52 protein-coding genes and 2 pseudogenes (2 of these 54 running past the window's edge) are annotated in these 57354 nt (G+C 70.5%); 24 read left to right on the top strand and 30 right to left on the bottom strand.

Translation table 11 applies throughout. The features are described from left to right. Positions 1-210, top strand: partial view of a bifunctional salicylyl-CoA 5-hydroxylase/oxidoreductase gene (locus tag ABT300_RS01415; protein ID WP_351670398.1) — the final stretch only. 2184 nt of this gene lie to the left of the window's left edge; only the last 210 of its 2394 coding nucleotides appear in the window; its start codon lies off the left edge, out of view; it ends in the stop codon at positions 208-210. Positions 211-335: 125 nt separating this feature from the next. On the opposite strand, the gene ABT300_RS01420 is transcribed toward ABT300_RS01415, so the two are convergent. From ABT300_RS01420 to ABT300_RS01430, 3 genes are all read right to left on the bottom strand, one after another. Then, a protein-coding gene (locus ABT300_RS01420) for an IS5 family transposase (protein WP_502977855.1) occupies positions 336-1279 on the bottom strand; the annotation gives its coding sequence in 2 pieces (ribosomal slippage) (positions 336-860 and positions 863-1279; 942 coding nt in all). A gap of 74 nt (positions 1280-1353) precedes the next feature. Continuing rightward, on the bottom strand, positions 1354-2166 hold the full coding sequence (locus tag ABT300_RS01425) for a PaaX family transcriptional regulator (protein WP_351670401.1): 813 nt from the start codon (positions 2164-2166) through the stop codon (positions 1354-1356). Between the two features lie 15 nt (positions 2167-2181). After that, complete coding sequence (locus tag ABT300_RS01430; RefSeq protein WP_351670404.1) at positions 2182-3786, bottom strand: AMP-binding protein; 1605 nt, start codon at positions 3784-3786, stop codon at positions 2182-2184. A gap of 286 nt (positions 3787-4072) precedes the next feature. Between ABT300_RS01430 and ABT300_RS01435 the strand changes: the two are divergent. Both ABT300_RS01435 and ABT300_RS01440 read left to right on the top strand, forming a co-directional pair. Further along, positions 4073-5197: pseudogene (locus ABT300_RS01435) on the top strand (acyl-CoA dehydrogenase family protein); the annotation flags it as partial. Positions 5198-5514: 317 nt separating this feature from the next. Next, positions 5515-5916: a RidA family protein gene (locus ABT300_RS01440; protein WP_351670407.1), complete on the top strand. Its 402-nt coding sequence runs from the start codon at positions 5515-5517 to the stop codon at positions 5914-5916. 175 nt (positions 5917-6091) lie between these two features. Here ABT300_RS01440 and ABT300_RS01445 read toward each other — a convergent pair whose 3' ends face one another. Then, entirely contained in the window at positions 6092-6286 is a 195-nt protein-coding gene (locus ABT300_RS01445) for a DUF5999 family protein (RefSeq protein WP_351670410.1), read from the bottom strand. Positions 6287-6515: 229 nt separating this feature from the next. Here ABT300_RS01445 and ABT300_RS01450 point away from each other — a divergent pair, with 229 nt between their 5' ends. Further along, positions 6516-6941 carry a DUF6299 family protein gene (locus ABT300_RS01450; RefSeq protein ID WP_351670413.1) on the top strand — a complete coding sequence of 142 codons (426 nt, stop codon included), beginning with the start codon at positions 6516-6518 and terminating at the stop codon, positions 6939-6941. A gap of 91 nt (positions 6942-7032) precedes the next feature. On the opposite strand, the gene ABT300_RS01455 is transcribed toward ABT300_RS01450, so the two are convergent. Further along, a complete protein-coding gene (locus ABT300_RS01455; protein ID WP_351670416.1) occupies positions 7033-7617 on the bottom strand; it encodes an ATP-binding protein in 585 nt (194 codons plus the stop codon). 265 nt (positions 7618-7882) lie between these two features. Here ABT300_RS01455 and ABT300_RS01460 point away from each other — a divergent pair, with 265 nt between their 5' ends. After that, positions 7883-9229, top strand: a complete 1347-nt coding sequence (locus tag ABT300_RS01460) for an aspartate aminotransferase family protein (RefSeq protein ID WP_351670419.1) — start codon at positions 7883-7885, stop codon at positions 9227-9229. Between the two features lie 119 nt (positions 9230-9348). Here ABT300_RS01460 and ABT300_RS01465 read toward each other — a convergent pair whose 3' ends face one another. Further along, positions 9349-10272, bottom strand: coding sequence for a LysR family transcriptional regulator (locus tag ABT300_RS01465; protein WP_351670422.1), 924 nt, complete (start codon positions 10270-10272; stop codon positions 9349-9351). Positions 10273-10489: 217 nt separating this feature from the next. Here ABT300_RS01465 and ABT300_RS01470 point away from each other — a divergent pair, with 217 nt between their 5' ends. Then, on the top strand, positions 10490-11953 hold the full coding sequence (locus ABT300_RS01470) for an APC family permease (RefSeq protein WP_351670425.1): 1464 nt from the start codon (positions 10490-10492) through the stop codon (positions 11951-11953). Between the two features lie 173 nt (positions 11954-12126). On the opposite strand, the gene ABT300_RS01475 is transcribed toward ABT300_RS01470, so the two are convergent. Next, positions 12127-12498, bottom strand: a complete 372-nt coding sequence (locus ABT300_RS01475) for an eCIS core domain-containing protein (RefSeq protein WP_351670627.1) — start codon at positions 12496-12498, stop codon at positions 12127-12129. A gap of 1020 nt (positions 12499-13518) precedes the next feature. On the opposite strand from ABT300_RS01475, the gene ABT300_RS01480 reads away from it, so the two are divergent. Together ABT300_RS01480 and ABT300_RS01485 are read left to right on the top strand one after the other, a co-directional pair. Next, positions 13519-13794 (top strand): hypothetical protein, encoded by a 276-nt coding sequence (locus ABT300_RS01480; RefSeq protein WP_351670428.1) that lies wholly within the window; start codon positions 13519-13521, stop codon positions 13792-13794. Between the two features lie 169 nt (positions 13795-13963). After that, the gene (locus tag ABT300_RS01485; RefSeq protein WP_351670431.1) at positions 13964-15349 is read left to right on the top strand and encodes a LysM peptidoglycan-binding domain-containing protein; all 1386 of its coding nucleotides are present in this window, start codon (positions 13964-13966) and stop codon (positions 15347-15349) included. A gap of 39 nt (positions 15350-15388) precedes the next feature. Here the strand turns inward: ABT300_RS01485 and ABT300_RS01490 are convergent, their stop codons facing one another. Next, on the bottom strand, positions 15389-15601 hold the full coding sequence (locus ABT300_RS01490) for a hypothetical protein (protein WP_351670434.1): 213 nt from the start codon (positions 15599-15601) through the stop codon (positions 15389-15391). A gap of 49 nt (positions 15602-15650) precedes the next feature. On the opposite strand from ABT300_RS01490, the gene ABT300_RS01495 reads away from it, so the two are divergent. The 7 genes from ABT300_RS01495 (at position 15651) to ABT300_RS01525 (ending at position 23695) form a co-directional block, all read left to right on the top strand. Next, entirely contained in the window at positions 15651-16382 is a 732-nt protein-coding gene (locus ABT300_RS01495; RefSeq protein WP_351670436.1) for an AfsR/SARP family transcriptional regulator, read from the top strand. Between the two features lie 434 nt (positions 16383-16816). Then, on the top strand, positions 16817-18481 hold the full coding sequence (locus tag ABT300_RS01500) for a phage tail sheath family protein (RefSeq protein WP_351670439.1): 1665 nt from the start codon (positions 16817-16819) through the stop codon (positions 18479-18481). 22 nt (positions 18482-18503) lie between these two features. Continuing rightward, positions 18504-19022: a phage tail protein gene (locus tag ABT300_RS01505; RefSeq protein WP_351670442.1), complete on the top strand. Its 519-nt coding sequence runs from the start codon at positions 18504-18506 to the stop codon at positions 19020-19022. Next, positions 19022-19735 carry a hypothetical protein gene (locus ABT300_RS01510; protein WP_351670445.1) on the top strand — a complete coding sequence of 238 codons (714 nt, stop codon included), beginning with the start codon at positions 19022-19024 and terminating at the stop codon, positions 19733-19735. The genes ABT300_RS01505 and ABT300_RS01510 overlap by 1 nt, the downstream gene beginning before the upstream one ends. A 1234-nt stretch (positions 19736-20969) precedes the next feature. Then, complete coding sequence (locus tag ABT300_RS01515) at positions 20970-21635, top strand: Pvc16 family protein (protein ID WP_351670447.1); 666 nt, start codon at positions 20970-20972, stop codon at positions 21633-21635. Between the two features lie 6 nt (positions 21636-21641). Then, on the top strand, positions 21642-23543 hold the full coding sequence (locus ABT300_RS01520) for an AAA family ATPase (RefSeq protein WP_351670450.1): 1902 nt from the start codon (positions 21642-21644) through the stop codon (positions 23541-23543). After that, a complete protein-coding gene (locus tag ABT300_RS01525; RefSeq protein WP_351670453.1) occupies positions 23528-23695 on the top strand; it encodes a hypothetical protein in 168 nt (55 codons plus the stop codon). Before ABT300_RS01520 ends, ABT300_RS01525 begins: the two co-directional genes overlap by 16 nt. A gap of 21 nt (positions 23696-23716) precedes the next feature. Here ABT300_RS01525 and ABT300_RS01530 read toward each other — a convergent pair whose 3' ends face one another. From ABT300_RS01530 to ABT300_RS01600, 15 genes are all read right to left on the bottom strand, one after another. Next, positions 23717-25438, bottom strand: coding sequence for an eCIS core domain-containing protein (locus tag ABT300_RS01530; protein ID WP_502977856.1), 1722 nt, complete (start codon positions 25436-25438; stop codon positions 23717-23719). A 202-nt stretch (positions 25439-25640) separates the two neighbouring features. After that, the gene (locus ABT300_RS01535; protein WP_351670456.1) at positions 25641-26180 is read right to left on the bottom strand and encodes a hypothetical protein; all 540 of its coding nucleotides are present in this window, start codon (positions 26178-26180) and stop codon (positions 25641-25643) included. 8 nt (positions 26181-26188) lie between these two features. Next, positions 26189-28105, bottom strand: coding sequence for a DUF6519 domain-containing protein (locus ABT300_RS01540; RefSeq protein ID WP_351670459.1), 1917 nt, complete (start codon positions 28103-28105; stop codon positions 26189-26191). A gap of 30 nt (positions 28106-28135) precedes the next feature. Then, positions 28136-30202 carry a phage tail protein gene (locus tag ABT300_RS01545; RefSeq protein WP_351670462.1) on the bottom strand — a complete coding sequence of 689 codons (2067 nt, stop codon included), beginning with the start codon at positions 30200-30202 and terminating at the stop codon, positions 28136-28138. After that, entirely contained in the window at positions 30199-32691 is a 2493-nt protein-coding gene (locus ABT300_RS01550) for a putative baseplate assembly protein (protein WP_351670465.1), read from the bottom strand. Before ABT300_RS01550 ends, ABT300_RS01545 begins: the two co-directional genes overlap by 4 nt. After that, positions 32688-34667 (bottom strand): baseplate J/gp47 family protein, encoded by a 1980-nt coding sequence (locus ABT300_RS01555; RefSeq protein WP_351670468.1) that lies wholly within the window; start codon positions 34665-34667, stop codon positions 32688-32690. The genes ABT300_RS01550 and ABT300_RS01555 overlap by 4 nt, the downstream gene beginning before the upstream one ends. After that, complete coding sequence (locus ABT300_RS01560) at positions 34664-35026, bottom strand: GPW/gp25 family protein (protein WP_351670471.1); 363 nt, start codon at positions 35024-35026, stop codon at positions 34664-34666. The genes ABT300_RS01555 and ABT300_RS01560 overlap by 4 nt, the downstream gene beginning before the upstream one ends. A gap of 1 nt (position 35027) precedes the next feature. After that, the gene (locus ABT300_RS01565; protein ID WP_351670474.1) at positions 35028-35342 is read right to left on the bottom strand and encodes a hypothetical protein; all 315 of its coding nucleotides are present in this window, start codon (positions 35340-35342) and stop codon (positions 35028-35030) included. Further along, the gene (locus tag ABT300_RS01570) at positions 35342-35833 is read right to left on the bottom strand and encodes a phage baseplate assembly protein V (protein WP_351670477.1); all 492 of its coding nucleotides are present in this window, start codon (positions 35831-35833) and stop codon (positions 35342-35344) included. Before ABT300_RS01570 ends, ABT300_RS01565 begins: the two co-directional genes overlap by 1 nt. A gap of 58 nt (positions 35834-35891) precedes the next feature. Continuing rightward, complete coding sequence (locus ABT300_RS01575; RefSeq protein WP_351670480.1) at positions 35892-37031, bottom strand: hypothetical protein; 1140 nt, start codon at positions 37029-37031, stop codon at positions 35892-35894. Positions 37032-37074: 43 nt separating this feature from the next. Beyond that, positions 37075-37386, bottom strand: a complete 312-nt coding sequence (locus ABT300_RS01580) for a LysM peptidoglycan-binding domain-containing protein (protein ID WP_351670483.1) — start codon at positions 37384-37386, stop codon at positions 37075-37077. Next, complete coding sequence (locus ABT300_RS01585) at positions 37383-38054, bottom strand: hypothetical protein (RefSeq protein ID WP_351670486.1); 672 nt, start codon at positions 38052-38054, stop codon at positions 37383-37385. Before ABT300_RS01585 ends, ABT300_RS01580 begins: the two co-directional genes overlap by 4 nt. Before the next feature lie 100 nt (positions 38055-38154). Then, positions 38155-38790 (bottom strand): DUF4188 domain-containing protein, encoded by a 636-nt coding sequence (locus tag ABT300_RS01590; RefSeq protein ID WP_351670489.1) that lies wholly within the window; start codon positions 38788-38790, stop codon positions 38155-38157. 65 nt (positions 38791-38855) lie between these two features. Then, positions 38856-39068 (bottom strand): 2TM domain-containing protein, encoded by a 213-nt coding sequence (locus ABT300_RS01595; protein ID WP_351670492.1) that lies wholly within the window; start codon positions 39066-39068, stop codon positions 38856-38858. Next, positions 39065-39799 carry an alpha/beta fold hydrolase gene (locus ABT300_RS01600; protein ID WP_351670495.1) on the bottom strand — a complete coding sequence of 245 codons (735 nt, stop codon included), beginning with the start codon at positions 39797-39799 and terminating at the stop codon, positions 39065-39067. Before ABT300_RS01600 ends, ABT300_RS01595 begins: the two co-directional genes overlap by 4 nt. Before the next feature lie 213 nt (positions 39800-40012). Here ABT300_RS01600 and ABT300_RS01605 point away from each other — a divergent pair. From ABT300_RS01605 to ABT300_RS01625, 5 genes and pseudogenes are all read left to right on the top strand, one after another. Beyond that, positions 40013-40201 (top strand): annotated as a pseudogene (locus ABT300_RS01605) (NAD(P)-binding protein); the annotation flags it as partial. A gap of 229 nt (positions 40202-40430) precedes the next feature. Continuing rightward, positions 40431-41444, top strand: coding sequence for a 2Fe-2S iron-sulfur cluster-binding protein (locus ABT300_RS01610; protein ID WP_351670498.1), 1014 nt, complete (start codon positions 40431-40433; stop codon positions 41442-41444). Between the two features lie 179 nt (positions 41445-41623). After that, positions 41624-44791: an ATP-binding protein gene (locus ABT300_RS01615; protein WP_351670501.1), complete on the top strand. Its 3168-nt coding sequence runs from the start codon at positions 41624-41626 to the stop codon at positions 44789-44791. Then, entirely contained in the window at positions 44788-45984 is a 1197-nt protein-coding gene (locus tag ABT300_RS01620) for an aminotransferase-like domain-containing protein (RefSeq protein WP_351670504.1), read from the top strand. The genes ABT300_RS01615 and ABT300_RS01620 overlap by 4 nt, the downstream gene beginning before the upstream one ends. 53 nt (positions 45985-46037) lie before the next feature. After that, entirely contained in the window at positions 46038-47393 is a 1356-nt protein-coding gene (locus ABT300_RS01625) for an MFS transporter (RefSeq protein WP_351670507.1), read from the top strand. A 21-nt stretch (positions 47394-47414) separates the two neighbouring features. Here the strand turns inward: ABT300_RS01625 and ABT300_RS01630 are convergent, their stop codons facing one another. Then, positions 47415-47984 carry a carboxymuconolactone decarboxylase family protein gene (locus tag ABT300_RS01630; RefSeq protein WP_351670510.1) on the bottom strand — a complete coding sequence of 190 codons (570 nt, stop codon included), beginning with the start codon at positions 47982-47984 and terminating at the stop codon, positions 47415-47417. A 27-nt stretch (positions 47985-48011) separates the two neighbouring features. After that, positions 48012-48575, bottom strand: coding sequence for a cupin domain-containing protein (locus tag ABT300_RS01635; RefSeq protein ID WP_351670513.1), 564 nt, complete (start codon positions 48573-48575; stop codon positions 48012-48014). A 204-nt stretch (positions 48576-48779) separates the two neighbouring features. Between ABT300_RS01635 and ABT300_RS01640 the strand changes: the two genes are divergently transcribed. Then, a complete protein-coding gene (locus ABT300_RS01640; RefSeq protein ID WP_351670516.1) occupies positions 48780-49577 on the top strand; it encodes an alpha/beta fold hydrolase in 798 nt (265 codons plus the stop codon). Positions 49578-49661: 84 nt separating this feature from the next. Next, complete coding sequence (locus tag ABT300_RS01645; protein ID WP_351670519.1) at positions 49662-50957, top strand: MFS transporter; 1296 nt, start codon at positions 49662-49664, stop codon at positions 50955-50957. 60 nt (positions 50958-51017) lie between these two features. Here the strand turns inward: ABT300_RS01645 and ABT300_RS01650 are convergent, their stop codons facing one another. Both ABT300_RS01650 and ABT300_RS01655 read right to left on the bottom strand, forming a co-directional pair. Continuing rightward, a complete protein-coding gene (locus ABT300_RS01650; RefSeq protein WP_351670522.1) occupies positions 51018-52547 on the bottom strand; it encodes a helix-turn-helix domain-containing protein in 1530 nt (509 codons plus the stop codon). Positions 52548-52611: 64 nt separating this feature from the next. Continuing rightward, complete coding sequence (locus ABT300_RS01655; RefSeq protein WP_351670525.1) at positions 52612-52812, bottom strand: DUF4236 domain-containing protein; 201 nt, start codon at positions 52810-52812, stop codon at positions 52612-52614. A 757-nt stretch (positions 52813-53569) separates the two neighbouring features. Here ABT300_RS01655 and ABT300_RS01660 point away from each other — a divergent pair. Then, on the top strand, positions 53570-54574 hold the full coding sequence (locus ABT300_RS01660; RefSeq protein WP_351670528.1) for a hypothetical protein: 1005 nt from the start codon (positions 53570-53572) through the stop codon (positions 54572-54574). 92 nt (positions 54575-54666) lie between these two features. Beyond that, entirely contained in the window at positions 54667-55056 is a 390-nt protein-coding gene (locus ABT300_RS01665; protein ID WP_351670531.1) for a hypothetical protein, read from the top strand. 78 nt (positions 55057-55134) lie between these two features. Here the strand turns inward: ABT300_RS01665 and ABT300_RS01670 are convergent, their stop codons facing one another. The 3 genes in view from ABT300_RS01670 to ABT300_RS01680 are tightly spaced (each overlapping or abutting the next) and all read right to left on the bottom strand, a layout consistent with a single transcriptional unit that may run on beyond the window. Beyond that, on the bottom strand, positions 55135-55797 hold the full coding sequence (locus ABT300_RS01670; RefSeq protein ID WP_351670533.1) for a hypothetical protein: 663 nt from the start codon (positions 55795-55797) through the stop codon (positions 55135-55137). Further along, a complete protein-coding gene (locus ABT300_RS01675; RefSeq protein ID WP_351670536.1) occupies positions 55794-56843 on the bottom strand; it encodes an ATP-binding protein in 1050 nt (349 codons plus the stop codon). Before ABT300_RS01675 ends, ABT300_RS01670 begins: the two co-directional genes overlap by 4 nt. Further along, positions 56840-57354, bottom strand: partial view of a Mu transposase C-terminal domain-containing protein gene (locus tag ABT300_RS01680; protein ID WP_502977857.1) — the end only. The gene runs 1357 nt beyond the window's last position; only the last 515 of its 1872 coding nucleotides appear in the window; the start codon falls outside the window, past its right edge — the gene reads right to left on this strand; it ends in the stop codon at positions 56840-56842. Before ABT300_RS01680 ends, ABT300_RS01675 begins: the two co-directional genes overlap by 4 nt.

Below are 57354 nucleotides of genomic sequence, written 5' to 3' on the forward strand. Positions count from 1 at the left end.
GTCAACTCGCTCATCCTCGCGGGCCGCACCGACCTGTGCGCCCTCGCCCGACCTCACCTCTACGACCCGAACTGGACCCTGCACGCGGCCGCGGAACAGGGCTACACCGGCCCGGGCGCCGACTGGCCCGCGCCGTACCGCGCGGGCAGCAGACCCCCGCGCACCGGCCGCGCCGACGCGCCCAAACCCCGCCTGACTCTCGGAAGATGAAGCCGGCCCGCTCCCAGAGACACGGGACTGTGCGGATGGAACCGCGCCGCACCGGACCGGGCCGCACCGGACCGCACCGGGCTGCACCGGGCTGCACCGGCCGAGCCCGGGGCCGGTCCCGGGGCCTAGGCCGTTTCTGATGGCTCTTGGACGGTGTCTCGGAGCCAGATGACGATCGCGGTGACGGTGAGGGTGCCGTTGAAGATGTAGTCGCGTTTGTCGTACCGGGTAGCCACGGCACGGTACTGCTTCCACTTGTTGATGCACCGCTCGACTGCGTTGCGTCGGCGGTACTGGGTCTTGTCGAAGGCCGGGGGCCGGCCGCCGAAGCGTCCGCGGCGGGTGCGGTGGGCCCGTTGGTCGTCGGGCTGCGCGATGGTGGCTTTGATGCCGCGCCGTCGCAGGTAGGAGCGGTTGTCGCGGCTGGAGTAGGCCTTGTCGCCGCGTACCCGGTCCGGTCTGCTGCGCGGGCGGCCCGCGCCGCGGCGCCGGATGCGTAAGCCGTCCAGCACCTGAGTGAACATGGGGCTGTCACCCCGCTGGCCGGGCGAGGTCAGCCAGTGCAGCGGGCGGGCCCGATCGTCGGAGAGCAGATGGACCTTGCTGGTCAGCCCGCCCCGCGAGCGTCCCAACGCCTCGCGCCCATCTGCTTCCTCACGCGTCCCGCCCCTTTTTGCGGGTGATCGGCCGGGGGCTTGCGGGGTGCCCCGGCCGCGTGCTGATGCGCCCGGCAGGAGGTGGAGTCGATGTTCACGGCCCACTCCTGCCCGGCCACCTGGCGGGCGAGCGCTGCGTCCGGGTCGCCGGCGTCCGCCTCGATCTGCAGTTCCTGAAGGACGGCCTTCCAGGTGCCGTCGGCTGACCAGCGGCGATGGCGTTCGTAGACGGTCTGCCAAGGCCCGTACCGTTCCGGCAGGTCAGGCCAGGGCACCCCGGTCCGGGCCCGGAACAGCACCCCGTTGATCACCCTGCGGTGATCCGCCCACTGCCCGCCCGGCCTGCCGTTGCCCGGCAGCAGGGATTCGATCTTCTGCCACTGCGCGTCCGTGAGCTCATGTCGCCGCACCATACGAGCGTCCTGCCCGGCAGCCCCTGAGATCCACCCAGCTCACCAAGAGCCGTCAGAAACGGCCTAGCCCGGGCTCACACCCCGACGAACTCGGCGCCCGCGTCGCGCAGCCGCTCGTGCAGCCCCTGGAAGACCGCCGCCGAATGCGTGCCCGGCCAGTCCTGGGGCAGCAGCCGGGCGGGCAGACCGGGGTCGACGTAGGGCAGATGACGCCAGGAGTCCAGCGCGAGGAGGTAGTCGCGGTAGGCCTCCTCGGGCGGAGTGTCCGGCCGTCGCCTCCAGTCCCGCAGCACGCGCTCGTGGCGGTCGAGGAACGTCTCGTGCTCCTTGGCGATGGCCGCCAGGTCCCACCAGCGGGCGACGGCCTCGACGGTCGGCGCGAAGCCGAGATGCTCGCCGCGGAACAGGTCGACGTACGAGTCCAGGTGCAGCCGTTGCAACGTGTGCCGGGTCTCCTCGTGCAGTCGTGCCGGGGCGATCCAGACCCCCGGCGCCGCCGTGCCGAACCCCAGCCCGGCCAGCCGCGAGCGCAGCACATGCCGTTTCTGCCGTTCCGACTCGGGCACCGAGAACACCGCCAGCACCCAGCCCTCGTCCGCGCCGGGCGTCGGGCCGTAGACGCGCCGGTCGCCGTCCTCCAGCAACAGTCTTGCCTCGACGGACAGTTGGTATCCCGCCGCACCCTGCGCGGTGCGCGCCGGCAACAGCAGTCCGCGGCGTTTCAGCCGCGAGACCGAGGAGCGCACGGACGGCGCGTCGACACCGACCGCGGCGAGCAGCCGGATCAGCTCGGCGACGGGCACGGGCCCTGGGACGAAGCGGCCGTACGCGCCGTAGAGCGTGACGATGAGAGACCGAGGAGCGGGCTGGTCGGACACGTTGATCATCTTAGGTCTTCGGCATCACGGCTGGTCACCTTCGGTGAAACCGCTTGCGCGCAGCCGGAAACGCTGGAGCTTGCCGGTCGCCGTGCGCGGCAGCGCGTCCAGGAAGACCACCTCGCGCGGGCACTTGTACGGCGCGAGCTCCTCCTTCAGGAAGGCGCGCAGGGTCTCGGCGTCGCGCCGCGCGCCCTCCCGCAGGACGGTGAACGCGACCACCGACTGCCCACGCCGCTCGTCGGGCCGCCCCACGACCGCAGCTTCGAGCACGTCGGGGTGACGCAGCAGCGCCTCCTCGACCTCGGGCCCGGAGATGTTGTACCCGGCCGAGATGATCATGTCGTCCGCGCGGGCCACATACCGGAAATAGCCGTCGGACTCGCGGACGTAGGTGTCACCGGTGACGTTCCAGCCGTCGCGGACGTACTGCTGCTGCCGTGGGTCGGCCAGGTACCGGCAGCCCACCGGGCCGCGCACGGCGAGCAGTCCGGGCTCGCCGTCCGGCACGGGCGCACCGGACGCGTCCTGCACGCGCGCGTGCCAGCCGGGCACCGGAACGCCGGTGGTGCCGGGCCGCACCCGCTCGTCCGCGGCGGAGATGAAGATGTGCAGCAGCTCCGTGGCCCCGATGCCGTTGATCAGCCGCAGACCGGTCCGCTCGTGCCAGGCGCGCCAGGTGGCAGCGGGCAGGTTCTCGCCGGCGGAGACGCAGCGCCGCAGGGACGACACGTCGTGGTCGTCGAGGTCGTCGAGCATCGCGCGATACGCGGTGGGCGCGGTGAACAGCACGGACACGCGATGCGCGGCGATCGCCGGCAACAGCTGCCGGGGGCCCGCCTGCTCCAGCAGCAGCGCACTCGCGCCGGCCCGCATCGGGAAGACGACGAGGCCGCCGAGTCCGAAGGTGAAGCCGAGCGGCGGGCTGCCCGCGAAGACATCGTCCGCAAGCGGTTTCAGGACGTGTTCCGAGAACGTGTCGGCTATCGCCAGCACATCCCGGTGAAAATGCAGGCAACCCTTGGGACGACCGGTGGTGCCGGAGGTGAACGCGATGAGCGCAATGTCGTCGGAAGCGGTTTCGACAGCCCGAAAGGGTTCTGCCGACGACGGCCGGTTCAGCAGATCGTCGGCGCCGTCGCCGCCGTATGTCGTGATCCGCAGACCGGGAGTCTCCGCCTTGACGAGGTCGTCGACGGCACGGACGTCGCACAGCGCGTGCCCGACCCGGGCGATCTCGCACATGGTGCGCAGCTCGTGCGGTCGCTGCTGCGCGAGGACGGTAACCGCGATCGCACCCGCTTTCAGCACGGCCAGCCAGCAGGCCGCCAGCCACGGCGTGGTGGGCCCCCGCAGCAGCACCCGGTTGCCGGGGACGACCCCCAGGTCGCCGGTGAGCACATGCGCGATCCGGTCGACCCGGGCGCGCAGATCGCCGTACGTCCACGACGGCCCGGACGCGGTGTGGAACACCGGTCGCTCCGGCGCGGCTCCGTCGAGCAGCTCGACGGCGCAGTTCACCCGGTCGGGGTAGTTCAGCCCGGGCAGCTCGAAGCGCAGCTCGGGCCAGTGGCCGGGCGGCGGGAGGTGGTCGCGCGCGAAGGTGTCGACGTGGGCCGAGACGTTCATGGGTGTTTCGCCCCCTTGCCTGGATGGACTGTCCGGCTGGGCTGCCCGAGAGGGCGTCGTCATCGTCGTGGGACCGCGCAACGAGCGTATCGCGTTGGTGACGACAGTCAACGGTACGCGATACCGTGGGAAGAGAGTGCGGACGCGTGACCGTGCGGACCCTCCAGCATGGGAAGAAAGGGAGGACTGGTCTGCAAGGGCCTGCAGCGGACGGCCGCGTCGGCCGTACGCGACCGCGCGGACCGGTCACGGCACAGCGGATCAGTCACGGCACAGGGGAGAGGCGATGACCGCAGCGACACCCGCGTTCTCGATCGATCCGGCACGGGCCGCTTGGTGCGCCGAACTGCGCGCGCTGGCCGCCGACCGGCTGCGCCCGCTCGCCGAGAAGGGCGAACCGGGCCGGGTCAACCGTCCGCTCGTCGCCGAACTCGGCCGACTGGGGCTGCTGTCCCGGCTCTTCACCTCCGGAGCGGTCGACCTCTGCCTGATGCGCGAATCCCTCGCGTACGCCTGCACCGAGGCCGAGACGGCACTCGCGCTGCAGGGACTGGGCGCCCATCCCGTCCACGCCCATGGCACCCCCGCCCAGCGCCGCCGCTGGCTGCCCGAGGTCGCCGAGGGCGCCGTCGTGGCCGCGTTCGCGCTGAGCGAGCCCGGCGCCGGATCCGACGCGGCCGCGCTGTCACTGGCCGCCGAGCGCGACGGAGCGGACGGCTGGCGCCTGACCGGCGAGAAATGCTGGATCTCGAACGCGCCCGAAGCCGATTTCTACACCGTTTTCGCCCGCACCACCCCCGGGGCCGGCGCGCGGGGCGTCACCGCCTTCCTGCTCCCCGCCGACCGCCCCGGCCTCACCGGATCCGCCCTCGACATGCTCTCCCCGCACCCCATCGGCGCCCTCCGCCTCGACGCCGTCCCGGTCACCGCGGACGACGTGCTCGGCGAGCCCGACCGCGGCTTCCGCGTCGCCATGGGCACCCTCGACCTGTTCCGCCCGAGCGTCGGCGCGTTCGCCGTCGGCATGGCCCAGGCCGCGCTCGACGCCACCCTCGCCCACACCGCCCGACGCGACGCCTTCGGCGGCAAGCTGCGTGATCTGCAATCGGTTTCGCACCAGGTCGCCGAGATGGCGCTGCGTACGGAGGCGGCCCGGTTGATGGTCCATGCGGCGGCGACCGCGTACGACGCCGCCGCCCCGGACGTCTCCCGTCGCGCGGCGATGGCCAAGCTGCTCGCCACCGAGACGGCGCAGTACGTCGTCGACGCAGCCGTCCAGCTCCACGGCGCGCGCGCCCTGTGCCGCGGGCACCTGCTCGAACACCTCTACCGGGAGGTACGCGCACCACGGATCTACGAAGGCGCAAGCGAGGTGCAACGCGGCATCATCGCACGGGAGTTGTACACGGAATTCGTACAGCGGGCGGACCACGGGGAACGGCCCGCGCCCGCCCAGCCGGTGAGTCGGGACGCCCCCACCGGTCCGGACCGAATCGCCGGGACCGATCGGACCGCCGGGACCGACCGGGCCGACCGGACTGGCCGGATTGGCCAGGCTGCGCAGTCGGACCGGATCGCCGAGGCCGACAGAAGCGCGCAGTCGGACCGGAGTGCGCGGGCCGGTCGGATCCCGTCGGCTGAAGAGGCCGCGGGAGGCGGCCTGGCCGGGGTGCGGGCCGAACGGTCGCCACACGTCGCACAGCCCGAGCGAGCCGACCGGGAGGCGCAGTGACCGCCGAGCGCATCAACCCGCCCGGGCTCTCGCCGCCCACCGGCTTCTCCCACGCAGTCGTCGCCACCGGCAGCCGCATCGTCTTCCTGGCCGGCCAGACCGCGCTGGACGCCGACGGAAAGGTCGTGGGGGATTCGTTGCCGGAACAGTTCGCGCGGGCGCTCACGAACCTGCTGACCGCGCTGACGGCGGCCGGCGGCACGGCGTCCGACCTGGCGCGCGTCACCGTCTACGTCACGGATGTCGCCGCCTACCGTGAGCACGCCGCCGAACTGGGCGCGATCTGGCGGCGGTCGGCCGGCCGTGACTATCCGGCCATGGCGGTCATCGGAGTCGTCCGCCTCTGGGACGAGCAGGCACTCGTCGAACTGGACGGATTCGCGGTGCTGGACCACTGACCGACCGGGCGGCCGGACCGACCGGGCGGCCGGACCGACCGGGCGGCCGGACCGAGTGGGCGGCCGGACCGAGTGGGTCGGACCGAGTAGGTCGGACCCAGTGGGTCGGACCCAGTGGGCTGGGCCGAGCGGGTCGGCTCGAGTGAGTCGGATCGGGCGGGTCAGGCCGGGCGGGTCAGGCCGCGACGGCGAGCTGGTGCACCGTCACGCGGTGCGGGGCCACGACGCTCCCGTCGGGCAGCAGCTCGCCCGAGTCGTCGAAGACGATCGTGCCGTCGCACAGCAGGTTCCAGCCCTGCTCGGGGTGGGCGGCGACGACGTGCACGGGACGGGCGTCGGCAGCAGCGCCGGGAAGCTGGTGAGAACACATCGCGCACCTCCACGTCGGCGGGGTCGGCCGTCCGGTCGGCCCGCATGGGTAGACCATGCGCCCGGCTGTGCGGCGCCGCCAGGGCACGCCCGAAAGCGTGACAGCACCAGGACAACTCCCGGACGGTACGTCGACGACCGGTGCGGACTCGCCACCGAAGGAGTGACGATCACCGCCCCGGACGCGCGCGCCCGGTACCAGTGGAGCCCCCACAACAGGAGGTTCTGCCATGTTCTTGCGCCCCGCCCTGTCCGCGGCCGCCGGTGCCGCCCTGCTTCTGCTGGCCGCGCCCGCGGTCGTCGCGGTCGCCGACCCGACGGAGTCGGTCACGGTCGACCCGGTCGGCCGCATCGCCGCGGACGGCACCGTCACCCTCTCCGGCACCTATCGCTGCGTCGACAACACGGGGCCGGTCTTCCTCAGCACCTCGGTCGGCCAGGCCTCCGACGTCACGCACGGCATCGGCGGCACCCGTGCCGTGTGCGACGGCGCCGAGCACACCTGGAAGAACTCCGGCAAGGCGACCCCGAACGACCTCGCCCCCGGCACGGCACGGGTCGAGGCCACCCTGATGGAGCTCCGTCCCGACAGCGGCCTGCCCCTGCCCCGCTTCCACGCGTCACAGAAGCGGGACGTCACCCTGACCGAGAGCTGATTCCGGCGGTTGCGGCGCGGCGGTCCACGGTGCGGTCCACGGTTCGGGCCCATGCTGCAGGTGAGGACCGGGACCGCCGAACCGCCGGTGATCAGGGTCTGGTCAGCTCGCACCGGACCGACGTGCCGCGCCCGCTGGGGGAGTCGCCCCAGGACGTGGCCAGAGCCTCGACGATGAGGCGTCCCCGGCCGGTGTTCCAGTCCGGTCCGCTGTCCGCCTCGTCCGAGGCGAGCACGGGCGCTGGCAGCGGCGGTCGCGGGTCCGAGTCGCGCTCGTCGACGCGCAGTCGGTCGGCGTGCTCCCCGAACCGGACCCCGACCTCGCTGCCGGCGGGCCATGATCCCCTGGAAGCAAAGGCCTGCTCACATCCTCGTGACGACATCGCCGTGGACACCGCGACCGAGCGGGGCGTGTGGGTCACCGACGTGCCGGACTGCTGCGTCGAGTAGGTCTGCGACCACGCGGTGGGCATGGCGCCGGCCTGGACCCGGAGCCCGGCCGTGTCCGTCCGTGACGTCCGCGACGATCGGTCCGGGCCGGCCCGGACGGCCCTGGCACCCGCGAGCGACCGACTGCGCAGCATGTCCACGCTGACCTGCGGCGTCGTCTCCACGGGCGCATCGGGCGCGCCACCGCACGCAGGCTCGGCGTGTTCGGCCGCCACATACTCGCGCACGACCCGCACCCGCACCCGACGCACGCGTCAAGTGAGCGCACGTACGCCGCTGCCGACCGGTGGCGGCCCGGCGCCCGCCGCTCGCCCCGGCCCGCCACGGTGCAGGGATCACGATGACCGGCCTGATCTGGCCTGGCGATCGTCTGATCTCTGTTCGGTCATTGTCGCCGTCCGTCGGCGAACCGACGATGGGTGGATGACTCGGTGATGTGCCGGGAACCGAAGCGGCGCATGCACATCCGACAGCTCTCGAGATCGGATCCCCATGACCAAGCTGACCATCGACGCGAGCATGGAGAGCTTCACTGCGAGGTTCGCCACTTCTGCCGCCATGACGCACAGCGGCAGCAAGCTCATTCCCGGGGGCTACAGCCGGAACTCGTTCAACTTCGGTCCTCACGCTGTCTTCGTCGACACCGGCCAGGGTGCGTACATCGAGACCGTCGACGGTCACCGTCTGCTCGACTTGAACAACAACTTCACGGTGAACGTCCTCGGCCACAACCACCCGGCGATCACCTCAGCGCTTCAGGAGGCGATCCCGTCGGGCATCTCGTTCGGCAACCCGAGCACCGCCGAGGCGGAGCTGGCGCGGATACTCATCGACCGCGTTCCTTCCGTCGACAAGGTGCAGTTCTCCTGCTCGGCGACCGAGTCCTGCATGAGTGCCGTCCGGGTGGCCCGCGCCTACACCGGGAAGACGAAGATCGCCAAGTTCGAAGGCGGTTACCACGGATTCAGCGACCCCTTGCACATGTCGGCGCACACCTACCCCGACCACGACCACGGCACGGCGAGCGATCCGAAGGCGGTCCCTGACAGCGGAGGCATCCCCGGCGAGGACGTCGGCAACGTCATCCTGCTGACCCAGAACGACCGTGTCGGCTGCGAGCGGATCCTGCGGGCCCATGCCGACGACGTCGCCTGTCTGATCGTCGAACTGCAGAGCGGGGCGGGTGGACTGGTGGTGCTCGATCAGGACTTCGTCGAGGAGCTCCGCGCCCTGACGACCGAGCTCGGCATCGTCCTGATCTTCGACGAGACCATCAGTCTTCGGGCCGGTCTCGGCGGGTTGCAGGGCGTCTACGGCGTCACCCCCGACCTGACCGTGATGGGCAAGATCATCGGGGGCGGACTCCCGCTCGGCGCCCTCGGTGGTTCGGCGGAGGTCATGAGCGTGCTGGAGAACGGCCGGGTGACCATCTCCGGAACCCATCACGGACACAAGCTGTCGCTGATCGCGGGCGCGGCCTGCATGCGCGCGATGGACGCGGCCGCGTTCGAGAGGCTCAACCGGCACGCCGGTCGCGTCATGTCCGAACTGAACGCCTGGAGTCGTTCGAGGAAGAGCCCGTTCGTCGTCTACGGACAGGGCTTCTCGCACATGGCGTACGGCTACATGAAGGAGCCGGGTCTGCAGATCCGCACCCACCGCGACTACAGCAGCCACCTTGACGGCGAGAAGACCCAGATCTGCTCCCTCGAGCTGGCCAACCGAGGATTCTTCCCCGTGCACCGTGGAGAGTTCTCCTTGTCGGCGCCGATGACGGACGACGACATCACCTCGTTCATCGAGACGCTGAAGGACATCGTCGTCGAGCTTGAGAGCTGAGGCGGCGAGCCGGCCGACCGTCGGCGACCGCGAGCTGAGGCCGGCCGTGGGTCCTCACCTGCCTGGTCGGCTCCGAGGACCTGACGCTGCCGAAGGGCGGGCAAGGGCGGGCAGAGGGCTCAGGCCGCCCGTGCCCGAACGGCCCCGGGCACTCCGGCGAGATGTCCCTCGACTGCTCGCTCGACCGCGACAGCGAAGGCGTGCACATGGGGCCGCCGATCGCTGAGCCGCGCCGCGGCTGCGACGGTGCTCGGCGCCGCGTCGCGCAGGGGCACATAGGCGACGCCGGAGTGGTGGAAGAGCCGGGCGGCGGTCTGCGGGAAGGTGTCCACCGCTCCGAGGCAGGAGATCGCCATCAGGGACTCGCCCACCGACCGGACCCGGGTCGCGACCCGGCTCTGTCCGCCCCTGCGGTCGTCACACGTCCAGTACGAGGCCCAGCCGGCCGGTGCGCCGGTGGCGGCGGTCGCGAACGGCTCGTCCAGCAGATCGTCCACGGAGATGCTCGCCGCGTCCGCCAGCGGGTGCGAGCGAGGCAGGGCGGCGACGCGGGGCTCGGAGAAGATCGGCCGCAGCCTGATCCGGTCGTCCTCGAAAGGCGTTCGCACGACGGCCACGTCCACCTCGTCCGACACCAGCTTGTCCAGCTGGTCGACCATGGTCAGCTCGGTGAACTCCAGCCGGACGTCCGGCCGCAGCTCACGGTAGACGGACAGGATCACCGGCGTCAGCTCTCCCGCGGCCTCGGCGAACGTGCCGATGCGCAACACCTGCCGGTGCGAGGGCGAGTACGTCAGCGCCTCGGCCGCCGCGTCGGCCAGCTGCGCCAGAATCCGCTCGGCCCGTTCCACGAACGCCACGCCCGCGGCGGTCAGTGCGACCCGGTGCGGGCTGCGGTCGAAGAGCTGGACGCCGAGTTCGCGTTCCAGCCGGGCCACATGTCCGCTGAACGCGGACTGCGCGATGTGCTCCAGCTGTGCGGCGCGGCCGAAATGCAGCGTCTCCGCCAGACGCACGACGTAGCGGAGCTGGCGTATTTCCACGGGGGACCCTTTCACCGCCGGCGGCTGCGCACACAGGCGCGGCTCCCGGCCGCGTGATCGCCTCCGGGCTCCGCGGACCGCTTCCGGCCTGCACGATCGTATGACGAGATTGTGTGTTCGCGAAGTGGTCGTTGTCCAGGTTTCTCCGACTTCCGCATACTCGGCAGCACATCTCGGCGCCGCCCTGGCGTCAGCTGATCTTCAGAGAGGCGGTGCGATGAGTACCGAGACTTCAGGACAGCTCAAGAAGTCGGCCGTGGGCACGTCCGGCATCGTGTTCTTCGTCGTCGCGGCCGCGGCTCCGCTGGGGGCCACGCTCGGCGCGGGCCCTGTCGCCTTCGCCTCCAACGGCGTCGGCGCACCGGGCATGTACCTGGTGGCCGGAATCGTCCTGCTGCTCTTCGCCGTCGGCTACGCCACCATGAGCCGCCACATCACCAGCGCCGGCGGTTTCACCGCGTACATCTCCGCGGGGCTCGGAGACCGCGTCGGCCACGCGTCTGCGGGGATCGCCCTGCTGGCCTACAACTGCATGCTGTTGGGGCTCTTCGGCCAGTTCGGCATCTTCGCCCGAGACCTGCTCGGGCGCTGGGGCTGGCACGTCTCCTGGCAGACACTCGCCCTCGCTGCGCTGGTCCTGGTGGGGATGCTGGGGTACCTCGAGGTCAACCTGTCCGCCAAGGTGCTCGGCGTTCTCATGATCGCCGAGGTGCTGATCCTGGTCGTCTTCGACGCCGTGGTCATCGGCCGGGGCGGTGCCGACGGCCTGAACGTGGACGCCTTCACACCCGGCAACGTGTTCGCCGGGACGCCGGGCATCGCGCTGCTGTTCGCCTTCACCTGCTTCGTCGGGTTCGAAGCGACCACCATCTACGGCGAGGAAGCGCGCGATCCGCACCGCACGGTACCGCGCGCCACCTACGTCGCCGTCATCCTGATCGGCGTCTTCTACACCCTCACCACCTGGGCCATCGGCCTCGCACACGGAGCCGACGCCGGGACGGCGGCGACGAGGGACCCGGTCGGCTTCGTCACCTCGGTGAACACCGAGTTCGTGGGGAAGTTCGCCACCGACCTGATGCAGGTCCTCGTCGTGACGAGTGTCTTCGCGGTCCTGCTCGCGTTCCACAACACGCTGAACCGTTACATGTTCTCCCTCGGCCGCGGCGGCCTGCTGCCGGCCCGGCTCGGCCGCACCCACCACCGCTTCCAGAGCCCGCACCAGGCCAGCGTGGTGCAGAGCGTGCTGACCCTCATCGTCCTGGTCGCCTTCATGGCCGCCGACGCGGACCCCTTCACGCAGCTGTACTCCTGGCTGGTGGGACTGGGCACCCTGGCCGTCCTGGTCCTGCAGGCCGCGGTGGCCGTCGCGGTCGTCGTCTACTTCCGCCGCCGCGGGGACGGCGCTCCCCTCTGGCAGACCCTGGTCGCGCCGCTGCTCGGCGCGCTCGGACTGGGGGCCGGCATCGTCCTCGCGGTCGACAACTTTGACATCCTCACCGGGATCACCGGCGGACCGGCCTCCCTCCTGCCCTGGCTGATCCCCGTCGCCGGCCTGCTGTCCCTCGCCGCGGCGGCTTTCGCCTCCGTGCGTGGGCGGGTCGTCCAGCTGACGGCACCCGCTGCTCCTTCTCCCACGGCGACGGATCCGGAAGTCGCCGCATCTCCCACATCGGCCTAGGAAGTCCCGGCGACTCGCCGGCCGGACCGCCTCGGCCATGCGGGGAGCGCGGTCCGGGGCCCGCCGCGGGCCCAAAGTCCCGCGGAAGTCCCGGAGAAGTCCCAAAGATGCCGCCGCACCTTTCCCTGACCCGCTTCACCGCAGGTCGGACGAGGTACGGCGGCATTCGCTCATCAAATGTCCCGGAAGAGACCGGTGGGCGCGGTGACCTGCGGCGACATGAAGTAGTAGGTCGCTGACCTGCACGTATGGCCAGGGGACTCCCACTGCCGACGGCCACTCTTTCGGCTCTGTACAGAGTGAGGGGCATGCTGACGGTGCATCCTCCACGGCTGGCTCCGCCGACCTCGCCACCGGCCTGCTGGACGAGGCAGGCGGCTTCGAGGGCCGGCCAGCCGGAACCCGGACGGGGAGTGCGGCCGATGGGCGCCTCGCCGGAAGGACACGTGTGATCCCTCGGCGAACGCCTCGAGGCCCGGACCGCGGGCAAGGCGGTCGGCGGCAGACCCGGTGCGGACGCGCATGGCGGACAGGCCGGCCCGCAGGCCGTGCTCCGAGGCCGTTCACGGACGACACCTGTACTCGATGAGGAGCGGCTGCTGCTTGACCGCGTGCTGAAGAGCACGAGGGCGAAAGGGGCGCCAGGAAGAACAACGGGAAGGACTGCCGGAAGAACCGCGCGGGAACCTTCCGGCGCCGGAGCCGGTCCCATCACCCCTGCCGGCCGGACCGGAGGCGGCGGCCCGCCCGAGGGACAGGGATTCGGGCCCCCTCGTTGTGCGAAGGGGGAACCTCACCGCGCCAGGAACGAGGACCCCGCCCATGGTCCCGCCCCGAGGCCCTGTCCCAGGCTTTCGTCGCGCTCGACCGCGTCGGCGTTCACGAGGAACTCACGTGGTGAGCCCGCTGCCGGAGCAGCCGCGGCGAGCTGTCGGCTCTCGTCCCGACAGCAGCCTCCAGCGGGCCGGACAGCCTCGTTCCCTGCGGTCGTTTCGGTCGTTGCGGTCGCACAACCGAGAAGTACGCGTGGGGCCCGAGTTCCCGTGGCGACGGCCGGATCACGCCGTCGCCACTACTGCCGCTTCCCGTCAACTGCGCTCTTCACACGCCTGCTTGCCGATTACGGTGGCGCTCGCTGATCTGGGAGAGACCCCGTTCGGCCGGCAGCTGGACTTGGGGAGACCGTGTTGCAAGGGACAGTCGTCACATGTCCGACCTCAGCGGCGGGAGACCGGTGAGCGTCGGGGGACCGTTGGTCGTACCGGTCCACCTCGACGCGCTGTGTCCGGCCGACGACCTCGACGTGCGGGGACCGCACAACTACTTCGCCCGGCCCCCCTACGGCGATACGGCCACCGCTCTGGATCGGAACGAGGATCTGCCTCACCTCAGCGAGTCCCGGCACTCCGTCACCTTCCATGACGTGTCCTCCGGCATCCTGCGGACACTCCGGCGGGAGAACGACTCCGACGGCGTCACCGCCGAGAACGAGCAGGCACGCGAACGGCCCACCGTGCCATACGCGTTGAACGATCTGCTGAATCTGCTGAACGTCGCCCAGGCCGATGTGGACCGGGCACGCCGCCAACTGCCCCCCAGCGGGGTCGTCGCGAAGCGCGGAGCCACAACCAGGTCCTCGGGCGAGCAGGAACGCGCGCAACGCCGACGGGACCGACGGCCCGGTTCTGGCGCCGCTGACCCTGAGGCCGGGCGGCCGGCTGCCCATCGGCGACCTCACCAGGAGCATCGCCGCGACGCTGGGCGTCGAGTCGCTCGGCTCCGGCGATTTCGCCCGGCAGACGATCGAGACGGCCGAGCGGGTCACCTTCCTGAGCGCCTGACCGATTCCGCGACCGCGCCCCCTTCACCCCTCGCCTCTCCCGCGACCCGAACCGTCCTGGCCCGCGCCCGGAGCCGGCAAGGCGTGCACCCCACGTCCCCCGTCCGCGTACCCGCGTCGCCCCGCCCGAGCGGGAAGACCTCCTCAGACCCCGAGAACGGACTTCCGACATGACCACCTTCCACGTCGCGGTCGACCATCCGGACCCTGACACCCACGACGTCACCACCACCTACCTGGGCACCGTCGACCAGGCCCACGTCGACCGGGTGCGTGCCATCGCCGCGCTCCCGGGTTCCGAGCGCCTGGTGAAGGAACACCCCAGGCACGAGGGCGCGTTCATGGTCCTGCGCGACGACGGCGACCTGGACGTCTACGAGCCCACCAGCCCGGCCGAGCACGCCGCGCCCGGGGCCGATCCGTTGCCGCAGGCCCGCGACGAGAGCGGCGATCGCCGCGCGGGAGTCCTGGGCGCCGACCTCCGCACCCTCGCCGATGTGTCCGCCGGTGCGGTCGGTCCGGCGTACATCGACGGTGTGACCCGGTTCGGCGGTCAGCGTATCGGCGGGCCGATGGACGCCCCGCTGGAGCCGCCGCGGGCCGTGTGGCACACCACCGAGTCCCCGGCGGGCGGCGACTACTTCACGTCCGTGGCCGCCTTCCTGATCCGTGCCGGGGTGGAGCCGCAGGTGATCTACTGTCCGGTCACCGACCGGCTGGGCCAGTTCGGGCCCCTGAACCAGTCGTCCAGGGCGCTGAAGAACGACGGCGCCCGCCGCACGAACCGTATCGGCAAGGTCTGCATCCAGATCGAGGTGCTGGGACGTGCCCGCGCTCCGTGGACGAAGGGATTCGACCCGAAGACCAAGCCGAACTTCCAGCGGCTGCTCGCCGCGATACGCGCACACGGCATCCCGGACGTGTGGCCCGTCGGGGCCCCGCCGGCCACCGCGGCCGCCGCGACGGAGCGGCCCAGGAGCACCTGGGAGAACAAGGGCGGCCACTACGGGCACTCCCAGATCCCCGGCCAGGACCACTGGGACCCGGGCGCCATCGACATCGACATCGTGCCGGGCAGGCCCCGCTCCGCCGGTGGGACAACCACTCCGGACGCGGGCGCCGGCTCGGGCGCCTACGTCGTGAAGGCGGGCGACACCCTGACGTCCATCGCGGCCGCGCACCGGACCACCGTGGACGCGCTGTCGGCCCTCAACGGCATCAAGGACGCCGACGACATCTCGGTGGGGCAGAGACTGCGACTGCCGACGACGGCCCCGACGTCCCCGGCGAAGCCGCCGGCACCGCGCTACGAGCCGTTTCCCGGGCCGGGGTTCTTCCACGCCGGCCGCCGCAGCTCCCTGGTCACCGCCCTGGGCCGACGTCTGGTGGCGCTCGGCTTCGGCAAGCACTACACCTCCGGTCCCGGGCCGGAGTGGTCGGAGGCGGACCGGCGCAACGTCGCCGACTTCCAGCGCTCCCGCCCCGAACTGGCGGGCGACGCGGACGGGATCCCGGGCCCCAGGACGTGGGCCGCGCTGAAGATCCCGAAGCTCTGAAGCGCGCCACACCCGCCGCACCGACAGCCGAGAGCTGCGTCACGAGGTGGACCCGGCGCCCCTGTTCCCGGTCGTGACCGCGTAGGCCGCTGCCGAGCGGGCGCCGTCGAGGAGGATCGTGCCGCCGGTGACCGCTCGCAGTCCGACCATCGCGCGGACCAGGGTGGTCTTGCCGGAGCCCGAAACGTCGATGCGCCCGCCGCGGCAGCGGCGGACGCCCACGGCAAGACGGCGGACCTTCCATATCCACATCGGACACCATCACGATTCAAGGGGACTTATGTCGTCGCCTGGTGCGCCTGTGCGCGAGTCAGTCAGAAGAGGGCGGATCGAGCTGTTCGACGGTTTCCGTCTCCAGGTGGAAGGCGCCTGGATCCATCCCGTGACCAATGGCCAACGACTGCTGGCCTTCTTGAGTCTGCTCGGGCCCGCCCCACGGAGCGTCGTCGCCGGGACCCTCTGGTCGAACGTGCCCGAGGCCCGAGCGCTGGGCAGCCTGCGGACCACCATGTGGCGGCTCAACCACGCCGTGCCCGGACTGATCGTGGCGGCGCGGGGTCAGCTGGCCCTGGCCGAGTTCGTCAGGGTCGACGTGACCGAGTTCGTCGGTGCCGCGGGCGCCCGGTTCCGCCACCCCGGCGGTACCGGGCTGCACTTGCCGGAATTGCGGCTGCGCGAGCTCCTGCCCGGCTGGGACGACGACTGGGTGATCTTCGAACGGGATCGGCTGCGCCAGCTCCGCCTGCACCAGCTCGAGGCGGCCGCAGCCGATCTGTGCGCTCTGGGAGGCTATGCGATGGCGCTGGACGCCGCCCTTGAAGCGGTCCGCAGCGAACCACTGCGGGAGAGCGCACGCCGCGCTGTGATAGGGGTCCACCTCGCCGAGGGCAACTTCGCCGAGGCGCTGTACGAGTACAAGCGGTTCCGCGCTCTGCTGGCGGAGCAACTGGGCGTGGAGCCGTCCCTGGACCTCACCGACCTGGTGTTCCGGAGGGAACCTCTCCGGAACCGGACGGCGGCGGCCCCGGTCTGATGGGGTTGAGGGCCCTGCGTGCCTCCGTCGGCGTCTTGCCCTCGGCGATCTTGCGAGCGTGTGACGTCACCCACGTGCCCGAGAAGTCTGGCGGCGATCACGGCGCCCGGTCCGGACAGCGCAGTCAGCACAGTGCGGGCAGCCGCCAGGACGTCACGCATCCGGGCCCCGTTGTCACGGACCTGGCGGTCGACGCGTCGAAGATCCGCGAGAAGATCTCGGGCCGGACGCGACGGCAGGAGTCAGTGGCCGTCGCGGGACGGATGTCCTGCCCGAGGGCTGGTACTTGTTATTCATGACCGGTGCCGTGGCTGTCACGGGGCCGGTGACGTATCAGTGACGGAGCGGTGACGCAGGCCTCACTACGGTCACGTCCGTCCGGGCCTGCCTCCGGACTTCCTGATACACCTTCGACAGACCCGAGATGGGGCAGCATGGCGGTTCAGACTTCCTATCCCGGCGTCTACGTCACCGAACTACCCAGCGGGGTACGGACCGTCACCGGCGTCGCCACCTCGGTCACCGCCTTCGTCGGCATGACCCGGCGCGGCCCGGTGAACCAGGCCACCGTCATCAACAGCCTGGCCGACTACGAGCGCGTCTTCGGCGGGCTGTGGAAGGACAGCACGGTGAGCTTCGCCGTCCGCGACTTCTTCGCCAACGGCGGCGGGCAGGCGGTGGTGGTCCGGCTGGTGGGCGCGAAGGCCGCACCGGCCCGACTGACACTGCCGGCGGCCCCGGAAAGCGGGGAGTCCCTCGCGCGCCTGCGGGCTACGGACGAAAGCAAGAAGTCTGTCGTCCTGAAGTCTACGGACGAAAGCAAGAAGCCCCTCGTCCTGCAGGCTGTGGACGAAGGATCCTGGGCGAACGACCTGAGGGTGACCGTCGATCACAGCACACCTCCGAACATCGCCAAGGAGGTGGCCGCGCAACTCGGGGAGACGGTGACGCCGGACGACCTCTTCAACCTGGTTGTCAGGCTTGGCGACAAGGGCCCGCAGGAAGTCTTCCGCAACGTCACCGCGGTCGAGAGCTCCCGACGGGTGGACGCGGTGCTCCTGGCCGAGTCGCAACTGGTCCGGGTAGTGGGCTCCGACTTCTTCCGTCCCGACCCGATCCCGGACGACAGCCCTGTCGTGGTGGACAGTCCGGGCAGGGACGGGAATGCTCTGACTGCGGACGACTATGACGACGGTAAAGACATGAGTTCGGAGCACAAAGGGCTCTACGCGCTCGACCATGTCGATCTGTTCAACCTGCTGTGCATACCCCCACCGACCTCGGACGAAGACACCGACCCCGGCGTCTACCGGGCGGCGCAGGCCTACTGCGCAAAGCGCCGCGCCATGCTGATCGTCGACCCGCCCAGCAAGATGACGGTCGCCAACGCGGTCAGCGCATCCGGCGACGAGAAGAGCGCACTGGACGGTCTCGGGCTCAGCGGCGAGGAGGCCCGCAACGCGGTGCTCTACTTCCCCCGGCTGAAGCAGCCGGATCCGACCGACCGGGGCCGGATGGGTACGTTCGTCGGATGCGGTGCGATCGCCGGAGTGATCGCCCGCACCGACGCGACGCGAGGAGTGTGGAAGGCCCCCGCCGGCGTCGACGCGACCCTCACCGGGATCTCCGGCCTCGCGGTGAACCTCACCGACGCCGAGAACGGCATGCTGAACCCGCACGGCATCAACTGCCTGCGGACGTTCCCCGGCACCGGCACAGTGCTGTGGGGCGCGCGGACCCTTCGCGGCTCGGACCACCTCGGCGACGAGTACAGGTACCTCCCGGTACGGCGGCTCGCCCTGCACATCGAGGAGAGCCTCTTCCGCGGCACCCAGTGGGTGGTGTTCGAGCCCAATGACGAGCCGCTGTGGGCGCAGATCAGGCTGAACCTGGGTGCGTTCATGCACAACCTGTTCCGGCAAGGCGCGTTCCAGGGCACCACCGCGCGGGACGCCTACTTCGTGAAATGCGACCGCGAGACCACCACACCGAACGACGTGAACGCAGGCCAGGTCAACATCGTCGTCGGCTTCGCGCCGGTGCGGCCCGCCGAGTTCGTGGTGCTGCAGATACAGCAGATCGCCCAGGCCCAGGCCTGACAGACACCGAGAGCGGACAAGAATGGCCCAGTTCACTGTCAACGCACAGCGCTTCGACCCGTACAAGAACTTCAAGTTCCGTGTGCGATGGGACGGTCTCTATGTCGCAGGCGTCAGCAAGGTGGGCGCCCTCACCCGCACCACGGAAGTGGTGTCGCACCGGGACGGCGGGGACCCCGGCAGCAGCCGCAAGTCACCGGGCCGCACCGACTACGCCGCAATCACTCTGGAACGCGGAGTCACCCACGACCCGAACTTCGAACAGTGGGCGAACAAGGTGCACATGCATGGCGCCGGACTGGGCTCGGAGCTGTCGCTGCGGGACTTCCGCAAGGACATCGTGATCGAGGTCTACAACGAGGCGGGTCAACTCGCCATCGCCTACAAGGTGTTCCGCTGCTGGGTGTCCGAGTACCAGGCGCTGCCCGAACTCGACGCCAACGCCAACGCGGTCGCGATCCAGCACATCAAGCTGGAGAACGAGGGCTGGGAACGCGACGCGGACGTCCCGGAGCCGACAGAGCCCACCTTCGTCGGCTGATGATCATCCTCGACCCGGCCTGGACGCTCACCGCCTGGGAGCGCGGAGTGCGGGAGGGCACGCTCGACCGCGCCGTGACCCTGCTGGCCTCGGCGACCGGGCTGTCACGCGACCAGGCCGAGTCGGCGGATCTGGGCAGCCGTGACGCGGTCCTCGTCGATGTCCTCAGCAGCTGCACGGGCGGGGTCGTCCAGGCGTCCGTGAGGTGCGCCGGATGCGGTGAACGGCTCGACGTACCGCTCGATCTGACCATGCTCCCCAGAACGCCGTGGCGTGAGCCCGGCGCCCTGCTGGAGGCCGAGGTCTCGGGCTCCGGGGTGCGGTTCCGGCTGCCCACCACCGGCGACCTGCGTCTGCTCCGGGGGCGCGACGCGGTGGCGGGCAGGCGGCTGCTGCTCGCCCGCTGCGTACAGGCCGAGGCCGGCGGCGGCGAGGACCTCGACGAGGAGACCGCCGCCGCGGTGGAAGCGGCCATGGAGGAGGCAGCCCCGGGCGGCGCGGTGACCGTCCGTACGGGCTGCCCCGACTGCGGGGCGGAGACTGCCGCGGCCCTGGACATACCCGCCCTGCTGTGGGCCGAGGTCCAGATCCAGGCGGTCGCCCTGCTACGCCAGGTGCACGTCCTGGCCACTGCTTACGGCTGGACCGAGCCCGAGGTGCTGGCCCTCAGCCCGGCGCGCCGCGCTGCGTACCTGGAACTGGTGAGCCGATGAGCGGATTCCTGACCCACCTGGTGGAGCGGACCCTCGGGCTCACCCCTGTGCTCGAACCCCTGCCGAGAGGGCGGTTCGAGCCGGTGGCGGACGGACTTCCGGGCTGGGACGAGGTCGAGATCCCGGGGGACGGGCCCGCCGCCGTCGAGCCTTCCGCTCCTGCCGTGGATGGTGACCGAGCCGGCGCCGCGCCTTCCCTTCCGACGAGTGTTGCTCCTGCCGGTACTGCCCCTCCTGTTCCCGCGAGCACCGCTCCTCCCGCCGCCGCGTCTTCGGCATCCGCGAGCACTGCTCCCACTGCCAAGGCGCCTTCGGGATCCGCAAGCGCCGCTCCCGCTGCCGCCGCGCCTTCGGGATCCGCGAGCACTGCACCCACTGCCAAGGCGCCTTCGGGATCCGCAAGCGCCGCTCCCACTGCCGCCGCGCCTTCGACATCCGCGAGCACTGCTCTCACCGCCCCCACCCCTTCGGCATCCGCGAATGTTCCTTCTCCTGCCACCGCGCCTGCGCCTTCCGCGAGCGCCGCTCCCGCTGCCCCCACCCCTTCGGCATCCGCGAACGTTCCTCCTTCCGCCCCCACCCCTTCGGCATTCCTGGCAACGGGCATACCTGACCCCGAACGAAAAGTGGTGCCGCCCACCAAAGCGGCCCGGGATGCCCCTGCTGGTGCGAAAGGGGCGCCGTTCCAGCCGTCGCCCGAGCGGCCGGGGACGAGCGTTGGCCTGCAGTCGCCCCCCACCACCCCCACGTTCCCGGTCCCGGTCCCGCAGATCCTGCCTCCCCCACCCCCACAACTCGCGCCGGAAACCCGGTGGGCCGACGCGTCGGCACCACTGGCACCGGCATCCCAACCGCCCGTCGCCCTGCCGACCCACGCGGGAGAACTCGCACTCCACGCCCCGCCACCCGTGCGCTCGCCGACGTCGTCCGTCGACTCGGTCCGCGCCGCCGCCGGCCCCCGCATGCCCGGGGAGCCTTCGCTCAGGGAGGCCGTACGCGATGCCATACCGCCGGTGTTCCGGCCTGCGGAGCAGGCGCCGCAGCCGCAGCCGCCGCAGCCCCGGGTGACGGTGAACATCGGGCGGGTGGAGGTACGGACCACACCGGAGCCCGGTCGGTCCGCCGAACCCCGACCCCAGCCCAGGCCGCAGCGCCGGACGCAACCCGACCGTGCGGCCCGACCGCTGTCGCTGGGCGACTACCTTGCCCGCCGTACGCAAGAAGGAGGGCCGCGATGAGCAACCACCTCGCGGTGGCCATGGTGACCGCCGCACTCACCCGGACGCTGGTCGAGGCCCTCGCCGACCCCTCCCCGGGCGGTGTGGAGAACACCTCGGTCACCACGCTGCGCCCCCAGTCGCTGGCGGCGACCGATGCGCAGGCCCGAGGGATCAACGTCTTCCTGTACCACGTCACACCCAACGGCGCCTGGACAGTGGCCGATCTGCCGACTCGCGGTTCCGACGGCCAGTCACTCGTGGCGCGTCCTCGGCAGGCGCTCGACCTGCACTATCTGCTGACCTTCTCAGGTGACGAGTCCACCCTGGAGCCCCAGCGGCTGCTGGGCCTCACCGTGAGCACGCTCGCCTCCCGGCCGGTGCTGAGCCCGGAACTGATCCGGCGGTTCGCGGCGGACGCAGTCACCGCCAATGGCTGGCAGCAGTACTCGGACCTGGCGGATCAACCGGACTCGGTGCGCTTCAGCCTGCAACCGATGGACCTGGAGGAATCGACCAAGCTGTGGTCGTCGCTCTTCCACTCCAACTACCGGCTGTCGATCGCCTACCAGGCGACGGCGGTCCTGATCGAGGGCCGTGAGATGCCGACGCCTCCCACGCGGGTGGCGACCCGCTCGATCGCCGTGCGGCCTTCGGCCGACCGGCGGCCACGGAAGGCGTGAGCAGACGTGGACTGGCTCACCGCGAACCAGCGGTATCTGATGGCCGTACTCGATGTGCTCCGCCTCCGACTGAGCGGCGGTGACGGCCTGGAAGACGCCGCCCACCATCGTGACGAACTCCGGAAGGCGATGCCCGCACCCCCGGCGCTGGAGGTGATCGAGGACGGCTTCGAGCTGTCGGGCTTCGAGCGGGATCTGCTGCTGATGTGCGCCGGCGTCGAGCTGGACACGGAGTTCGCCCACGCCTGTGCGCAGGCGCAGGGTGCGTCGGAGCGCACCTGGGCGTCCTTCGGCCTGGGCCTGGCGAAGCTGCCCGACACGCACTGGACCGCGCTCACCCCGGCGGGGCCGCTGCGACGCCGGCATCTGGTCGAACTCACCCACCCGGAGACGCCGACGAGCAGCGCCCTGCGCATCGACGAGCGCGTACTGCACGCCCTGACCGGGATCGGCTACCTCGACCCCAGGATCCAACCGCTCACCGTGGAACTTCCGGAGCCGAAGCCGCTCCCCGCGCCGCTGAGGGAGGCGGGCGAGCGGGTCGCGGCCCACTGGTCGTCCCGGCCCGAGTCCGGCCCGGTCCTGCTGTACGGTCGGCCGGTCTCCGACCTCAGGTCGGCCGCAGTCGGGGCCTGTACGGAGGTCTCCGCCTCGCCCGTCTGCCTACGGGCTGCCGCCCTCCCTCAGGCCCCGGACGAACGGGACCTGTTGGCGCGGCTGTGCGAGCGGGAGACCGTACTGGACGGGGCCGCCTGGATCATCGAGGTCGACGACACGGTCCCGGACTGCTCCCGCCTCGCCCTCGACCTCGCCGACCGCCTCGATGCCCCCACGGTCGTGATCTCACGCGAGCCGATCGCGGGCTCGGGTCTCCGCGTGGAGGTGGGCCCGGCCCGGGCGGACGACGCACGGACTGTCTGGCGCGAGGCCCTCGGCCCGGCCGCGGCGGGCCTCTCGGCCTGGATCGACCGCGTGGCGGGGCAGTTCGACCTGGGTCTGGAAGCGGTCGACGCCGCGGCGGCGGAGGCACGGGCCGCGCCCGAGGCCGGCACCGCGCTGTGGGAGGCGTGCCGGCGGCTGGCCCGCCCCTCGCTGGACGGCCTCGCCCAGCAGATCGAGCCCCGCGCCCGCTGGGCCGACCTGGTCCTGTCCGACCACCAGCTTCGTGTCCTGCGTGAGCTGACCGCTCATGTACGGCACCGGGTCACCGTCCTGGAGGACTGGGGCTTCGCCGCCCGTACGGGGCGTGGGCTCGGCACCGCGGCGCTGTTCTCGGGGCCCAGCGGCACCGGGAAGACCCTGGCGGCGGAGGTGATCGCCGGGGAGCTGCGTCTCGACCTGTACCGGGTGGACCTGAGCCAGGTGGTGAGCAAGTACATCGGCGAGACCGAGAAGAACCTGCGCGGGGTCTTCGACGCCGCCGAGGCGGGCGGCGCGGTGCTGCTCTTCGACGAGGCCGACGCGTTGTTCGGCAAGCGGAGCGAGGTCAAGGACAGCCACGACCGGCACGCCAACATCGAGGTCGGCTATCTGCTCCAGCGGATCGAGGCCTACCGGGGGCTGGCCGTCCTCACCACCAACCTCAAGGACAACCTCGACCCGGCCTTCCTGCGGCGGCTGCGTTTCGCCGTCCACTTCCCCTTCCCGGACGCCTCTTCCCGGGCCGAGATCTGGCGCAGAGCCTTCCCCCCGAAGACCCCCACCGACGGCTTGGACCCCGCTGCCCTGGCCCAACTCTCCGTCTCCGGCGGCACGATCAGCAGCATCGCCCTCTCTGCGGCCTACCTCGCCGCGGACTCCGGCGAACCCGTCCGCATGCACCATCTGCTGTCCGCCGCCCGCACCGAGTACGCCAAGCTCGAACGACCCCTCACCACCACCGAGGTGACCGGATGGACGACGACATGACCCTCCACATCGACACCCTCACCGTCGACCTCACCCCTGACGCCGTGGCCGCCCTCCTCGCCGGCGACCACGACGTTCTCGTCCCGGCGATACTGGCAGCTCTGCGCGACATGCCCAGTGGGACGGGCTCAACACCGCGCCTCGCCCGGTGACCCCGATCACCCCTCTCGCAGTCACCGCCGCAAGGTTCCCCTCTTCACCGCGCGCGAATGGGTGGGCTTGCTTTTACGCTCCTCGACCTTCTCCATGGTCTCGGTCCAGTCCTCGTATTCCTCGAGAACAGTGGAGGGGACGTTCGTCTTGGTCGTCATAAAGGCGAGCCTCGCTCTGGCATTGTCCGCGATCCTCTTCGAATTGTTGTGTTCGGTGGCCCAGTTGTCGAGCTCGCTCAGGCGTTTTCGCTTCTTGGAGGGGTTCTTGATGAGGGGGAAGTCAGCCAGTTCGTTGGCGGTGTGCATCTCTTCCATCAGGCCCATTCTTGATTCTTTACTGTACTTCTCGAAGATCGTGTAGTCCCTCTTTGCGAGATTCGTGAGCGGATTTCCGACTATTTTGATCAAGTTCCGGTGTTTGAACACCATTTCTCTCTGCGCTTTGTCGGTCGGCGCGCTCAGCGTGAACAGGGCGTCGACCAGTTGGGTCCGCCCGGCTTGAGACAACGGCTCAAGGGCGTGCTCGACCAGTTCGTGGGTGGCCAGTGCCACCGAGGTCAGGAAGGTGCCGACGTCGGCGACCTGAGTGTTCGCGTCGTACAGCCAGCCGAGGAGGTCCGCCTGGGTGGCCGACGAGATGTCCCGGTAGACGTCGGGGTAGCCTTGCAGAATCGCCACTTTCAGGTCTCTGGTCGGGACGAGGGAGATCACCTGGGCCCTGGTCTGGTCGTCCTTCGTCATCAGGTCGGTCACCAGGTCTGCGGCCGTGCCCGTCCAATTCTGGTAGGGGATTTTCGCCGTTCCCTGGAGCGGCTCACCGGGCACCAGAATCGGACTCTGCCAAGAATCGTCCAGGCTGGGATTTCCCTGGACCTTCCAGACCATGCTGATGTGGTTGGGGACGGTCGACGAGTAAACCGCGTCGTTCGCAGGTGAGAGTCCGTAATTCACCTCGGTCCTGAGCCACACGCGGTGGCCGGAGTCCACCAGGTTCTTGACGGGATCCTCCGCCTGCTTGGACATCAAGCTGTTGACCTGCGCCGGTCCGGGTGCCAGGTTCCACGTCTCTTTGCCCGGGCCGCCCAGCCGTCCGTTCCACAGGTGCATTCGCACGGCGTGGTAGGGCGCGCCCTTGGGCTTATCGCCACCAAGCGCCAGACCCGCGGCCCGCAGGTTCGCCCATCCGATCGGCTCCACCGACGGCGGGTTGTGAGCCGTATTGAGAGTCCTGCCGCGCAGGTTGTCGACCTCCACGATGTGAGCCCGCCCGCCGTCCTCGGTGACCTTCGGGGGGTCGCCCTGCATGGTGCCGTCCGTCCACCGCTGGATCACCGCGCGCTGCACGGACGGCCTCGCTGACGTGCCTGGGCCGGGCCCGCTCGCGGGTTCGTGCGAGGCCGGCCTCGATTGCGGTTCGGCCGCAGCTGGGCCGTCCATGACACGCTGGGCGTTGGCGTCCGCCTCGCGTTCGAACCGGTCGGAGGGGTCGCTCACCCGCAGACCGCCGCCGTGGTCGTTGCCCGCCACGGGGCCGCTGCGCTGCTGGAGTACATGGGTGAGTTCATGGGCGATGGTGCGCCGGTCCAGAGCGCCTGGGCCGCCGACGATGTGTTCGCCGGAGGTGTAGGCGCCGGCGTCGACGGCCGTTGCGGAGCGTTCGGCGGCTGGGTCGGAGTGGATCCGTACGGTGGAGAAGTCCGCGCCGAGGCGGGCCTCCATCTCCTGGCGCAGTGGCTCGTCCAACGGGCGTCCCGGGGCGTTCAGCACTCTCTGGACCTGTGTGCTGGGGGCGACGTCCGTGTTCGCGAAGGAGTGCCGGAGCCCCGTGGCCGCGGGGGGCGGTCCGGGGGAGCGTGATTCCTCGGGGCGGTTCGGCGCCGAGGGCGGATTGGGTACGCGCTGCAGAGCCTGTGATCTGCGGATGGACATGGCAAGCCTCTTTCGGTCAGCCCGCGCCGAGTCGGATCAGCCAGAGGGTGGGGCCGCTGAACTTCACCGAGCCGCCGTTCACCCCTTCCGACCTCCGGCATCGCATGACAAGCTCGAACAAGCTGTCTCCGCTCTTTACCGGGCTTTGCGCGATTGCCACGATCTGGGTGAAGATCGACGTGTTGTTGCCGAAGAAGGGGTGAAGAAGCCCCATGCCCCAAGCAAGGTTGCCGCTGCCTTCCTGCCCGAGGACGGTCCCGTTGACCCTGATGGCCACGTCCAGAGCAACACCTGAGGTGTCCGAGAGCCCGTGGCCATGCCCGACCAACAGGAGCGATGTGCCGGTCTCGAAGCGGACAGTCTGATTGATCACCGGCTTCCAGTCCATGGACGTCGTTTGGTTCTCCCAGCCCGCCCGCAGCGTCTGGACACCGATCAGCCCTCTGTTGAGCTTGGCTTCGTCGAGGCGGGCCGTCTCGGAGGCGAGGGCGTTCCAGTCGGCGGACTTGATCGGGTCGCCGGAGTTCTTGTTCATCAGGTTCTTGTCGAGGGACATGACTCTCCTTAGCTGAAAAAGTTCTTGTCGAATCTCGAGACGTCAAAGGCGCCCTCGAGACTGGGGATGTTGATCCAGAACCAGAAGGTGAAGTCGGCGCCGCGGACGTCGTCGACGGTGGGGAGGCGCACTTCGACGGTGCCGTCGGGGCGGGGGCGGGTGCGGGCGAGGCCGTTGAGAAGGCGGTCGGGGTGGCCCGCAGCGGTGAGGGCGCGGCCGTTGAGGGTGAGGCGGCAGCGGAGGCGGCGGCCCGGCGGCTTGTTGTCGAGCAGGAGCGTCACCGTGGGCAGCAGTTCGAGAACACGGTCGGGCTGCCACCGCAATTCGCTACCGGACATGGTCAAGGAGCCGGTGAGGCCGAGAGGTTGGGTGCCCAGGACTTGGCCGGGTCGCAGCCGCCAGATCTCTCGCTCGGCCGGCGAGAGCGGGTAGGGCAGGTCGAGGGTGACGGTGAGCACGGACTGGCCGTTGAGGGCCAGGGGGGCCGGGTCTCCGTCGAGGCCCACGACGATGCCACCGTTGAGGAAGTCGTTCACGGTGACGTCGGTGTCATTGCCCAGGTCCTTGCCGAGCTGGCGGACGTACGTCACGTGGAGGCCCGGTGCCCGCACCGACGTGGGGTCAGGTCTCGCCTCGGCGAGCGGAGCGAACAGCGCACGGCAGTCGTACACCCGGGTCCACAGACCGTTGACTCGGTCGAGCAGGGCGATGGCGGCGGTGTGGTGCTCGATGCCGTCCGGCCGCTGGAAAATCGGGGCGCCCCCCTTCTCGCGCGGCCATTCGACGTTTCCGGGGAGGTCGGAATCGAGGTCGGTCAGGGAGAGAGCGGCGGTCCTGGCCGGGATGAGCCAGTAGTCGCCGGTGCGGTGGAAGGCGTCCGGATCTGGCTCGAACTGGACCTGTACGCCGTCCTCCAGCTCGATCCAGTCGCCGGTGATCGGCACCGCCCCCGGGGAGTCCCAGCGGCGTACCACGGCAGCGGAGCCGAACCGGGGCCGAGGGCCCGCCCACTGAGCGACGTTCAGCTCGGTACCGGACACCTCGCCCAATCGGGCCAGGACGCCGGGCACGCCACGGCGGATGCGGGCCTGGTCGTTCACTTCCACCCACTGGCCCCTGGAGAAGCCGAGCGCCTCGTCCCGGCCGGGGGAATCGACAATGATCTCTTCGTCGGAGACGTCGACCACCCGTGCGGTGACCGTGCCGTTGTCCCGGGACCACACAAAGGACGGGCTGCCTTCACTGCCCTCGTGGATCTCCACCCGGTACAGCTGGTTCTCCACCCGGCGGTAGCCCGCGTGCGGCGGCACGACGCTCGGCGTGGGGCCGGCCTCCGGCGGCTGCGCCCGCGCGCGGAGCTGCCCTCGGGGTCCGCTGAAGCGCGGTTTCCAGGGTGGGGCGACCTTGTCGGGGGTGGCCTCGGGGTCGGCCGACTTCTCCATGCGGACTTGCCACACCGTACGGCTTCTGGTGCCCGTGTCCGGGCCGCCGAGGGCGACCTCGCGCAGTTCCGGCCGCTCCAGGGCGGTGAGGTGCTCCCGCCAGACATCCAGATAGGCGACGTACCGGCCGTCGGCCCCTGGTAGCTCCAGCTCCGGCGGGTCGGGCTGCTGCGCCAACCCCACCGGTTCGTCGTTCTCGCAGAGGATGCCGTCGACGTAGTAGCGGCCCGGAGTCAGCAACAGGTCTGTCGGAAGACAGTCGTGGGGTTCGCCGCCCTTGGGGTCGGTGATCGCGAATCCGGCTTCGCCCTGCGGTCCGCCATGGGCGCCGATGGCGTCCCGCGCGGTGGTCTCGTCGTGGTGGAGCTGGATGTCCAGCTGCTCGTTCCAGTCGGCGTCGAGCTGCACCCGGCCCTGCTGCATCAGCACGCCGCGGTAGTGGTTCCCGGGGCGGAACGTCCGTCGGGTGAAGTCGCCCTTCATTGCTGTCCTTCCGTAAGAGCGTCAGTCGGCTCAGTCGGCAAAGAAGACACCCGCTTCCAGACCGAAGCGGAGATAGTGGTCGAGCTGCGCGGTGAGGTCGGCCATCCGCCACGGTTGGTGCAGGAAGTGGAAGGCGCCCAGTTCGCCGCCGTCCTCCGCGCCTGTGGCGATTTCGCCCGGGCAGTCCGCGGCCAGTCGGTAGAAGCCGAGGACTCCCTGCCGATCGGAGATGAAGCTCGGGGCCACCCGGGCGGCGGCCTCCAGGTCGGCGGGGTGGCAGCGGTAGCGCCGGGAGACGGTGGAGTCGAGCGGGGCGTAGCTGTACCGCAGATAGCTCTGCTCGGGCTCGCGGACCCTGATGTCGCCGTGCAGGATGCTGTTGTCGGCCGTCAGGGTGCGGGCCCACGTGATGCCGAGGATCGTGCAGGCCTCGATCTCGACGTCTGCGGCGGCAGCGATGACCGCCTTGCCTCGGTACAGGATGCTGTCCGACAGGCGGAGGCCGGGCACTGTGCCGTCCAGCCATACCCGGGCGCAGACGGTACGGATCAGTCGTACGGTCAGACGGGGGTTGTCGGCGGCCAGCAGTTGATCGGTGAAGGTGCAGTCGGACACCACCAGGCTGTCCAGGTCACCGGGCGCGGCGGTGAGCTGTCCCTCGATCGAGAGACCGTCCAGGACCAGTTCGCCCGGGCGGGCGGCCCGTCCGCCGGGGGCGACCACCTCCAGCGAGCCGACCAGGTGCGGCCGGGGTCCGGCGGCGGCGAAGGGGCCCGGGGCGGAGGCGGGTGTGTCCGGTGGCCGAGGGGTGAGGCCGGACGGCCAGTGGGCGGCGACCAGCAGCAGCCGGTTGCCCGGGGGGATCTCGATCCGCTGCTCGCCCGTGAGTTCCTCACGGTAGGTGGCGCTGTCCATCACCACGATGACCCCGGTCTGTCCCGGCGCCTGATCCGGCCGGGTGTTCCAGGCCCGCACGGCCTCGCCGAGGGTGGCGACCACCCGCCCGTCGGAGGGCCCGGACGGGTCCTGGGCGTGGTTGCGGCTCACTCCGATCTGCCAGTCGACGGTGTCCGGCCAGGGCGTTCCGGCAGCCGAGAGCGCGGTGGCGAGGGTCGCCCGCCGGTCGTGGGGACCGGCCCCGATGTCGCCGGGGCTCCCCTGGTGGAAGTCGACCCGCACCCGGTCCGGTTCCATCCCGGGCGGCAGGGTGAACCTGCCCAGCAGCGGGTCGACGGCGACCCATGGCGCGCCGTCGGCGGTCACGGGCGGCCGGGTCCATTCGCTGAGGTCGGCGGCGATCAGCCGGTGGGGTTCGGGCAGGCGGATCCGGAACACCGGGTCGGGTCCGGAGAGGAGCTGCTCCATGTGCTGATGGAGCGTCAGGCGACGCAGCGGCGCCGGAATCTCCAGCTCCTGGGTGGGGCCGCCACGCGGCCGGGTGAACAGCGGCAGGTCGCGGCCCGCCGGGTCGAAGGTCCAGCGGCCTGCGGCGGCGTCCACGGCTCGGGCGTCGACGTCGGTGTACGGGTGGGAGCTGAGCCGCCACAGATGGAGCCCGACCGCGCCGAGGTTGTACCGGCCGCGCCCGCGGTCGACATGGCGGATGTCGGCGGTGCGGGCCGCCTGGTCGAAGGGGGTGCCGAGCAGCCCGAGCCGCCCGGTGTCCCGGAGGTCGGGGGTGCGCAGATTGCCGGGGCGCGGATGGTTGACGTGCTGGGTGGCGCCGAGCAGTTGGAAGTACTCCACGACCTTGGCGGGCAGCCCGGTGATGTCCTGGGCCAGCTGTTCCAGGGTGGCGGGAGTGCCCTTGCGCCGCCGGTGGCGGAGGGTGTTGGCGATGAAGGCCCGTCTGGGCGCCGCTCCGTGCGGTGACGCGGCCAGGGGTTCGACGCCGAGCAGGTCGCCGAGGTAGGGCAGCACCCATTCGGCGCAGGTCTCCACGAACCAGTTGTCGTAGAGGCCGTCGATGTCCTCCCGGAGCCTGCGCAGTTCGTCCTCGACCGGTTCGAGCAGTGCGCGCAGCGGGTGGCCGAGTTCGGCGTCACGGTTGCGGTGCACGGCGGGCAGCAGGTCGTACACGGGCCGGTCCTCGCTCATGACGTCATCGCCTCCACGGAGAGCTCCTTCAGGACCAGCAGTTCGGCGGGGACGGCCGTGCCCGCGGCGTCGAGGTGGGCCCCGCGGGCGAGCAGCAGGGATGCCACCGCGGCCGGCTTACCCACCAAGTGCAGGGCGGTCAGGTTGGCGGCCACCACCCCGGGGACCCGCTGGGCGGCGGCGATCGCTTCGGCGGCGGTCACGGGCTGGGCGAAGTCGCGTCGCCCGAAGGAGAACAGCCGTGCCAGGGCGTGCTCGACCGCGCCGGACACGGTGTCCGGTGCACGGTCCGCGGCGGGCAGGACAGCGACGCCCAGGGTGAAGGGCAGCTCTCGGTAGCTGTCCAGGCCGAGTCGGCGGCCGGGGAGGCCGTCGGTCTCCAGGGCGGCCCTCAGGGCCGTCAGGGTGTCATGGGAGACGGCGCCGTCGGAGGCCGCCACGGTGAGGTGGAGGAAGGGGGTCGGAGCCGGGCGCAGTACGGTCGCCCTGGCCTTGGCGATGCCGATGAAGTTCCGGGCGAAGGCCTCGTGGTCGGCCAGGGAGACGACCCGGTCGAAGGTGCGGACGGTCAGCGGCGCCCGGGTTCGTACGTCGTCCGGCCGCTCGGGGGCCGTACCGCCGGTCGCCGCCAGGGGGTTGTCGACGGCCCGGATGCCGAGTGGCCGTTTCACGAGCAGGGAGAGGGAGCCGGCCCCGACGTTGCCCTGGGGGCCGATACCGGTGCGGTAGGCGGCGCGGACGTTCTCCTGCCCGGACGGCAGCCGGGCGCCGCGTTCCCCGTCGCCGAAGACCACGGTCGCGGTGGCGTCGTCCTGGATCCGCACCACGTAGGACCGGTCGTGCGGGCCCAGGGGGAACAGTGAGGAAGCCTCGTTCCAGGTGACGCCGTCGACCTGGACGGCCAGGGTGTCGATCACCCCGCTCGCGGTCGGCGCGGGGACATGGGTGAGGTCCTTGTGCAGCAGGGCGAACCGCTGGTGGGTGGCCCTGCCGTCGCCGCTGCCGAGGACCTCTTCGGTGCTCTGCCCGGCGGTCGCGGCGACGACGTTGCCGAGCAGCAGTACCGAGGCCCGGTCGAGTGGATGCTCCAGGGGCCGGTCGAGGACGATCGAGGTGCCGGCATCCGTCACGGCGTCGATCAGGTGGACCGCGGTGGACCGGACACCCTGGTCGGTGGTGCCGGTCACCACGAGAGGCGCCCCGGGGCTCAGTGTCACGGGCCGTTCGAGTCGAAGGGTGTTTCCGGTCACCGGGGCCGTAAGGGGTTGGTCGGCGAGCTCCAGTCGCTCGGACTGGGCGTGGACCACGGTGGCGCGGCGGTCGAACTGTGACACGCCCCCGGTCCCGTCCCCGTCCCCGGTCCCGTCCCCGTTTCCGTTCCCGATGCCGCGCAGTTCCAGCCGGGTGGTGGTGGAGGTCAGGGTGAAGTCCGCTGCGGCGGACTGCTCGGCCTTGACGACCTCGTACAGCCGCTCCTTCACTCCGGGTGCCCGGAGCACCAGCCAGGAGCCCGGGAGCAACGTGGGATGAGCGGCATCGAGTTCGATCACCGGGTCTTCCCCTTCGGGCGGGTCGGTGAGAGCGAAGCCGGGCCACTGTGTGGCAGGGGCGGACTGGGCCTCGTCGAAATGGGCCTGGCCGAACGCGGCCGTACCCCCTTGGCCGGCTGCCGCGAGGTAGCTCTCCCGGACCTGGACGGGCATGGTCCGCCAGTCCGGGGCGTTGTGACCGAAGACCGAAGCCCGCAGCCGTAGTGCGTGCACCTCGATGAGCTCCGAGGAGGCGAGGTCGAGGCCGTGATCCCAGCTGACCACGGTGGTCGGCGGGCGTCCGGTCGAGTCGGTGGGCAGCGGCTCGACGGTGTGCAGGATGCGGAACTCCCAGGCGTCCGGCTGTACGGCGGAGCGGATCAGCAGAGCGTCGCCGGGGCGCAGTCCGGTGGTGGTTCCGGCCAGGTGGACCAGGGTGGCGCCACTGCCGACCCACTGCGGGCCGCGCAGCGGCAGGCGGATCGCGTTGTGCTCGGCGACGGCCCGGAGTTCCGCCCCGGTCTCGAAGGTCTGCGGCAGTTCTCCCTGGCCGGGGATGCTCTGCACCGGTGTGCCCGCGGGTACGACGGCGTGACCCGGCGCCCCCGGGGCGTCCTCCACGGTGAAGGCGAGATAGGCCGTGGACGCCGCCCCGGGTCGCAGCTCGTAGCCGATCGAGCGGGCGAGTTCCAGGACCGATCTGCGTTCGGCGGCGGTGCGCAGATAGCCTTCGTTGGCGATCCGCTCCTGGTAGAAGGCGACGATGTCGGCGACCGAGGCCCAGGCGTCCAGCAGGGCGACGGCGGGGTCGTCGGTGCTGTGCGTGATGAGTCCGGGCAACCGCTGCGACAGCTCGGCCAGGCTCCGTGCGAGGGTGTCGGCGTGGGTGGTGATCCGGTACGAGAGGGCCGGGCGCCCCGGCGGGTTGGGCACCCCGCCGCCCGGCGCGGGGGTGCTCATGAGCCGCCCTCCATGACGAAGTCGATCAGGCCGTGCTCCGGCAGGCTCGGGTCGCTGAGGCAGCGTGCCACCTCGTGCCGCCCGATCGGGATCCGCCCCTGTCTGATCTCCCCGGCGGGCGGGCGGCCCCAGCGCCCGAAGCGGTTGGGTTTGGGCGGTGTGTCGTCGGTGTCGACCCACAGCACCCCGTGCGCGCCCATGGCTGCCTCCACCACCTGGCTGAGGTGGACCGGCGCGCCGAGGTCGAAGCGGTCGGGGTGGAAGAAGCCGGGTGTGCCGTCGGATCGCTGTCCGGCGGTGAAGACGTCCTGCAGGGCCCGTTTGACCTCGCCGCGAGGGTGGCCGGGGGCGACCTGCACGGTGATCACGATGTCCAGCGCCACCGGGACGGCAGCGGCCACCCGGACGTCCTCCCCGGCCATCCGGTAGCGCTCCAGATGGCTGCCGACCTGTCGGCGGAAGTGCTGGTCGGGGATGAGGCCGCCGGTTCGTTCGACGGTGACGGTCTCGGTGTACCAGGAGCCGGTCCAGCGCCGGGTCGCGTCCGCCTGCCGGACCTGCGGATGCCGTCCGGCGACCTCCGCGTAGTCGTCGTCGGTGACCGCCCGCTGCTGGACCCGGAACGCCTGCGGCGCCCACTGCCGCACCTGTTCCACCGACTCCGGGTCGGCTCCGCCCCGGGCGGGCATCGGGTTGCGGACCGTGATGCCGGGGAGGGGTTGCGCCGGCCGGGTGAGGGCGTCGCGGCCGACGTTGCCCGCCCGGCCCCCGCCGATCCGGTAGACCGCCGTGAACGTGGTCCCGGGTGTGGGGGCGCGGCCGTGCACACCGTCGCCGAAGCGCAGGCAGGCCCGGCCGTCGTCGTCGGTCTCCACGGTGCACTCCGGTGCGAAGCGGCTGCCGGAGAGCAGATCGGGCACCACGGTCCAGGAGGTGGCGCCGTCGTCCAGTCCGACTATCGCGGGCGCCGCCTCGGCGGGGCGGATCGTGAGCGCGTCCGCAGCGGGCCGTGCCGTGGCCTGCCGGTGGTCGTAGGGCACGGCGTGGGTCAGCCCGGTGTGGATCAGCCGGGGGCGGTACCGGCCCCGGGTCGGCACTTCGGCGGGGGCCGGCGATTCGGGGCCGACCAGGGCGCCGTGCTCGGCCAGTACGACATTGCCGCGGACCACGGTGGCCCCGACCGTGGTGCCGCCCTCGCCGGGGAACCGCCACAGTCGCAGGGGGAAGGGCGGCGCGTCCTCCTGGTACCAGCTCACCCGCAGCAGATCGGCGCCGGAGTCCTGCTTGGGCAGCGGGTCGGCGTTGAGACGTACGGCCCAGCGGTGAGCCGGGTCGGCGCCGGCCGGGTCGCCGCTGCTGCCGAGCACCTCTTCGAACAGCAGCACGTCCCCGGCGCGCAGTTGGAGCGTCGCACTGCTGCCGACCAGGGTCGCGGCGGTGGCTCCGGCAGGCAGGACGCTGCGTTCCTCGCCCGCGGTGTAGATCTCGATGGTGTTGCGGGCGGCCCGGAGTTCGACCGGGTGCAGGGTGTGGAAGACCACGCCGCCGTCCTCGGTGGCGACCTCGGCGCCGCTGTCCAGTCCCGGCCCGGCCACGGCTTCGTCGACCTGGACCGCCAGCCAGGTCCTGGCTGCCGCGCCTTCGTGCATCGGGTAGTCGAGCAGCCGGGCGTGGCGGCGGACCGAGGTCCGGCGCCGGGCGGTGCCGAGGTAGGCCTCGGTGGCCACGGCGTCCTGTGCGTAGGCGAGTTGGTCGCCGAGGTAAGCGAAAAGCTCGACCAGGGTGACCGCCGGGTCGGCGGGCCCGGGGTCGGTCCAGCCGGGCAGCAGCAGCGACAGCCGGTCGAGCAGCAGTCGGCGCAGCCCCGCGTAGTCCCGCTGGAGGTAGTCGGCCGGCGGGACGGAGACGGGTGCGGTCGGCAGGGGACTCGGCGGGCGGGGATCAGTGTCGGCGCGGGGGACGACGGGTTGCGTCACTGGGGCAGCCTCCGGGTGAACACAGCGGTGGTGGGCCGGTCCGTGGCGCGGGTCCGGTACCGCACCGTCACCCGGAGGGTGGCCTCGTCCGCGGTGATGTCCACGGCCTGTACGTCGACGAGGTCGCCCAGCCACTGCTGGAGCGCACCGTGCGCCATGAGCCGGGTCGCGGTCGCCAGTTCGCCGCCGGTGGGTTCGAAGACCAGTCGGTGGAGGCCGCTGCCGAAGGTGGGGCGGTTGACCCGTTCGCCGGGGGCGGTGAACAGCACCTGTTCGATCAGGTCCCGGACGTACTGGTCCTCGTCCACCAGGGCGGTCCTGCCGCCGGGGCCGATCCGGAAGGGGAAGCCGATGTTCATGTCAGATCCCCTTCACCCTGGTCTGGGTGGCCAGCACGCTCAGCGGGGTGCCCGTGGGTGTGCACTGGGCCCTTCCGTCGGACAGCAGGGCCGGGAGCCCGCCGATCCGCACCCGGGTCGCGGTGGACACCCACTGGGCGGTGACGCAGGGGCCCGGGGGTTGCAGCAGGGTGCAGCCCGCGACCGTGTACGGCGCCGTCGCGGTCACCGCCGGCATGCCGCTGATCAGCACCCGGGGCTCGGTTTGGGTGGGCTGCGCCGGGCCGGAGTGCGCGCAGATGACCGTCGCGCCGAGATGCATGAGCTGACCTGGCATCAGATCACTTCCAGGGCACCGTCGTTGACCGACACGGAGGCCGCGGTCAGCTTGATGCTCGCGGCTCCGTTGGACAGCTCGATTCCGGCGGCCGTCAGGGAGACGGTCAGCGGCGTGGCGACCACGGGTGGTCCGACCTCCAGGGTCACACCGCCCGATCCCGGCAGGTCGTCGACCGTGAGGTTCAGTCCGTCGGTCTTGAACACCTTGGTCATGGGGCCGGCGCCGGGTGCCTGGCCGCTGCCCCAGAAGCAGCCGCTCCAGATCGGCAGAGCCGCGTTGCCGCCCTCGAACTCGACCCAGACATCGGCCCCGATCGGGGGGACGGCGAGCAGACCGACGCCCGGCCCGGCGTACGGCACGCTCGGCATCGCCCACAGGGCTGTCACGTCGCCGAGCACGTCGGGGCAGCTGACCTGGACGCGGCCCCGCAACATCGGGTCGACGTTGTTGCTGACCTTGCCCCGGTACTTGCCGAAGTGCTGATTCATGATGCTCCCCGCTCGCCCTGTCCGGCCGGTCCGGACCCGTTCACTCGCTCCTGGTGCTTCACGGCCGCACCACCAAGGTGGTGGAGCCGATGCCTTCCCGGGTCAGCGTGAACTCCTGGGTGTGCCGCCCCCGGGTGATCGAGTGGGTGACCTGCTTGACGTAGTACAGGCCGTCGTGCGACCAGCCCGCCCCGCGAACACCCACCAGTCCCCTGGCCGGGAGCAGTCCGCCGTAGCGTTCGGTGTCGAGTCGGCCGGTGGCCGTGAGCGAGCCGTCGTTGGACTCCTCGGCCATGCCCTGGGCCCTGCCGAACGCCTGGGCGGCGGTCAGGCCGCTCCCGTCCAGCAGGGTGGTGCGCACATGCCGGTTGACCAGCCAGTCGGGCTCCGCCGCGAGGGGCGGCCGGACGCTGCCGACACTGCGGACCGGAATCACCGTGTCGGTGAGCCGGTCCTGGACCCGGCCGTGGACCTGGGTGGCGGCCAGGGCGTCGGACCTGAAGGCGAGCTCCTCGACATTGGTCTGCGGCCCGAAGTCGACCGAGAGCGCCGGCGCCGGTCTGCCGACCCGGGTCGGAGGGCCCCAGTAGGCGGTGCTGGTGAGCGGCAGCGGGCCCGGGGTGATGTGGAAGACATAGCCGAAGCGCCTGGCCATCGCGGTGAGTTGGGCGAGGTCCGTGCCCCGCTGAACCGGGATGTGCTCGATCGGCAGCGGCAGGTCGGTCACCGGCGGCGGGACCACTTTGGGCACCAGCCCGTAGCGTGCGTAGCCCAGGATCAGCCGGGTGGCTATGGCGGCCTCGCCCTGCGCCGGATACTCCGCGGTCCGCTCCTCCAGGTCCATCAGTACGCCGAGATCCTCCCCCGTGACGGTGAGGGCGGCGGGACCGGAGGCCGAGCCCGGGGTGAGCTCCCGGTGGGTGATGACCCCGTCCATCAGCACCGTGGGCGTGCCGCGCAGCGTCAGGACGAGCACCACGCGGTCGAAGGGCCGCAGATACCGCTCGGCGAGCAACGGCTGGTCGAACGCACCCGCCGACCCACCGCGTCCGGCGGCGACGACCAGCTGGAATCCGGATCTGGCGCTGTCGGACATGGTGACCTGCACCTGCTGGAGGTTCTCCACCAGCCGCGGCGGCGCGGGTACGGGCACCGTGGAGCCGAGGAGCACGGTGAGGTAGGTGCTCAGCATCGCCATGCTCTCCTCCCTTCCATGGGCCGGTACGGCGGCAGGGTCGCGGTCACGGCAGGGGGAACGGGATGCGGATCCGCGTCCCGACCCGGTCGGCGGCGGTGAGCTCGTCCGGATGGATCACCGGATGGGCGTCGCAGATCCGCCAGAACTGGGTGGGGTCGCCCAGAGCGGCGGCGGCGATCGTGTCCGGTCGGTCCCCGGGGACGACCGTGTGCTCGGCGAGGGTGGGCGCGTTGCCCGGCATGGGGAGCAGCCTGCGGCTCAGACAGCGGACCTCGCGGCTGCCGCCGGTACCGTCCGGGACGGTGGCGGTCACCACGTCCAGCGCGGAGTACCGGCCGGTCGGATCGGTCGTCAACGGAACAGCCCTCCGATGCCGCCGGCCACGGACCGGCCCACCGCCGACCGGGCGGAGAGCGTGGCCATGGCCTCCTTGGCGATCTGGTGGGCCAGGAAGAGGTGGTGTCCCGGATGGGTGACCGACAGATCGCTGTAGGAGAGCACCCGCAGCTCCAGGTCCGCCCGCGCCCGGATCGGGTTGAGCTGGGCGTCGTACGCCTGCTCGGTGATCGAGAAGGACGTCAGCCGCACCGGGAGGACCCGCCCGACTCCCCAGACCAGCAGGGTGAGCGGCGCCTCCGTCGGTATCAGTTCGATGGTGCCGAGCGCCGTCAGCGCCAGGTTCTCCAGGACCACCGAGCTCTTGGGGTAGAGCAGCATTTCGAGCGCCGCCAGCTGGGGGTGGATGCCGAGGAGCGCGGCCTCCGGATCACCGTCCGCCAACTGGTCGGTGGCGTCCACCTCGATCGCCAGGCTGATCGTCTCGATCGGGGCCCCGGTGAGGCGCAGCGCCTCACTGCGGGCGCCACCGGCCCCGTCGTCGCCCTCCGACGTCCGGGCGACCAGTCGCCGGGTCATCTCGTCGGGGTTGTACTGGAACACCACCAGGCCGGCCAGCGGATTGGCCGGATCGACCCCGACCAGCGCGCCGCGGGGAGTCCGGACCGCGTCCGTACGCCCGCTCATCGGCGCATGCCGTTGTCTGTCCGCATTGCGCGATCATGGCCGACCCCGCGTCACTCCGGCGTCACTGCCGCGTCACCGGCCGACGGCGGGCGAGCCGGGGTCACAGGACACCGGGCCTGGCCGGGTCCCCGGCTGCTTCAGCTGATACCCGTTCATGGATGCGCTCATGGCGCCGATTTCCGGCCGGACGGATCAGCGGCTGCTGAGGTCGTTCGCTTCGATCGGCAGTCGTGGTGCTACGCCCGAGGCGCAGGCTCCCGCACCGCAGAGAAGTCCGGGCCGAGCGACTTCGAGTTGTGCCGTGTTCGATCAACTGTCCTACCCAGCCGGTGACTTGCCCAGTGCGGTGACGCCCGCTGCTCTGGGAGGCGCCGAGGCCGTATGCGGGCATGTCGACGTACACCGACTCGTAGGAGCCCGCCGGGACGATGAACGTCTCGTGCCAGATGCCCACATGCCCCTTCCCGGCGCGTGCGCGTCGGTTGAACGCCGACCATGCGGGCCGGTGCTCCTTGTCCTGCTGGTGGGCGTAGGCGAGGAGGCTTTCCTTGTCGGACCAGTACTCAACGACGTAGAAGTCTCGGAGACCGCCGTACAGCACCTTGTAGCCGAGCAGCCCGCTGCCCTTTTCCTGAGACAGCTCGCGCAGCATGCGCGGCATGGACATGAATGCCGGCAACCAACTGGAGAACGCTCGCAGCCGGTTGTTCCGTAGTCCGATGTGGAAGACGACCACGTCACCTTCGGCGCCGGAGGTCTGACGGCCAGGAACTACTTTCTCGGACATGAGTCTCCTCTGTTTCACGGCCGGGCGAGCGAACGGGATTTCACGCGAATTGCCCAGAAGTGGCTTGCCAGCCCGATACCCCAGCCCAGAATCGACCACAGAGGCCAGAAGAAGAGGTCCGGAGTGAGGGTCGCCCACAGCACCACCTGAGCGATATTGGCGATGACGTACCAGAAGAGATGGATCCGCAGTCCCCACCTCATGGCTTTCTCGCTTTTGTGCGTCACCTCTCCTGCCCCTCCCGCCCTTCCTGCCCCTCCTGTGCGGCCGTCTCGATGAGGGCCACCGTCGCGCCCGGCCGGGAGACGAACACCAGGTGCGAAGCACCCTCGACCACCTGGGTCTTCGCGCCGGAGCGCTGGGCCATGAACTCCTGCGTCGCCGGTGGGATGATCCTGTCAGCGCCGCTGATCAGGTTGTAGGACGGGATCGTGTGCCATGCCTGTGCACCGGTGGCGGGCTCGCCAAGGGCGGCGCCGGTGGCCGGGCGTTGCGTGATCGAGTAGAGGGCGGCTTCCGCTGCCGACACGTCGGCCGCGAAATGAGGATGGAAGACCTTGGGGTCGATGTAGAGGTCCACCTGTCCGTCGGGCAGCGGCACGGGCTTGAGGGACTCGCCCACGGTACTGCCCGGGAACCTCTCCACCAGCGCTTGCGCGCTCTCACCCGTCTCCGGCACGAACGCCGCCAGATAGACCAGTGCCTTCACGTTCGCGTTTCCCTCGGCGGCCATGGAGATGACCGCACCGCCGTACGAGTGCCCGACCAGCACGATCGGTCCCTCGATGCTGTCCAGCAGGGCTTTGACGTTGGCCGCGTCGAAAGCGAGCCCTCGAAGCGGATTCGGCGCGGCGACCACTGAATAGCCGTCGGCGACAAGCCGCTTGGTGACGGCGTTGAAGCCACTGCTGTCGGCAAAGGCTCCGTGCACGAGCACGATCGTCGGTTTCCTGCTCACCCTGGACCAGCCTTTCCTTCGGAGGACAACCACTTCTTCGCACCGCGCTTGCGGGGAACGTCACGCTCGGCGCAAAGCTATGGCGGCGCACTGGACGGGAATGGAATGAGGCCGCGACCTGGTGCCAAGCGGTCTTCACTGATCATTCAGTCGACGTCAAGCCGGTCCGGCCAACCTGAGCGCCTCGGAGGACAGACGACCGGGGGGTTGCCGATGGTGTCGGACGAGGAAGCCGATGTGGTGGTGATCGGTTCGGGTATGGGTGGGCTCGCGGCGGCGCGCACGATCGCGCAGTTCGGCGGGAAGCGTGTGCTCGTCCTCGAACAGCACTACACGCTCGGCGGGATGACGCACGAGTTCTCCCGCGCCGGGCGATACCGGTTCGGTACCGGGCTGCATTACATGAGCGCGAGCACCGGCCCGTTCCTCGGGTTCATGACGGACGGCAGGGCACAGCTCTCGCCCCTGCCGGACGACTACGACGCCCTGCACTTCCCGGGGTTCGACTTCGCCGTCCCCGCCACGAAGGAACGGTTCCGTGAGCGTCTGAAGGAACAGTTCCCTGCCGAGTCCGACGCGATCGACCGATTCTTCCGGACCACGCGCCGGGCCCTGGGAGGGGTGTCTGCGCGTGGCCGGCATCGAGGTGCTGACCCCTACGGTCCGGCGGATACGCCTCGAACCCCTGGCCGGGGACGCGATGCCGTTCTCGTTCGCCGCCGGGCAGTACATGAAGGTCGAGCTGCCCGTCGCCATCGGGCCGATCGAACGGTCGTACTCGATCTGCAGCAGTCCCGGGGAGACCGGCTTCGTCGAGATCGCCGTGAAGCACGAGCCGGACGGGCTGGGCTCGGGGTTCCTGCACGAGGAACGGGAGTCCGGGCCGGCCTTGCGGCTGAGCGGCCCGCACGGGGAGTTCACCTGGGAGCCGGGCTCCGAGGAAGCAACGGCGGACACACTCCTGCTCATCGCCGGGGGAGTCGGCATCACCCCGCTGATGAGCGTCCTGCTCGCGGCTGCCGACGCCGGTCACACGGGGCGGATCGTCCTGCCGGCGAGCTTCCGGACCGAGGACGAGGTGCTGTTCGGGCCGGAGATCGAGGCGTTGCGGTTCCGGCTGCCGGGGTTGGAGGTGTCGGTCTTCGCGACCGACCGACAAGGGTGGATCGGGTACGACGAGTTGCTGCCCCACGCAGGCCTGTCGACCCGTGTGCACCTGTGCGGGCCGCCGCCCATGATGCAGGACCTGATCGGCCGCCTGGCGGAACCGGGGGTTCCGCGAGAGGCCGTCCACACCGAGGCGTTCGTGTCCGGCCGCAGCAAGGAGACCCGCCGGGAGAAGGCGCACGCCATCGCCCTCGCCGCCGCGGCGGCCGGTGTCACCGAGTTCATGATCGACACGGTGGACGGCACCCCGGCGTTGCCGTGCGGCCCCGGGCAGTCGGTCCCGGACGCCGCCAACGCCGTCGGTGTCGCGTTGCCCCAGTCCTGCGGCGAAGGCGCTTGCGGTACGTGTTGGGTGCGGGTGCTCTCCGGCGCCTACGAGACCGACGACCGGGGGATGTTCTCCGCCGACGAGTTGGCGGCGGGCTGGCGGCGGGCTGGCGGCCGGCCTGCCAGACACTGCCCACCGAGGACCTGGTGATCGGTCAGCAGGACGGGACGGAGCACGGCTTCCGACAGCCGGAAGGGCGCGAACCTGGTTCCGCCACGACAGCACCGCCCAGCGGTCGCCCCGGCGCATGGACCCGGACCTCGGACCAACCATAAGGTGGCTACGCCGCAGCCGAGTGTGGTCGGGCCGTGAACAGGGGTGGGGTGGGCATGGCTTCCTCCGGCGGACATCTGCGTCTGCAGATTCTCGGTCCATTGCGTATCTGGCGGGACGGCGTCGAACTGGACCCCGGGCCTCGGCAGCAGTCGTATCTGCTCGCGATCCTGCTCGCCCGCGCGGGCAAGCCGATCAGCACGAGCGAGTTGGTCGACCTGATCTGGGCCGAGGACGTCCCGGCGTCGGCCGTGAACATTCTCCAGAAATACGTCGGCGCACTGCGACGGCTGTTCGAGCCTCTGCTGCCCGTTCGCGAAGCCGGCTCGTTCCTCCACCGTCGAGGCAATTCCTACGCTTTCCTCGTCGGCCCTGCCGCGCTGGACATCGTCGGGTTCCGCGAACTCGTCGATGCCGCCAGGGCCGCGCTGACCAGGCACGATCACGAGGTGGCCCTCGATCACTACGTCGGAGCGCTCGGGCTCTGGCACGGCCCGGCGGGCGACGGCATCGCCGACGGGACGAACGCCACGACGGTCTTCGCCGCACTCGACAACGAGTTCTTCGACGCGTGCACGGCGGCGGCGGAGCTTGCCGTGTCGATCGGCCGGCCGGACCGGGTGCTCGCGGCTTTGCGACTGGCCGCATCGATGGCACCGTTCAACGAACCCGTGCTGGCCGCTCTCGTCGGCGTCCTCGGCGCCACCGGACGCCAGGCGGAGGCGCTGTCGGTGTATCGGCAGGTCCGCGACCGGTTCGCCGAGGAACTCGGCATCGACCCGGGGCCGGCGCTGGAGGACGCGCAGCGGCGGGTTCTCGCGCAGCCCCCGGCGGTGCCGCGTGTGCGGGAGGTGGACGAGGAGGCCGGGCCGGCCCCGACGACGACCATGTTCGGCCGGACCGAGGAACTCGCCGTACTGCGGCGCATCGTGGAGCGCGCACTCGCCGGCGACACCGCGATCGGCATCGTCGAAGGCGAACCGGGCGCGGGCAAGACCCGGCTCCTGGAAGAGGCCGCCGCCGTCGCGGACCGGCTGGGCGCACTCACCGTCTGGGGCTCCTGTCTGGAGGGCGACGGGACACCGGCGATGTGGCCATGGGAGCAGGCGCTGAGCCGGGTCGTCCGCAGTCTGCCCGCCGAGGCGGGCGAACAGTGGCTCACCGGAGGGCTGGGAAGCCTCCTCGCGGCACGGGACGACGCGAGCCGAGAGGTTCCCGACGGCAACGCCCAGTTCCGGCTGTTCGAACAGGTCGTCGCCCTCGTCGGACAAGCCTCGGCCCGGCGGCCGACACTCCTGATCCTTGACGATCTCCAATGGGCCGACGCCACCTCCCTGCAGCTGTTCCAGCACCTGGCGGGGCGGCTGCCCCACGGCAGCGCGATCATCGGCGCGCTGCGCGACCGCGCGCCCGCACTCGGCCCGGACCTCTCCCGCGTGCTGGCCGCCGCCAGCCGACGGCCCGGTCACCGCAGGTTCCGGCTCGGCCCGCTCGCGCCGGCCGACGTGGCCGAACTCATCCGCCACGAGGCCGGCCAGGATCCGGGCGACGCCGTCGCCCGCGCCATCCACGCCCGCACCTCCGGCAATCCGTTCTTCGTCCGTGAGCTGTCCCGGCTCCTCAGCGGCGGCGGCGCGATCGGCGACGGCGACCCGTCCGCACCGGCCGGTGTCCCCTCCACCGTCCATGACGTCGTCCGCGACCGGATGTCGGGGCTCGACGCCCACGCCCGCGACCTGCTGCACGTGGCGGCACTCATCGGCCGCGACGTCGACGTCAGGCTGCTGTCGCGGGCCACCCGTGTGGACGTCGCGGACTGTCTCCATCTCTTGGAACCGCTGCACACGCTCGGGATGCTCGAACCCGGGCCGCAGGACCCGTCCTCGCTCCGCTTCGCGCACGACCTGGTGCGCGAGTCGGTCTCCGGGACCGCGACGAAACAGCAGGTCACTCGAGTGCATCTGCGCGTCGCGGACGCGCTCGAACAGATCCACGCCGACGACGAGGACGTCGCCGAACGCCTCGCCTACCACCTGTGGGCCGCCGGCCCTCTCGCCGAGCCCGATCGCACCGCGGAGGCGCTCATCCGCGCCGGGCGCCGCGCGGCGGCCAAACTCGCCTTCGAGTCCGCCGGCCGACAGCTGCGCTCCGCCGTACAGGTCACGCGCGCCGCAGGACTCATGGAGCTGGAGTTCTCCGCCCTCACGCTGCTGGCCATCGTCGTCAGACGACAGTCGGGGTACGACGCCTCGACCTTCGATCTGCTGGGGCGGGCCGAGTACCTGGCCCGCACCCTCGGCCGGGAGTCGGAGGCCGCCGACTTCCTCTTCATCCGTCTGATGGGCGCCTACACCGCCATCGAGAAGGACCGCGGGCAGTTGGCCCGCCGCATGCACGAGGTCGGGCAGGCGTCCTCCTCTCCTGCCGTCCGACGCTACGGCCGGCAGGCCTGGGGTCTGCATCAGTGGGACATCGGCAACATCGGCGAGGCGTACCGGTCCTTCAGCAAGGAGGATGTCGCCGCCGTCGACGGCACCGCCGCCCCGGACGAAGAGACACCGCTGCGGCGGGACGGCAGCATTCCCGGGGAAGGACCCGGCTGGCGGGCGGTCATGACCGCGCTGCACGGTGATGTCGACACGGCGCTGGCCTTCGTCGACACCTGGGACACCCCGGGGGACCCGTACGCGGCCTCGGTCTGGGTCTACTACACGACCATGATCGCTTCCATGGCCGGGGACGCGGAAACGGCACGGCGAGCCGGCGAGCGCTGGGTCGCCGCCGGCCTCGCCCGCCTCAGCGCCCACATCGACCATTACATCCGGCAGTTCTGGTGCTGGGCGCGCGCCCTCACCGGCGAGGATCCGGCGGGCGCCGCGGCCGAGGCCGAGGAACTCCTGGTCGCGCACCTGCTCCAGCCGCCGCAATGGGGCATCGCCTACCACTGCGTACTGATCGCCGAGATGTGGCTGGCCGCCGGATCGCCGGACCGGGCCGAAACCGCTCTCGACCGAGCGGACCAGGCCATGTGGGACTACGGCCAGCGGTACGCCGAGGGACTGCTCCTGCTGCTGAAGGCGCGCCTGCTGCAGGCCCGCGGTGCGCCCCTCGCCGCTGTCCGCGCCGCCGCCGAACGGGCCTACACGCACTCCACCGCATACGAGGCGCACCTGTTCGCCCACCGCGCCGAACGATTCCTCTCAGGACCTGGAGGCAGTACATGACCGCAGGCCCTGGGGAACAGAACGGGCTGACATCCCTGGCCCGTGGGCTCTCGGCGCCGAAGGGCTTCGTCGACGCCAGCCTGGCCGCCCCTGCCCCCGGCACGATTCGCCTGCTGGGGGGCATCCCCGCGCCCACGGCCTTGCCGGTCGAGGCGATCGGCCAGGCATCGGCGCAGCTGTGGCAGGACCCCGACGCGGCGGTCGCGAGCCTGCAGTACGCGCCGGCGCGCGGATCCGCCGCGCTGTGCGACTGGATCGCGCAACGGGAGGGCGTCGACCCGAGCCGGATCGTGGTGACGAACGGTGGCATGCACGGCCTCGCACTGGCGGTGCTGACCGTGGTCGAGCGCGGCGCCACCGTCGCGGTGGACGATCCGGTGTTCCCGGGCTTCTTGTGGGCACTGGAGGTGTCGACGACGCGGACCCTGCCGGTACCGGTCGTGGCCGACGGCTTCGACGTCGAACACCTCGCCCGGCGGCTCGCCACCGGCGCCCGGATCGCCGCGGCCTACACCGTGCCCGACTTCCACAACCCCGCCCAGGTCAGTCTCTCGGCGCCGAAGCGGCAGGCGCTGATCGAGCTCGCCGAGCGGTACGGCTTCTATGCGATCGTCGACGACCCGTATCGCGAACTGCGGTTCGGCGGCCAGGACGAGGGTGTCGCGGTCTTCCACCAGTCGGATCGGGCGATCCACGTCAACACCTTCACCAAAACCCTCGGCCCCGGCTGGCGCGTGGGCTGGCTGGTGCTGCCGGACCACCTCGTGGAGCCGGTGATCCGGCTGCGCAACCGCCTCGACGTACACACCTCCTCGGTGACCCAGGCGATCATCGAACGCCTGCTCACCGACGACGCCGGTCTTTTCGACCGGATCGTGCGCGGCGCCACCGCGCTGTACCAGGAACGCGCCGGCGCGCTGCTCGACGCCCTGAAAGAACAACTCCCGGGCGCCTTCGACATCGTGGCCCCCGAGGGCGGGTTGTTCCTCTGGCCGCGGCTCACCGACGACGCCGTGGACCCTGCGGCGCTGTTCCGGCGGGCGGCCGCCCACGGTGTGCTCTACCAACCGGGCGAGTACTTCGCGGCGGACCCCCGGCGGCCGTCTTCGCGCCGGCATCTGCGATTCGCCTACAGCGACCGCACCCCGGAGGAACTGCGGGAGGCCGTACGCCGGTTGGCCCTGGCCTTCTGAGGACGCACGCGAGCAACGACAGTCCCCTGTGCTGGATTCCCTGGAGGCGGCTCATGACCGACGTTCGGCTTCCCCTGCGCGCACTCGTCCCGTTCGCCGCCGGTTCGGTCGGCATGGGCATCTGGGTCACCGTGCCGGGCATCTTCCTGCTGTACTTCCTGACCGACGTGCTGGCCGTGCCGCCGTACACGGCCGGTCTCGCGCTGCTGGTGCCGAACGTCGCCGACATCGTGGTGCACCCGTGGGTGGGCCGGCTCTCCGATGCCGGCCTGGCTGCCACCGGCCACCGACGGCGACTGATGACGGCCGGCTGCGTCGTGGTGCTCGCCTTCGTGGCCCTGTTCGCCGTGCCGTCGGACCTGCACGGGACAACTGCCGCGATATGGGTCGCGGTGGCACTGGTCGCCGGCAACCTGCTCTACTCGCTCTACCAGGTTTCCTACCTGGCCACACCGGCCGACCTGGGAATCGGCTACCACGAGCGGACCCGCCTCATGGGCTACCGCAATGTCGTGATCACCGTGAGCGTCCTGCTCGCCGGCGTGGCCGCGCCGGCGGTCGCCGGCGACGATCCGGGCGTCGGCGACTACACGAGAATGGCCCTGTGGCTCGGCGCGGTCATGCTTGCGGCGATGCTGGTCGGCATCACCGGCGTCGCCCGCCTCAACCGGGCCGCGCCGGGCACCCCGGCCGAGCCCGGGCGCCGGGGCGGGCTGCTGGTGGCGCTGAGCGACCGGCACTTCCGCGCGCTGACCGCGTCCTATCTGACCGTCGCGATCACGATGAACCTGGTACTGGCCGCCATGCCGTACTTCGCCGAGTACGAACTGGGCCACTCCTCCCTGACGACCGTTCTCATCGCGGCGTTCATGGCGCCGGCGGTCCTGACCACGCCCCTGTGGGTGCTGGTGGCCCGGCGTCTGGGCAAGCAGCGCAGCCTGCTCGTCGCCCAGGCCGCGTTCGTGATCGGCTCGCTGGTGCTGGCCCTGGGCGCCGCGGCCGGCCTGCCCCTGCTGATCGCGGCCGTGGCCATGCTGGGCGTCGCGTTCGCCGCGATGCAGCTGATGCCGCTGTCGATGGTGCCCGACGTCATCGCCGCCGCAGGGCCCGCCGGTACCGCCAGTGCCGGAAGTTACACCGGCGTGTGGACCGCCGCCGAGGCGACCGGCGGCGCATTGGGGCCGTACGTGTACTCGGCCTGCCTGGCCGTAGGCGGGTTCGTGGCCAGTACCGCGGGCGAGCACACCACGCAGTCCTCCGGTGCCCTGGCGGCCGTTCGCTACGGCTTCACCCTGGTTCCGGCCGTGCTCATGACGATCGCCATCGTGCTGCAACGCCGGTACACCCTGGACCAGCGCGCCCACAGCGCGGCGCCGCGTGCCGACGCGCAGGAAAAAGCAGTGGGGTGAGGCTTCCCCCGTCCATGCGGTTCAGCGGTCCTGGCCGGGGACGGGCACGTCGAAGCAGTTCAGCACCATCGCGATGAGGCAGTAGCTGCCGATGAGGAACACCAGCTCACCGACCCCTTCCTCGCCCAACAGCTCGGTGGCTCGGTCGTATGTCGAGTTCGGCAAGGTGTGTCCGGAGGTCAACGCCCTCGCGACGTCGTGCGCGATCGCCTGCCCGTCAGTGAGCCCGGAGGGACGCCCTCCCGAGGCCAGGGCCGCGATCTGCGGCGCGGGGAGGCCGACCTCGTCTGCCGTTCGCTCGTGTGCGTACAGCAGGTAGCGGGCGCCGTAGGCGCTGCCGACGGTGAGGATCGCCACCTCGCGAACGATGGGATCGAGCCGAGCCTCGGCCGCGACCGCCCGCTGGAGGAACAGCGCGGGTACCCCGAACGTGGGGAAGCGCAGCATCGCCGCGAAAGGCCCGACCAGCGCGCCGTCGTCGTCGAGGATGACGACGCGGCCCTGCTCCTCGGTGACCAGTCCGGCGATGCCGTCGTGCACCTCGCGGAGTCGCGGGTCCAGTTTGTCGGGCGGGATGGGTTGAATGCGCATGCGAATTCTTCTCCGTGTCATGGTCCGTCACAGTCCGTCGGTGTACTGACCGTCGATCAGGATGAAGGCGACACGACAGTTCGCCTTCGACCGGTTCGCCCACGCGTGATTGGTTCCGCGCTGAATCACGATGTCTCCGGTGCGGACGGTGGTCTCACTCTCGTCGAGGACCAATGTGAGTTCGCCCTCGATGACGATTCCATAGTCGATTGTCTGCGTGCGGTGCATCAACGGATGCGGGGCGCCTGCGGCGGATCGCGTGGCGTCGGCACCGCCCATCTCCCCGAATTTCTCGGCTGCCTCGGCCTGCGTCAGGGTTCGAATTCGGTCGTCCTCCGGCGGGAAATCGATCACCCTGATGCGAGTGCCGCGCTCCGGAGGTCCGAGCACCAGATCGTCCTCCGCCGGCTCGCCCGACCGCCGGTCGATGACGGCAGGGGTCTCACGGGTGTTCCACACCTCGTAGAAGGTCGGGCCACCAGGCCCGCCGATCTGCACCACGCGCGACGGCGGCGCATCCTGCGTGACCTGCGCACGGTCGGACGCATCATGGCCGGTCACGATCCTTCGGAACGGTCGAGTCGAGCTCACGGCGGAGTCCTCTCCTTCTGCTCGAATTCTCGGGAAACGGCTGCGGTTTCTGTCCGGAGGCTAGTTCGGCGTGCTTGACAACGACGGAATTGATGGTGAATCGGCCCGGGAGGGCGCCGGATTTCCGTTCAGCGCTCGTCAAGTGACCGGTTTTACGCTGACCGGCGATCACTGAGAACAACGGATTTCGAAGGGTGTATATCGATGAAGACAACTCGCCGGGGGCTGTTGGCCGGATCCGCCGCGGTCGTAGTGGGTGCCGCACTCGACGCGCCCGCCGCGCAGGCGCACACCGGAAACGGCAGCGCCCGGAAGCCGACCGTGGTGCTTGTGCACGGCGCGTTCGCCGACGCCTCAGGCTGGAACGGGGTGGCCTCCCGGCTCATCCGCGACGGATATCCCGTCATGGCACCGCCCAACCCCCTGCGCGGCGTGTCCTCCGACTCCGCCTATCTGGCCGGCATCCTCGCGACCCTCAGGGGCCCGCTCGTTCTCGTCGCGCACTCCTACGGGGGGATCGTCGTCACGAACGCCGCGACCGGCAATCCGAACGTCAAAGCGCTCGTCTACGTCAACGCCTTCGTCCCCGATCAGGGCGAGACGCTGCTGGGCCTGCAGACGAAGTACCCGGGAAGCAGGCTCAGCGAGGCGGCGCTGGACTTCCGTCCCTACGGAGAGGGCCTCGTCGACGGATACATCAAGAAGGAGCTCTTCCACGACGTGTTCGCCGCGGACCTGCCGAAGGCGACCACCGAGCTGATGTGGGCCGGTCAGCGGCCCGCGGACGTGCGCACCCTCGGGGAGCCGTCCGGCGCCCCGGCCTGGAAGACCGTTCCGTCCTGGTACCTCGTGGGCCGCGACGACCAGGTACTGCCTCCGGCGGCGCAGCGGTTCATGGCGAACCGGGCCGGCGCACACACCTTCGAGGCCGACACCTCGCATGTCGCGATGATCGCGCAGCCCGCGGCGACGGCCGCCCTCGTCAAGCGCGCCGCGCGCTGACACCACGAAGCAGCCACGTCCGCTTCCCGGTCCCGCACGGGCTGGTACGCCGTCCAACTGACCCTTACCCCCGAGGACGAGACAATGCATCAGCACGCATACGACGGCCAGTGCACTGCCGAGGAGCAGCGGCACACCTCCGCGAAGTCGCCCACCAGGAACCCGAAACTGACGTTGTTCGCACTGGCGTTGGGCACCTTCGCGATCGGCGCCGGCGAGTTCGGCAGCAACGGCATCATCCAGCTGTTCGCGTCCGATCTGGACGTGTCCGTTCCGGTCGCCACCTACGCGATCACCGCATACGCGGTCGGGGTGATGATCGGCTCTCCGGCGATCACGCTGCTCGCCGCCCGGGTCAACCGGCGGACGCTGCTGATCGGCCTGATCGGGCTGTTCCTGGTCGGCAACGGGCTCTCCGCCCTGGCGCCGGACATCGTGCTGTTCGTCGTCTTCCGGTTCGTCGCGGGCAGCGTGCAGGGAGCGTTCTTCGGTGCCGGGGCCGTCGTCGCCGCATACGTGTACGGGCCGGGCAAGGGCGGCAAGGCGTTCGCCACCGTGATGGGAGGACTCACCCTCGCCACCATCGCCGGGTCGCCGCTCGGCACCTTCATCGGCCAGCACGCCGGCTGGCGCGCCATGTACGGGACCGTGGTCGCCGTGGGACTGCTCGCCGGAGCCGCCCTGATGGCCTGGCTGCCGCGCACCGACGACCTGCGCGGCAGCTCCCTCGCGGGCGAACTGGGCGCCCTCAGGCGGCGGGACGTCTGGCTGATGGTCACCGTCGCGGCGCTCGGCGTCTCCAGCATCTTCGCCGTCTACACGTTCATCGGCCCGTTCGTCACCGACGCGGCGCTGCGGGACGCCTCGCTCATCCCGATCGCGCTCGCCGTCTTCGGCCTGGGCATGGCGGTCGGCAACCACGTCGGCGGACGTGTCGCCGACCGCTACGAGAACCGCGGTCTGATCTGGGGCTACGGCGGTGCGCTGGCGTTCCTGGTCCTGATCGGTGTGGCCGGCGACAACCTGGTGATTCTGCTGCCCTGCCTGTTCGGCGTCGGCGCGACCATGATGTTCGCCATCCCCACCGTCCAGGTCCGGTTGACCAGTTTCGCACCGGACGCCCCGACCTTGATGGGAACGCTCAACCTGGCCGCCCTCAACCTGGCCAACTGCCTCGGCGCGATCGGCGGCGCGATCGCCCTCGACGCCGGCTGGGGGACCCTGTCCACTGTCTGGGCCGGCTTCCTCCTCACCACCGCCGGTCTGCTCCTGTACGTCATGACCATCGCCCGGGTGAAGCCGGCGCGCCCGTTCCGGCCCGCGCCTGAGCCGCTCGAATCAGCCGGCATTCCAATGGGAGACCCTTCTGGTTCGGTGTGACGGAGGAACGGCGGGGCGGAACATGCCCGAGGGGTGTGGCGGCGCTGTTCATGAAGACCTTCAGATGTCCCGGAAGATCTCGATCTGCGCGCCGATCGAGTTCAGTCGCTCGGCGAGATCCTCGTAACCGCGGTTGATGACGTACACGTTGCGCAGCACGGAGGTGCCGTCCGCCGCCATCATCGCCAGCAGGACGACCACCGCGGGTCGCAGGGCGGGCGGGCACATCATCTCGGCGGCGCGCCAACGCGTCGGCCCCTCCACCAACACGCGGTGGGGGTCCAGGAGTTGCAGGCGTCCACCGAGCCGGTTGAGGTCCGTCAGGTAGATGGCACGGTTGTCGTACACCCAGTCGTGGATGAGGGTCTTGCCCTGGGCGACGGCCGCGATGGCGGCGAAGAACGGGACGTTGTCGATGTTCAGGCCGGGGAACGGCATCGGATGGATCTTGTCGATCGGCGCCTCCAGCTTCGAGGGCCGGACCGTGAGGTCCACCAGCCGGGTGCGGCCGTTGTCGGCCGGGTACTCCGGCGTGCGGTCGTGGTCGAGGCCCATCTCCTCCAGGACCGCCAGCTCGATCTCCAGGAACTCGATGGGCACCCGCCGCACCGTCAGCTCCGACTCCGTGACGACGGCGGCGGCCAGCAGGCTCATCGCCTCGACCGGGTCCTCCGAGGGGGAGTAGTCCACGTCCACGTCGATGTCCGGCACGCCGTGCACGGTGAGCGTCGTGGTGCCGATGCCCTCGACCCGGACGCCGAGCGCCTCCAGGAAGAAACACAGGTCCTGGACCATGTAGTTCGAAGAAGCGTTACGGATGACGGTTACCCCGTCGTACCGGGCGGCCGCCAGCAACGCGTTCTCGGTGACCGTGTCCCCGCGCTCGGTCAGCACGATCGGCCGGTCCGGACGGACCGCGCGGTCGACGACGGCGTGGTACTGCCCTTCCGTCGCCGCGACGTCCAGCCCGAACCGGCGCAGGGCGATCATGTGCGGCTCGATGGTCCGGGTGCCGAGGTCGCAACCGCCCGCGTAGGGCAGCTTGAAGTGGGTCATCCGGTGCAGCAGCGGACCGAGGAACATGATGATGGAGCGCGTGCGCACGGCGGCCTCGGCGTCGATCGCCGCCATGTCCAGCTCGGCCGGCGGCACGATCTCCAGGTCGACGCCGCCGTTGATCCAGCGGGTCCGTACGCCGATGGAGCCGAGGACCTCGAGCAGCCGGTAGACCTCCTCGATGCGGGCGACCCGACGCAGCACCGTGCGCCCCTGGTTGAGCAGCGAGGCGCACAGCAGGGCCACGCAGGCGTTCTTGCTGGTCTTCACGTCGATCGCACCGGACAGCCGACGGCCGCCCACGACCCGCAGATGCATCGGCCCCGCGTAGCCCAGCGAGACGATCTCACTGTCCAGGGCTTCACCGATTCGAGCGATCATCTCAAGGCTGATGTTCTGGTTGCCCCGCTCGATGCGGTTGACGGCACTCTGGCTGGTTCCGAGCGCCTCGGCCAGCTGTGCCTGTGTCCAGCCCCGGTGCTGCCGGGCGTCACGGATGAGCTTGCCGATGCGTACGAGGTAGTCGTCTCCCATGAGGCTGAGGTTATCTCACATATGAGATGGCGCCTCTTGAGAGGGCTGTTCGGGTGACATGCCGTCAACGCCGCCTGGCTTGACGGGTGCGGCGCCACCCGAAAGGTCCGGGCAAATCCATCGATGTCGTGCGACGTCCGGTACTGCTGTGCGTGTGACGCGGCCCGTGCCGACCGCCTCCGGTCGTGATCGACCAGGAGTGCCGGTTGATGTTCAGTCGCACCCCGGGAAGGATGCGGAAACTCTTGCGGAAGGTGAGGGGCATCGAGCCTCCTTCGTCGCGAAGCGTCCGTCGGTCGACGTCTACCCCGGCTCGGCGGACCCATGGCGGGGGCGTGTGCGACGCGCGTCCGGCAGGCCTCCCATGCGCCTCCAACGCACCTGTCGCGCACCCGGGATGCCGCTGTGGGCCCTTGTGGCCCCCACTCGGAAACCGCGTACGGACCGATTGCAACGCGTTTCTGCGGCCGGCAGGCCGGGTTTCGTGCGCGGCGAGGCGGGGTTCGCCGACGACGGGGAGCGGGCGTCGGAGGTGAAGGGGCGGGGGTGTCGGTGGCGACGTCCGGGCTCCCGTGGCACGTGCGGCATCGATGGCGAGGAGCGGGCGCCGGCTTCCATGCCTCCCGCTCGGTGCGTGGCAGAGATCACGGACGGCGCGCGCACCACCGGCGGCAGACTCGTGTCCACCCCCGGCGGGAGCGGCCGGGCGAGGTGGGCCGAGTGCGGAATGCGACCTTCCCTGGCAAGGGGGCGGCGATGTCCTTTGCCATCGAACTTAGTCGGCGAGGAGCTTCTGGCCAGCGGCGACTAAGTTCGATGGCAAAGTGATGCGTCGCCGCAGGCACCCCTTGGGGGGCGGAGGAGATACGTGCAATAGCCGCCACTTCATAGCAGAGCCTGCCAGCAACATGCTGCGGTGGAGCCTACAGAAACCCGATGCAGGCGGCTCCCGCGCGCGCGTACGCTGGCCGTGCCGCAGGCGTGACCACCTCCTCCGCCCGGCCAACCCTCAAGGACTTGATGTGAGTACGTCGTTCCCCTTCCTGCAAGACTGGATGGAAAACGCGCCGCAGGACCACCCGCTGGCCGACCTGATCGCCGAGGCCACCGGGAACATCCCCGCGGACAGCTCCGCCTTGGTCGTCGTCACGGCCTTCGAGAACATCATCGAGACCCTGGAGAAGGCGAAACCCGAGCGTCGTGGCGGTGTACGCAGGGACTTCCGCAAGGCCCGCACCTTCGACGACTTGATGATCCCGCGAGCGGAGATGGTTGCCGGCGCCAAGCTCGCACGCGCCGGGATCCCCTTCGACTTCGGCCAGCGCAACGGGGCCACTGATCCGGACCTGATGCTGCGCGACATGAACCTCGCCATCGAGGTCAAGGCCCGCCGTCTGGACGGCCTGCAAGACCTGCGAGACGAACTCCAGGCCGCCCTCGCCGACGTCACCCCGCCGGTCCTCGTACGCCTCATGCCCGACTCCCAGCCGCTCACCATCAAGTCCGCGACACGGGCCGAGGTGGTCGCCGAGACACTCCAGCGGGTACGCAGCAGGGACCTGGGCTCCCAGACCAAAGTCATAGACCAGCCCTGGTCGGCTCGCACACGTCTCCTACTCAACATCGGGATCTACCAGGGCGACTACCTGCCGAACGGTTCGCTGGTCACTGTCGCCGGCGGCTTCTGGGGCGCAGAGCCGGGTCCTCACTTGATCGATGTGGAGGGCGAGGTGCTGGCCGCCCTGGAAGACGAGCAGAAGGTCCGGCAGGCCAAGACCAGGCCCACCATCCTCCTCTTCGACGCCGCCCGCACCGGCATGGCGTGGATTCGCTCCGAGCTGGTCTGGGCACAGCGTCTGGCGATGCGGCTGCCCGACACCACCCCGTTCGTGGGCGCGGCCGTGATGACACCGAAGCTCGATGACCCCGACGTGGGCATCTCCCTGGGGGTGCGCGAGAACCTGTCCGACCAGGACCGCGCCGCTGTGGACGACCTGGCCCACCGCCTCGGACTCACCGGAGTATGACGCGGCCAGCCCCGGTGTCGCGACCGAGGCAACGGGACATCGTTGAACCGGACATCGCGCGCCCCCTTGGACCACACCACCAGGAGGAACCAGTGTCAGACCCGCAACTGCTCACCCCCGAGGAGAAGCTCGCCGACGCAAAGAAGCTGTTGAGCATCCCGCGTATCGTCGTGATCTGTGGCTCCACCCGCTTCATGACCGAGATGAACGAGGCCGATCTGCGGGAGACCAACACCGGAAAGATCGTCGTCAAACCGGGCTGTGACATGAAGTCGCCGCACGAACTTTGGTCCGATCCTGTCGAGGCCGAGGCGCTGAAGGTTCGACTCGACGATCTGCACCGGGCGAAGATCCGGCTCGCTGATGAGGTGCTCGTAGTCGGCGACTACATCGGAGACAGCACCCGAGCCGAAATCGCCTACGCCCGGTCGCTGGGCAAGCCCATGCGGTTCACGCACCCCGAAGTCGACCCTGACGCCTGACCGCCGCCTGACCGTCTCGCGGTGGCTTCGGCCTCCGTCCACCCCACACCCTCCGCAGGCGTGCCTTGGATTGATCAGCTAGCGAGACCGAGTTGTGGTGATTCTGGCATTTCGGGCTTCGCGCCGGCGATCTTCTTTGCGCTTCTTGCACATGTAGCCGTTCAAGGTGGCGTAGGAGATGGACATGCTGTGTGTGTCCATGAGCTCGCACCAAATCTCTCGTGTGTTGAGTCCGGAGGCGATCAGCGGGTCGATCAGATGCTGGAAACGAGTGATCACTGCCAGCCCGCGCACTGGTCGTTCTTCGAACGGCTGGGGTGGGTTGTCGAGGAAGTAGTAGATGAGCCGCTTCGAGACTCCATAACGGTGAGCGAGCGTTCGCAGGGGGACTGCGCCTTCCATCGCCTGCTGTTGGATCTGGTGGTCAACGTGCTGAGGCAGCTGATCCCCGTACTTGCGTTCGAAACGGGCTGGCATCGGTTTGTAGCGCAAGCGGGGTGAACTCGCGTCGAGAAGGGCTCGGTGGAGTACTTCCGGTGTGCGTCCGGAGACAGCTGAGAGTCGGTCGAGGCGAGGCTTCCCGAACCAGAAGGGTGGCCCGCTGAGGAAGGTGTGCAGGTAGCTGGGCTTGAGGTGATTGGCGCGGGCTAGGCGTCGGATGTAGGAGTCGGTGTTCTCACCCAGTCGTGGCGCGACTGGGACGGGGAGCCGTTGGAGAGAAGCGCCGAAGGTGTCGGTCATTGACGTGTCGCGTTCTTGAGCGGCGACGCGGAGGTCTCGGCAGCATGGTCGAGTTCGATTGCATCGAGTGATGTCTTGGTGATGCGCTCGGTCCCCGTGAGGATCGCGTCGATCGCGGCGCCCCGGATCGCGTGGGAGAGCGCTCCGATCATGCCGTCGGTTCGTCTGTGGAGGTAGCGGTCCAGCTTGACCAGGCTTCCCGGTGGGTGGTCGTGCAGGAGAAGGGTCTGCTCCATGGTCGCGACCAGACCCTTCCATTCGGCGCCGTAGGGGAAGGGGCGGGTGGGGACAAGGGTGAAGCGGCTCGCGATCTGGGCACCGCGGGTGCCGGCCAGCAGTTCGCTGGTTTCGAGGTTGATGCCCGCGTAGGCGAACGTCGCGGGGAGGCGTTCCGAGAAGTACTTCAGAGTGTCGGAGACCTCGGCGCCAGCCCGTGTGACCTGCGAAACGTTGTGGATTTCGTCGACCAGGACCAGCCCGGTGCGGGTGTCCGTGCAGACGCCGACCACCGCTTCGATGATGTCGGTCATGTTCGACCTGGCCCTCACCGGCAGACCCAGGAAGCGCGCGAACTCGGCCGCGATCATGCGCGCGGTCGCGGCGGGCGGGACGGTGATGTAGAGCACCGGGATGCGGTCGGCGACGTTCGGATGGCGGGCCCGGTCGAGGAGTTCGTGGGCGAGCCCGAGCTGGGTGAGGGCACTGGTCTTGCCGGTGCCAGGCAGCCCGGAGACCATCAGGCCGCGGCGGGCGCTGATCGCGTGCCGGTTGAGCAGGACCAGCCGCCGCCCGCAGACCACCGTCTTCTCGACGAACGAGGTGGCAACGACGAGCATGCGGGCATGATGGTCAAGCCGGTCCTCGTCATAGAGCGCCTGCTCAACCGGAGACAGCCCGTCCAGCTCGGCCGGGGGCAGCAGGACGGGGGGACTTGGCGGGCCGGCGGCGAACCTCCGCCACCCCTCCAGGGTGGTCAGCTGCCGGTTGGCCTCTGCATCGGCTTCCTTGAGTGGTGTGCGTCCGGTCGCCGGTTCGGAGATGGTCACGGACGCCTCCAGGGGTTGGCGAGTGGGTCGAACAGACCCAGCGGGATGACCTGCGCGGACTCGGTGTCCGCCGGGTCGTCCTGGGGTGCTTCGGCGGTGGGCGGATCGGGGACCGGCCGGTCGGAGACAGTGGCCCGGGTCCGCGCGGCGACGCGCCGGGACTGTTTTGCCGCACGGCCCTTCCGGCGGTCCGGTCCGTCATGGGTCCGCCGCAGCAGGTCGGCAGCGGCATCGGCGATCTGTTCCTCGGTCCCTCCCGGGACCTGTTCGCGGGCATGGTCCCAGGCCATCTCACCGAACGGGACGCCGACGCGGTGCAGGTGTTTCCAGAACACCGTGATCCACCGGACCGGCTCGCTGCGGCGGTCGCGTACCCAGACACGGGAGACGTCGTAGGGGTCGTAGTGGATCTCCCACAGCCCCTTCTTCTCCGCCACCCCGGAGTGCTGGCGGCGCAACGGGGTCAGCTCGGCGTCGTCGTAGGTGCGGTGGTTGATCCGGATGCCATAGG

This window comes from Streptomyces sp. NPDC001027, assembly GCF_040299045.1.
Classification (GTDB): Bacteria; Actinomycetota; Actinomycetes; order Streptomycetales; family Streptomycetaceae; genus Streptomyces.

Coding starts and splice junctions, on each gene's coding strand:
- ABT300_RS01505 (WP_351670442.1), top strand. CDS start 18,504: ATGGCCCAGTTCACTGTCAACGCACAGCGCTTCGACCCGTACAAGAAC.
- ABT300_RS01500 (WP_351670439.1), top strand. CDS start 16,817: ATGGCGGTTCAGACTTCCTATCCCGGCGTCTACGTCACCGAACTACCC.
- ABT300_RS01645 (WP_351670519.1), top strand. CDS start 49,662: ATGCATCAGCACGCATACGACGGCCAGTGCACTGCCGAGGAGCAGCGG.
- ABT300_RS01620 (WP_351670504.1), top strand. CDS start 44,788: ATGACCGCAGGCCCTGGGGAACAGAACGGGCTGACATCCCTGGCCCGT.
- ABT300_RS01640 (WP_351670516.1), top strand. CDS start 48,780: ATGAAGACAACTCGCCGGGGGCTGTTGGCCGGATCCGCCGCGGTCGTA.
- ABT300_RS01450 (WP_351670413.1), top strand. CDS start 6,516: ATGTTCTTGCGCCCCGCCCTGTCCGCGGCCGCCGGTGCCGCCCTGCTT.
- ABT300_RS01510 (WP_351670445.1), top strand. CDS start 19,022: ATGATCATCCTCGACCCGGCCTGGACGCTCACCGCCTGGGAGCGCGGA.
- ABT300_RS01540 (WP_351670459.1), bottom strand. CDS start 28,105: ATGAAGGGCGACTTCACCCGACGGACGTTCCGCCCCGGGAACCACTAC.
- ABT300_RS01480 (WP_351670428.1), top strand. CDS start 13,519: ATGTGGACCGGGCACGCCGCCAACTGCCCCCCAGCGGGGTCGTCGCGA.
- ABT300_RS01485 (WP_351670431.1), top strand. CDS start 13,964: ATGACCACCTTCCACGTCGCGGTCGACCATCCGGACCCTGACACCCAC.
- ABT300_RS01545 (WP_351670462.1), bottom strand. CDS start 30,202: ATGAGCGAGGACCGGCCCGTGTACGACCTGCTGCCCGCCGTGCACCGC.
- ABT300_RS01650 (WP_351670522.1), bottom strand. CDS start 52,547: ATGGGAGACGACTACCTCGTACGCATCGGCAAGCTCATCCGTGACGCC.
- ABT300_RS01655 (WP_351670525.1), bottom strand. CDS start 52,812: ATGCCCCTCACCTTCCGCAAGAGTTTCCGCATCCTTCCCGGGGTGCGA.
- ABT300_RS01630 (WP_351670510.1), bottom strand. CDS start 47,984: ATGCGCATTCAACCCATCCCGCCCGACAAACTGGACCCGCGACTCCGC.
- ABT300_RS01615 (WP_351670501.1), top strand. CDS start 41,624: ATGGCTTCCTCCGGCGGACATCTGCGTCTGCAGATTCTCGGTCCATTG.
- ABT300_RS01425 (WP_351670401.1), bottom strand. CDS start 2,166: ATGATCAACGTGTCCGACCAGCCCGCTCCTCGGTCTCTCATCGTCACG.
- ABT300_RS01575 (WP_351670480.1), bottom strand. CDS start 37,031: ATGGCGATGCTGAGCACCTACCTCACCGTGCTCCTCGGCTCCACGGTG.
- ABT300_RS01445 (WP_351670410.1), bottom strand. CDS start 6,286: ATGTGTTCTCACCAGCTTCCCGGCGCTGCTGCCGACGCCCGTCCCGTG.
- ABT300_RS01550 (WP_351670465.1), bottom strand. CDS start 32,691: ATGAGCACCCCCGCGCCGGGCGGCGGGGTGCCCAACCCGCCGGGGCGC.
- ABT300_RS01430 (WP_351670404.1), bottom strand. CDS start 3,786: ATGAACGTCTCGGCCCACGTCGACACCTTCGCGCGCGACCACCTCCCG.
- ABT300_RS01560 (WP_351670471.1), bottom strand. CDS start 35,026: ATGAACATCGGCTTCCCCTTCCGGATCGGCCCCGGCGGCAGGACCGCC.
- ABT300_RS01515 (WP_351670447.1), top strand. CDS start 20,970: ATGAGCAACCACCTCGCGGTGGCCATGGTGACCGCCGCACTCACCCGG.
- ABT300_RS01670 (WP_351670533.1), bottom strand. CDS start 55,797: ATGACCGACACCTTCGGCGCTTCTCTCCAACGGCTCCCCGTCCCAGTC.
- ABT300_RS01490 (WP_351670434.1), bottom strand. CDS start 15,601: ATGTGGATATGGAAGGTCCGCCGTCTTGCCGTGGGCGTCCGCCGCTGC.
- ABT300_RS01570 (WP_351670477.1), bottom strand. CDS start 35,833: ATGAATCAGCACTTCGGCAAGTACCGGGGCAAGGTCAGCAACAACGTC.
- ABT300_RS01585 (WP_351670486.1), bottom strand. CDS start 38,054: ATGAGCGGGCGTACGGACGCGGTCCGGACTCCCCGCGGCGCGCTGGTC.
- ABT300_RS01460 (WP_351670419.1), top strand. CDS start 7,883: ATGACCAAGCTGACCATCGACGCGAGCATGGAGAGCTTCACTGCGAGG.
- ABT300_RS01565 (WP_351670474.1), bottom strand. CDS start 35,342: ATGCCAGGTCAGCTCATGCATCTCGGCGCGACGGTCATCTGCGCGCAC.
- ABT300_RS01535 (WP_351670456.1), bottom strand. CDS start 26,180: ATGTCCCTCGACAAGAACCTGATGAACAAGAACTCCGGCGACCCGATC.
- ABT300_RS01625 (WP_351670507.1), top strand. CDS start 46,038: ATGACCGACGTTCGGCTTCCCCTGCGCGCACTCGTCCCGTTCGCCGCC.
- ABT300_RS01470 (WP_351670425.1), top strand. CDS start 10,490: ATGAGTACCGAGACTTCAGGACAGCTCAAGAAGTCGGCCGTGGGCACG.
- ABT300_RS01525 (WP_351670453.1), top strand. CDS start 23,528: ATGGACGACGACATGACCCTCCACATCGACACCCTCACCGTCGACCTC.